Annotated in this window: 52 protein-coding genes, 2 pseudogenes and 1 riboswitch (1 of these 55 cut by a window edge); of the genes and pseudogenes, 42 read left to right on the top strand and 12 right to left on the bottom strand. The window is 60.0% G+C overall.

The annotated features are described in order from the left end of the window. Positions 1–807, top strand: partial view of a DUF3037 domain-containing protein gene (locus AMM33_RS18950; protein WP_090142812.1) — the 3' portion only. The gene continues 30 nt to the left of window position 1, outside the view; only the last 807 of its 837 coding nucleotides appear in the window; its start codon lies beyond the left edge, outside the window; the stop codon is at positions 805–807. Here the strand turns inward: AMM33_RS18950 and AMM33_RS18945 are convergent. Further along, positions 795–950 (bottom strand): hypothetical protein, encoded by a 156-nt coding sequence (locus AMM33_RS18945; protein WP_194945571.1) that lies wholly within the window; start codon positions 948–950, stop codon positions 795–797. The genes AMM33_RS18950 and AMM33_RS18945 overlap by 13 nt on opposite strands. A 256-nt stretch (positions 951–1,206) precedes the next feature. On the opposite strand from AMM33_RS18945, the gene AMM33_RS18940 reads away from it, so the two are divergent. The 8 genes from AMM33_RS18940 (at position 1,207) to AMM33_RS18905 (ending at position 9,684) form a co-directional block, all read left to right on the top strand. Then, a complete protein-coding gene (locus AMM33_RS18940; RefSeq protein WP_090142810.1) occupies positions 1,207–2,328 on the top strand; it encodes an XRE family transcriptional regulator in 1,122 nt (373 codons plus the stop codon). Continuing rightward, positions 2,325–2,927 carry a hypothetical protein gene (locus tag AMM33_RS18935; RefSeq protein WP_090142809.1) on the top strand — a complete coding sequence of 201 codons (603 nt, stop codon included), beginning with the start codon at positions 2,325–2,327 and terminating at the stop codon, positions 2,925–2,927. The genes AMM33_RS18940 and AMM33_RS18935 overlap by 4 nt, the downstream gene beginning before the upstream one ends. 17 nt (positions 2,928–2,944) lie before the next feature. Continuing rightward, positions 2,945–3,045, top strand: a riboswitch (S-adenosyl-L-homocysteine riboswitch). A gap of 55 nt (positions 3,046–3,100) precedes the next feature. Then, entirely contained in the window at positions 3,101–5,812 is a 2,712-nt protein-coding gene (metH, locus tag AMM33_RS18930; RefSeq protein WP_090142808.1) for a methionine synthase, read from the top strand. A gap of 98 nt (positions 5,813–5,910) precedes the next feature. After that, on the top strand, positions 5,911–6,516 hold the full coding sequence (locus AMM33_RS18925; RefSeq protein ID WP_090142807.1) for a LemA family protein: 606 nt from the start codon (positions 5,911–5,913) through the stop codon (positions 6,514–6,516). Beyond that, the gene (locus AMM33_RS18920) at positions 6,513–7,508 is read left to right on the top strand and encodes a TPM domain-containing protein (RefSeq protein WP_228768250.1); all 996 of its coding nucleotides are present in this window, start codon (positions 6,513–6,515) and stop codon (positions 7,506–7,508) included. Before AMM33_RS18925 ends, AMM33_RS18920 begins: the two co-directional genes overlap by 4 nt. A gap of 1 nt (position 7,509) precedes the next feature. Next, positions 7,510–8,052, top strand: a complete 543-nt coding sequence (locus AMM33_RS18915) for a TPM domain-containing protein (RefSeq protein ID WP_090142805.1) — start codon at positions 7,510–7,512, stop codon at positions 8,050–8,052. Between the two features lie 253 nt (positions 8,053–8,305). Then, positions 8,306–8,653 (top strand): hypothetical protein, encoded by a 348-nt coding sequence (locus AMM33_RS18910; protein WP_228768249.1) that lies wholly within the window; start codon positions 8,306–8,308, stop codon positions 8,651–8,653. Continuing rightward, on the top strand, positions 8,614–9,684 hold the full coding sequence (locus AMM33_RS18905; RefSeq protein WP_090142803.1) for a DUF6352 family protein: 1,071 nt from the start codon (positions 8,614–8,616) through the stop codon (positions 9,682–9,684). The genes AMM33_RS18910 and AMM33_RS18905 overlap by 40 nt, the downstream gene beginning before the upstream one ends. A 2-nt stretch (positions 9,685–9,686) precedes the next feature. Here the strand turns inward: AMM33_RS18905 and AMM33_RS18900 are convergent, their stop codons facing one another. Together AMM33_RS18900 and AMM33_RS18895 are read right to left on the bottom strand one after the other, a co-directional pair. Next, the gene (locus AMM33_RS18900; RefSeq protein ID WP_090142802.1) at positions 9,687–10,325 is read right to left on the bottom strand and encodes an NrsF family protein; all 639 of its coding nucleotides are present in this window, start codon (positions 10,323–10,325) and stop codon (positions 9,687–9,689) included. Further along, the gene (locus AMM33_RS18895; protein ID WP_090142801.1) at positions 10,322–10,882 is read right to left on the bottom strand and encodes a sigma-70 family RNA polymerase sigma factor; all 561 of its coding nucleotides are present in this window, start codon (positions 10,880–10,882) and stop codon (positions 10,322–10,324) included. Before AMM33_RS18895 ends, AMM33_RS18900 begins: the two co-directional genes overlap by 4 nt. A 177-nt stretch (positions 10,883–11,059) precedes the next feature. Between AMM33_RS18895 and AMM33_RS18890 the strand changes: the two genes are divergently transcribed. From AMM33_RS18890 to AMM33_RS18840, 11 genes are all read left to right on the top strand, one after another. Then, positions 11,060–11,371, top strand: coding sequence for an HvfA family oxazolone/thioamide-modified RiPP metallophore (locus AMM33_RS18890; RefSeq protein ID WP_090142800.1), 312 nt, complete (start codon positions 11,060–11,062; stop codon positions 11,369–11,371). 84 nt (positions 11,372–11,455) lie between these two features. Continuing rightward, the gene (locus tag AMM33_RS18885) at positions 11,456–12,388 is read left to right on the top strand and encodes an HvfB family MNIO-type RiPP peptide maturase (protein WP_228768248.1); all 933 of its coding nucleotides are present in this window, start codon (positions 11,456–11,458) and stop codon (positions 12,386–12,388) included. Then, entirely contained in the window at positions 12,388–13,122 is a 735-nt protein-coding gene (locus tag AMM33_RS18880) for an HvfC family RiPP maturation protein (protein ID WP_090142799.1), read from the top strand. The genes AMM33_RS18885 and AMM33_RS18880 overlap by 1 nt, the downstream gene beginning before the upstream one ends. Continuing rightward, a complete protein-coding gene (locus tag AMM33_RS18875) occupies positions 13,119–13,628 on the top strand; it encodes an HvfX family Cu-binding RiPP maturation protein (RefSeq protein ID WP_090142798.1) in 510 nt (169 codons plus the stop codon). The genes AMM33_RS18880 and AMM33_RS18875 overlap by 4 nt, the downstream gene beginning before the upstream one ends. A 113-nt stretch (positions 13,629–13,741) precedes the next feature. Next, positions 13,742–14,320 carry a 3-oxoacyl-ACP synthase gene (locus tag AMM33_RS18870; protein WP_194945569.1) on the top strand — a complete coding sequence of 193 codons (579 nt, stop codon included), beginning with the start codon at positions 13,742–13,744 and terminating at the stop codon, positions 14,318–14,320. After that, positions 14,320–15,402 (top strand): 3-oxoacyl-[acyl-carrier-protein] synthase III C-terminal domain-containing protein, encoded by a 1,083-nt coding sequence (locus AMM33_RS18865; protein WP_194945568.1) that lies wholly within the window; start codon positions 14,320–14,322, stop codon positions 15,400–15,402. Before AMM33_RS18870 ends, AMM33_RS18865 begins: the two co-directional genes overlap by 1 nt. Beyond that, entirely contained in the window at positions 15,389–16,135 is a 747-nt protein-coding gene (locus AMM33_RS18860) for an ATP-binding cassette domain-containing protein (RefSeq protein WP_194945567.1), read from the top strand. The genes AMM33_RS18865 and AMM33_RS18860 overlap by 14 nt, the downstream gene beginning before the upstream one ends. Then, the gene (locus AMM33_RS18855) at positions 16,132–17,328 is read left to right on the top strand and encodes an ABC transporter permease (RefSeq protein WP_090142794.1); all 1,197 of its coding nucleotides are present in this window, start codon (positions 16,132–16,134) and stop codon (positions 17,326–17,328) included. Before AMM33_RS18860 ends, AMM33_RS18855 begins: the two co-directional genes overlap by 4 nt. 154 nt (positions 17,329–17,482) lie before the next feature. After that, positions 17,483–17,875: a thioredoxin family protein gene (locus AMM33_RS18850; protein WP_228768247.1), complete on the top strand. Its 393-nt coding sequence runs from the start codon at positions 17,483–17,485 to the stop codon at positions 17,873–17,875. 27 nt (positions 17,876–17,902) lie between these two features. Then, complete coding sequence (locus AMM33_RS18845; RefSeq protein WP_090142793.1) at positions 17,903–18,631, top strand: cytochrome c biogenesis CcdA family protein; 729 nt, start codon at positions 17,903–17,905, stop codon at positions 18,629–18,631. Between the two features lie 276 nt (positions 18,632–18,907). Beyond that, a complete protein-coding gene (locus tag AMM33_RS18840) occupies positions 18,908–20,152 on the top strand; it encodes an ABC transporter substrate-binding protein (protein ID WP_090142839.1) in 1,245 nt (414 codons plus the stop codon). Between the two features lie 271 nt (positions 20,153–20,423). Here the strand turns inward: AMM33_RS18840 and AMM33_RS18835 are convergent, their stop codons facing one another. Further along, positions 20,424–24,770, bottom strand: a complete 4,347-nt coding sequence (locus AMM33_RS18835; protein WP_090142792.1) for a DEAD/DEAH box helicase — start codon at positions 24,768–24,770, stop codon at positions 20,424–20,426. A gap of 78 nt (positions 24,771–24,848) precedes the next feature. Between AMM33_RS18835 and AMM33_RS22145 the strand changes: the two genes are divergently transcribed. The 7 genes from AMM33_RS22145 (at position 24,849) to AMM33_RS22605 (ending at position 29,965) form a co-directional block, all read left to right on the top strand. Beyond that, on the top strand, positions 24,849–24,998 hold the full coding sequence (locus tag AMM33_RS22145; RefSeq protein WP_194945566.1) for a hypothetical protein: 150 nt from the start codon (positions 24,849–24,851) through the stop codon (positions 24,996–24,998). Further along, on the top strand, positions 24,995–26,677 hold the full coding sequence (locus AMM33_RS18830) for an ABC transporter permease (protein WP_228768246.1): 1,683 nt from the start codon (positions 24,995–24,997) through the stop codon (positions 26,675–26,677). Before AMM33_RS22145 ends, AMM33_RS18830 begins: the two co-directional genes overlap by 4 nt. Continuing rightward, positions 26,674–27,408 (top strand): ATP-binding cassette domain-containing protein, encoded by a 735-nt coding sequence (locus AMM33_RS18825; protein WP_228768245.1) that lies wholly within the window; start codon positions 26,674–26,676, stop codon positions 27,406–27,408. The genes AMM33_RS18830 and AMM33_RS18825 overlap by 4 nt, the downstream gene beginning before the upstream one ends. Beyond that, positions 27,401–28,006, top strand: coding sequence for a CDP-alcohol phosphatidyltransferase family protein (locus AMM33_RS18820; protein ID WP_090142791.1), 606 nt, complete (start codon positions 27,401–27,403; stop codon positions 28,004–28,006). Before AMM33_RS18825 ends, AMM33_RS18820 begins: the two co-directional genes overlap by 8 nt. Positions 28,007–28,180: 174 nt before the next feature. Further along, a complete protein-coding gene (locus AMM33_RS22140; RefSeq protein ID WP_194945565.1) occupies positions 28,181–28,417 on the top strand; it encodes a hypothetical protein in 237 nt (78 codons plus the stop codon). Continuing rightward, entirely contained in the window at positions 28,395–28,877 is a 483-nt protein-coding gene (locus tag AMM33_RS18815; RefSeq protein ID WP_090142790.1) for a DUF2335 domain-containing protein, read from the top strand. Before AMM33_RS22140 ends, AMM33_RS18815 begins: the two co-directional genes overlap by 23 nt. 650 nt (positions 28,878–29,527) lie before the next feature. Beyond that, on the top strand, positions 29,528–29,965 hold the full coding sequence (locus AMM33_RS22605; protein ID WP_228768244.1) for a hypothetical protein: 438 nt from the start codon (positions 29,528–29,530) through the stop codon (positions 29,963–29,965). Between the two features lie 226 nt (positions 29,966–30,191). Here AMM33_RS22605 and AMM33_RS18800 read toward each other — a convergent pair whose 3' ends face one another. The 3 genes from AMM33_RS18800 to AMM33_RS22135 all read right to left on the bottom strand — a co-directional run bounded on the left by AMM33_RS18800 (position 30,192) and on the right by AMM33_RS22135 (position 32,602). Further along, a complete protein-coding gene (locus AMM33_RS18800) occupies positions 30,192–30,821 on the bottom strand; it encodes a hypothetical protein (protein WP_090142788.1) in 630 nt (209 codons plus the stop codon). Positions 30,822–30,949: 128 nt separating this feature from the next. Then, positions 30,950–31,780 (bottom strand): hypothetical protein, encoded by an 831-nt coding sequence (locus AMM33_RS18795; RefSeq protein WP_194945564.1) that lies wholly within the window; start codon positions 31,778–31,780, stop codon positions 30,950–30,952. Between the two features lie 126 nt (positions 31,781–31,906). Then, positions 31,907–32,602 carry a hypothetical protein gene (locus AMM33_RS22135; protein WP_194945563.1) on the bottom strand — a complete coding sequence of 232 codons (696 nt, stop codon included), beginning with the start codon at positions 32,600–32,602 and terminating at the stop codon, positions 31,907–31,909. A gap of 414 nt (positions 32,603–33,016) precedes the next feature. On the opposite strand from AMM33_RS22135, the gene AMM33_RS18785 reads away from it, so the two are divergent. The 9 genes from AMM33_RS18785 to AMM33_RS18750 all read left to right on the top strand — a co-directional run bounded on the left by AMM33_RS18785 (position 33,017) and on the right by AMM33_RS18750 (position 43,346). Continuing rightward, the gene (locus AMM33_RS18785; RefSeq protein WP_090142786.1) at positions 33,017–35,212 is read left to right on the top strand and encodes a type I restriction-modification system subunit M; all 2,196 of its coding nucleotides are present in this window, start codon (positions 33,017–33,019) and stop codon (positions 35,210–35,212) included. Positions 35,213–35,238: 26 nt separating this feature from the next. Beyond that, entirely contained in the window at positions 35,239–36,303 is a 1,065-nt protein-coding gene (locus AMM33_RS18780) for a PDDEXK nuclease domain-containing protein (protein WP_090142835.1), read from the top strand. 70 nt (positions 36,304–36,373) lie between these two features. Beyond that, positions 36,374–37,537 carry a restriction endonuclease subunit S gene (locus tag AMM33_RS18775; RefSeq protein ID WP_090142785.1) on the top strand — a complete coding sequence of 388 codons (1,164 nt, stop codon included), beginning with the start codon at positions 36,374–36,376 and terminating at the stop codon, positions 37,535–37,537. Further along, positions 37,534–37,806, top strand: coding sequence for a hypothetical protein (locus AMM33_RS18770; RefSeq protein WP_090142784.1), 273 nt, complete (start codon positions 37,534–37,536; stop codon positions 37,804–37,806). The genes AMM33_RS18775 and AMM33_RS18770 overlap by 4 nt, the downstream gene beginning before the upstream one ends. Before the next feature lie 154 nt (positions 37,807–37,960). Then, positions 37,961–38,221, top strand: coding sequence for an AAA family ATPase (locus tag AMM33_RS22130; protein WP_194945561.1), 261 nt, complete (start codon positions 37,961–37,963; stop codon positions 38,219–38,221). Beyond that, complete coding sequence (locus AMM33_RS18760; protein WP_053173388.1) at positions 38,218–38,415, top strand: DUF2283 domain-containing protein; 198 nt, start codon at positions 38,218–38,220, stop codon at positions 38,413–38,415. Before AMM33_RS22130 ends, AMM33_RS18760 begins: the two co-directional genes overlap by 4 nt. Before the next feature lie 9 nt (positions 38,416–38,424). Further along, on the top strand, positions 38,425–38,556 hold the full coding sequence (locus AMM33_RS22690) for a hypothetical protein (RefSeq protein WP_255350717.1): 132 nt from the start codon (positions 38,425–38,427) through the stop codon (positions 38,554–38,556). After that, positions 38,553–39,806 (top strand): AAA family ATPase, encoded by a 1,254-nt coding sequence (locus tag AMM33_RS18755; RefSeq protein ID WP_090142782.1) that lies wholly within the window; start codon positions 38,553–38,555, stop codon positions 39,804–39,806. The genes AMM33_RS22690 and AMM33_RS18755 overlap by 4 nt, the downstream gene beginning before the upstream one ends. 162 nt (positions 39,807–39,968) lie before the next feature. Beyond that, the gene (locus AMM33_RS18750) at positions 39,969–43,346 is read left to right on the top strand and encodes a type I restriction endonuclease subunit R (RefSeq protein WP_090142781.1); all 3,378 of its coding nucleotides are present in this window, start codon (positions 39,969–39,971) and stop codon (positions 43,344–43,346) included. Positions 43,347–43,414: 68 nt separating this feature from the next. Here the strand turns inward: AMM33_RS18750 and AMM33_RS18745 are convergent, their stop codons facing one another. Together AMM33_RS18745 and AMM33_RS22600 are read right to left on the bottom strand one after the other, a co-directional pair. Next, entirely contained in the window at positions 43,415–43,762 is a 348-nt protein-coding gene (locus AMM33_RS18745) for a helix-turn-helix domain-containing protein (protein ID WP_090142780.1), read from the bottom strand. Continuing rightward, on the bottom strand, positions 43,749–43,895 hold the full coding sequence (locus tag AMM33_RS22600; protein WP_228768243.1) for a hypothetical protein: 147 nt from the start codon (positions 43,893–43,895) through the stop codon (positions 43,749–43,751). Before AMM33_RS22600 ends, AMM33_RS18745 begins: the two co-directional genes overlap by 14 nt. 138 nt (positions 43,896–44,033) lie before the next feature. Here AMM33_RS22600 and AMM33_RS18740 point away from each other — a divergent pair, with 138 nt between their 5' ends. The 3 genes from AMM33_RS18740 to AMM33_RS18730 all read left to right on the top strand — a co-directional run bounded on the left by AMM33_RS18740 (position 44,034) and on the right by AMM33_RS18730 (position 48,261). Continuing rightward, complete coding sequence (locus AMM33_RS18740) at positions 44,034–45,161, top strand: Fic family protein (protein ID WP_090142779.1); 1,128 nt, start codon at positions 44,034–44,036, stop codon at positions 45,159–45,161. A gap of 170 nt (positions 45,162–45,331) precedes the next feature. After that, entirely contained in the window at positions 45,332–47,497 is a 2,166-nt protein-coding gene (locus tag AMM33_RS18735) for an FAD-dependent oxidoreductase (protein ID WP_090142778.1), read from the top strand. Positions 47,498–47,499: 2 nt separating this feature from the next. Beyond that, entirely contained in the window at positions 47,500–48,261 is a 762-nt protein-coding gene (locus AMM33_RS18730) for a DUF3047 domain-containing protein (protein WP_090142777.1), read from the top strand. Positions 48,262–48,340: 79 nt separating this feature from the next. On the opposite strand, the gene AMM33_RS18725 is transcribed toward AMM33_RS18730, so the two are convergent. The 3 genes from AMM33_RS18725 to selD are packed head-to-tail and all read right to left on the bottom strand — an operon-like array spanning position 48,341 to position 52,022. Beyond that, positions 48,341–48,979: a glutathione S-transferase N-terminal domain-containing protein gene (locus AMM33_RS18725; protein WP_255350716.1), complete on the bottom strand. Its 639-nt coding sequence runs from the start codon at positions 48,977–48,979 to the stop codon at positions 48,341–48,343. Beyond that, positions 48,976–49,644 carry a cupin domain-containing protein gene (locus AMM33_RS18720; RefSeq protein WP_228768242.1) on the bottom strand — a complete coding sequence of 223 codons (669 nt, stop codon included), beginning with the start codon at positions 49,642–49,644 and terminating at the stop codon, positions 48,976–48,978. The genes AMM33_RS18725 and AMM33_RS18720 overlap by 4 nt, the downstream gene beginning before the upstream one ends. Positions 49,645–49,658: 14 nt before the next feature. Further along, positions 49,659–52,022, bottom strand: coding sequence for a selenide, water dikinase SelD (gene selD / locus AMM33_RS18715; RefSeq protein ID WP_090142776.1), 2,364 nt, complete (start codon positions 52,020–52,022; stop codon positions 49,659–49,661). A 553-nt stretch (positions 52,023–52,575) separates the two neighbouring features. Here selD and AMM33_RS22595 point away from each other — a divergent pair. The 3 genes and pseudogenes from AMM33_RS22595 to AMM33_RS22590 all read left to right on the top strand — a co-directional run. Beyond that, positions 52,576–56,049: pseudogene (locus AMM33_RS22595) on the top strand (Ig-like domain-containing protein); the annotation flags it as partial. Positions 56,050–56,137: 88 nt separating this feature from the next. After that, positions 56,138–56,341: pseudogene (locus AMM33_RS22770) on the top strand (Ig-like domain-containing protein); the annotation flags it as partial. A gap of 78 nt (positions 56,342–56,419) precedes the next feature. Continuing rightward, the coding region (locus tag AMM33_RS22590) for an Ig-like domain-containing protein (RefSeq protein ID WP_304438315.1) at positions 56,420–57,475 on the top strand (1,056 nt) is incomplete at its 3' end.

Genomic DNA, 57,475 nt, shown 5'->3' with positions numbered 1-57,475 from the left:
CTGCGTTTCCGCCCGTTTGCGGAGACGGGTGAGTTTGCGAACGTCGGTATTGTGTTGCTGGCACCGGAGGCCCGCTTTTTTGGGTTCAGACTGTTGAATCGTTATGGACGGATCACCCAGTTTTTCAAAGAACTGGATAAAAAGGTTTACCTAAACGGTCGGGAGTTGTTCAAAGAAGAGTTGGAGCGATTTGCAGCCCAGTTACGAAAACTGGCGTTGGATGGTCGCAAGACCGTACCCGATGTGCGCTTGGCCGTTGATCTGTTTGCCGAGTTGGTGCGTCATCGCGAGGCGATTCTTCAGTTTGATGAGCGCCGTGTTGTTCTGGCAGATGACCCCAAAGCCAAACTCAATGCGCTGTATGACTATTACGTTGAGCGAAATTTCGTCACCAAAGAGTACCAAGAGCGATTGATGGAAAGCAGCATTCGCAAGTTACTTTTCAGCGCTCGGTTAGGTGAAAACTACCGCCAAGAAAAGCTGGGTGATGCCGATTTTGCGGTGAACTTTCCATTCGTTCGCATGGCCGAAGGACACGCAGATCGGGTCATCAAGCCTTTGTATTTGGCTCAGAACGACACCACCAAAATCATCACCCACGGTGGTCAATGGGTCGACAAGATTCGCCGCTTACGCAAACGCCAGGCGCTGCCTGAGAGCGTGATGTTTCCTGTCACTGCTCCTGCTTTTGATACAAGGGCTTATCGGGCTTTTGAGGAAATCAGTGAAGACTTGGCAGCAGAGCGCGTGCAAATCGTCACGGCTGTCAGCGATCAGCAGATTCTTGAGTTCGCTCAGGCACATTGATCCGGGCTTGCTTGATAGACCGTGCGGGTCTTGTCTAAAAGCGCGCAAAGCTGAATCAGGTTTGGCAAAGAAAGTCCCGTTTTCTCGGCTAAGCCATTGATTTGTTTGATGTCTAAATTCTTTGCGTCGATAAATTTAGACATGAATCTAGTCGGATCAACGCTGAACATGCATGCCGAGCTAAAGAAAAACCCCCAAGCAGCTTGACGCCGAAGCGCTACGCCGAAGGGGGCCGTGTAGCAAGGATTTTACAAAAATGAAACAAGCGCCTGCCAACCCCGCGCCACCAAGTGGCGTCATACGGTGGCGCTGTTGAAGGCGGTGTTTATGAATTGGAACTGCACGAGAAAAGTTGATTAAAGTTGATTTATCACGTTTGTGATGCATAATTCCCCGCCTATGCAAAAAGTTATCCACAGCGAAAACATCAAGCAATCACTGCAAGCGCGTGGGTGGAAGCAAAAAGACCTGGCCGAAGCGCTGGGGGTCACGGCGCAGTCGGTGACCAACTGGCTCAGGGGTTCAGACTTTCCTCGGCCTGACAAATTGCTCAAACTGGCCACCACTTTGCAGCTGGGTTTTGACAAGCTGGTCAAAACCGACACGGTCGGCCAGCCTGTGGTCGCGTTCCGCAAAAAAGCAGGGGCCAAAACCACCGACGCCCACATTGACAAAGCTATGGTGATGGGCGCCTTGCTCAAGGCATTGGTGCCTTTCTTGCCACCCATGCCTGCCTTGCGACTGCAATTGACGGCACCCAGCACCGATTACGAGCCTTTGCAGACGGTGGTCAGCCAAGTCCGTGCGCGTTTGGGTCTGGGTGAAGAGGCCACCGTGGCGTATCACGACCTGATTGGTGAATTTGCGGCCAATGGCGCAGTGGTCGCCCCCGTGCTGTGGGGGCAAAAACAGAACCACAAAAACGCATTGCATATCTTGTTGCCTCAAGAGAATGTCACGTTCATCTTTTTGAACCTCGACACCCATCAGGAAGACTTCAAGTTCTGGATGGCGCACGAGCTGGCACATGTCTACACCCCCGATTTGGCGGGCAAAGATGCAGGAGAAGACTTTGCCGATGCCTTTGCAGGAGCATTGCTGTTCCCTCGGGCGGTGGCACGCAAGACCTATGAACACGCCAGGACCGGGACCAAAACGGCTGAAGGCAAGGTGTTGACGGATCAAGCCAAGGCTTATGGCATTTCTCTTTTCAGTGTGTTCTCAGAGGTGAACAGGTATGCCGATTCGGAGGGTTTGCCGCCACTTCGTCACACACAAGAGCAAATCCACCAGATGCGCCAGATTCAGCGTGGCAAAACCATGAGCGAAGAGTTGTTTGCACCCGTGCAGACAGCGCCCGGGGCATACATCGCTGCAACGAAGAACACCTTCAAGAGTGCGTTTTTCGAGTCGTTGCAGAAGATGATTAAAAACAAAGAAACAGGGACGGGCTATATCCAACAGGTGATGGACATACCCATGCAAGACGCGATAGCACTGCATGGGGAGTTGATGGATTGACGACGCTTGTCCTGCTCGATACCAATACTTACCTTCGGCTGGCCAAGCGCGTAAGGCCCTTTGTTGGGTTGAAGTTCGGGCAGATGCCTTATGTACTGACCATCCTCAAAGTCACCGAAGACGAGGTGCACCGCAACCCGCATCTGCAGTTTCGCAATCCGTGGTTTGACCAGACCGAGCATGCGCAAGAGCGGATCGCCAAACAGGTCAGGTTGACCGCTTCTGAAAAGGCTCAAGTTGAAGCCGCGCAGAGTATTTTGCTGGGCTGGGCTCGGATGGATTTGGACAGATTCACTTCTTATGGGCGGTCACCACCAGGGGAAGCTGATTGCTGGTTGCTGGCGTTTGGTCAAGTCAGGCCTGCTGTTGTTGTGACCGATGACTTGGGCATGCACGAGTTGATCAAGGATTTTCCAGACATGAAGGTCTGGCATGGCTACGAGTTACTGGCCAAGCTTCGGACGGCCAAGGTGGTGGATGATGCATTGATTCGTGCCATTTACGAGGCGCTGGAAGCGAATGGCGATATGACCCGAACTTGGCGGGATGCCAAGCACACGACATTCAAGAGAGTCTTTGGTTCAGGGCCGAGGGTCTGAACGGTTAAAATCCCGACCTCCCCAAGGAGCGTTGCAGCCCGCCGCCTTTCAGGCGCAGCAGGTCAGGCTTGGGGCCGTTCAATGTCTGAATGATCTTGCACAACGACGCTCACCTGTAAGCCCAAGGTGAGCCTGTGTCTGTTGTCGCGTCTTCCATCGTGTCTGTTCCCCCCATGAAATTGTCCGGTCTGGAGCCTGTCTCCATCGGCACCGGTTCGCTGTTTGTCAACGTGGGTGAGCGCACCAACGTGACCGGCTCCAAGGCTTTTGCCCGCATGATCTTGAACGGCGAGTACGAGCAGGCTTTGGCCGTGGCGCGTCAGCAGGTCGAAAACGGTGCGCAGGTCATCGACGTGAACATGGACGAAGCCATGCTCGACAGCCAGGCGGCCATGGTGCGGTTTTTGAACCTGATGGCCGGAGAGCCCGACATCGCCCGCGTGCCGGTGATGGTGGATTCGAGCAAGTGGACCGTGATCGAAGCCGGTTTGCGCTGCATTCAGGGCAAGGGCATCGTCAACTCGATCAGCATGAAAGAGGGCTTGGATGAGTTCAAGCGCCAGGCCAAGCTGGTCAAGCGCTATGGCGCGGCTGCGGTGGTCATGGCGTTTGATGAAAAAGGTCAGGCTGACACCTACGAACGCAAGATCGAAATTTGCGAACGCGCTTACCGCGTGCTGGTGGACGAGGTGGGCTTTCCGCCCGAAGACATCATTTTTGACCCCAACATTTTTGCGATTGCCACCGGCATCGAAGAGCACAACAACTACGCAGTGGACTTCATCGAAGCCACGCGCTGGATCAAGCAGAACCTGCCGGGCGCCAAGGTCAGCGGTGGTGTGTCGAACGTGAGCTTTTCATTCCGCGGCAACGACCCGGTGCGAGAAGCGATACACACCGTGTTCCTGTACCACGCGATCAAAGCGGGCATGGACATGGGCATCGTGAACGCCGGCATGGTCGGTGTGTACGACGACCTGGAGCCCACCTTGCGCGAACGCGTGGAAGACGTGGTGCTGAACCGCCGCCCTGATGCGGGCGAGCGTTTGGTGGAAGTGGCCGACAGCGCCAAGGGCGCGGCCAAAGACGAGACCACCAAGCTGGCCTGGCGCGGCACGCCCGTTGCGCCCGTGAACGTGGCGCAGCGCTTGAGCCACTCGCTGGTGCATGGCATCACCGACTTCATCAGCGACGACACCGAAGAGGCCTACCAAGAGATTCTGGCCAAAGGCGGGCGCCCCTTGCATGTGATCGAAGGCCCGCTGATGGACGGCATGAATGTGGTCGGGGACCTGTTTGGCCAAGGCAAGATGTTCTTGCCGCAGGTGGTCAAGAGCGCCCGCGTGATGAAGCAGGCCGTGGCGCATTTGCTGCCCTACATCGAAGCTGAAAAACTCGCGCAAGAAGCCGCTGGTGAAGACGTGAAAGCCAAAGGCAAAATCGTGATCGCCACCGTCAAGGGCGATGTGCACGACATCGGCAAGAACATCGTCACGGTGGTCTTGCAGTGCAACAACTTCGAAGTGGTGAACATGGGCGTGATGGTGCCCTGCCACGAAATTTTGGCCAAGGCTAAAGAAGAAAACGCCGACATCATTGGCCTGTCGGGCCTGATCACGCCGAGCCTTGAAGAGATGCAGTACGTGGCCGCAGAGATGGAAAAAGACCCGTATTTCCGCGAGCGCCAAATGCCCTTGTTGATTGGCGGCGCCACCTGCAGCCGCGTGCACACCGCCGTGAAAATCGCGCCCAACTACACCGGCCCCGTGGTCTATGTGCCCGACGCGTCGCGCAGCGTGGGTGTGGCGCAGGGCTTGTTGTCTGAGCAAGCGGCCAAGTTCATTGCCGAGCTGAATGCCGACTACGCCAAAGTGCGCGAGCAGCACGCGGGCAAAAAGCAAACCCCCATGTGGACGCTGGCGCAGGCCCGCGCCAACAAGACACCCATCGACTGGTCACAAGGCGTGCCCGCCGCGCCCAAGTTCATTGGCCGCCGCATATTCAAAAATTACGACTTGGCCGAGATCGCGCAGTACATCGACTGGGGCCCCTTCTTCCAGACTTGGGACTTGGCCGGGCCTTTCCCTGCGATCCTCGATGACGAAGTGGTGGGCGAGCAGGCGCGCAAGGTCTTTGCCGATGGCCAGGCCATGCTGCAAAAAATCATCGACGGCCGCTGGGTCACGGCCAACGCCGTGCTGGGCCTGTACCCCGCCAACAGCGTGAATGACGATGACATTGCCCTCTACACGGACGAGACTCGCCAGCAAGTCGCCATGACCTGGCGCGGCCTGCGTCAACAAACAGAAAAACACATGATCGATGGTGTCATGCGCCCCAGCCGTTGTCTGGCCGACTTTGTCGCCCCGCAAGGCACAGCGCCAGACCATGTCGGCGTGTTCGCCGTCACGGCAGGCATCGGCGCCGACAAACGCGCCGCCGCCTTTGAAGCCGCGCACGACGACTACAGCGCCATCATGCTCAAGTCACTGGCCGACCGCCTGGCCGAAGCCTTGGCCGAGTGCCTGCACAAAAAAGTGCGCACCGACCTGTGGGGCTATGCCGCAACCGAGGCGCTGAGCAACGAAGAACTCATTGCAGAAAAATACCAGGGCATCCGCCCCGCACCCGGCTACCCCGCCTGCCCCGACCACAGCGCCAAACAAGCCATGTTCGACCTGCTGCAATGTCAGGACATCGGCATGGGCCTGACAGAAAGCCTGGCCATGACGCCTGCAGCCAGCGTGAGCGGCTTCTACATCGCCAACCCCGATGCGCAGTACTTCAACGTAGGCAAGGTCGGTGACGACCAGGTGCAAGACCTCGCGCAGCGCAGCGGCGTGGAGGTCAAGGCCCTGCAGCGCCTGCTGGCCCCTAACCTCTGAAACCTTTGGAAACTGCCTAAACCTGTGCGCACCGCACAGGCCGCAGAAGGTGGATGCGTTAAGCTTTTCCCTTGTTGTCACACTTGGAGAGATGCCACATGAACCGATTTGCCACCCGAGCCAGCGCCTGGCTCGCATCACTGGCCTTGGCCCTCAGCCTGACCGGCTGCGGTTACAACGATTTCCAGCGCCTGGATGAGCAGACCACTTCTGCCTGGTCCGAAGTGCTCAACCAGTACCAGCGCCGAGCCGATCTGGTGCCCAACATCGTGGCCACCGTCAAGGGCGAGGCCAATTTTGAGCAGGAAACATTGACCCAGGTGATCGAAGCGCGGGCCAAGGCCACGAGTTTCCAGATCACCCCCGAGGTGCTCACCAATCCGCAGGCGATGCAGCAGTTTCAGGCCATGCAGGGGCAACTTTCCAGCGCCTTGTCGCGCTTGATGGTGGTGTCTGAGCAGTATCCCAACCTCAAGGCCAACCAGGGTTTTGCGGATTTGCGTGTGCAGCTCGAAGGCACCGAAAACCGCATCACCGTGGCGCGCAACCGCTACATCGCTGCGGTGAAAGACTACAACGTCTTAGCTCGCAGTTTTCCCACCAACTTGACGGCCAAGGTGTTCGGCTACGCGCCCAAGGCCAACTTCACGGTGGCCAACGAAGCGGCCATCAGCGCGCCGCCCAAGGTGGACTTCGGCAAGTGACCCAACCCCACATGCCCCAACCTGGGCCGATGGGCGGGGTCAACGCTCAGGCCCTGCCCAAGGGTTTGACCCGGCTGTTGTTGGCTGTGTGGGCTTGGGTCATCTTGAGCTTGTCGCCCGCATGGGCCCAAGCACTCGTGCCCGTGCCACCCCTGACCGCTCGGGTCATGGACCAGACCGGCACCTTGGCCGCCGCCGATGTGGCGGCTCTGGAGCAGCAACTCAAGACCTTTGAACAGCAACGCGGCACCCAGATCGTGGTGCTGGTGCTGCCCAGCACCGCGCCCGAGGACATCGCCGACTTCACGCAACGTCTGGGCGACGCCTGGAAAATCGGTCGCCGCCAGGTGGGCGATGGTTTGCTGCTGGTGGTGGCCCTGAACGACCGCCGTTTGCGCATAGCGCCAGCCAAGTCGCTGGAAGGCGCGGTGCCCGACTTGGCGGCCCAACGCATCATTGACCAGGTGATCACACCAGCCTTTCGCCGGGGGGATGTGGCGGGTGGCTTGCGTGAAGGATTGACGCACCTGCAAGCCCGCATCGAGGGCGAGGCTTTGCCCTTGCCCGAGACAGGCGTTCAAGGTGCCCAAACCGCTGGGGATGCCGGGGTGGATTGGCTCAACCTGGTCGTGTTGTTGCTGGTGGCTTTGCCGGTCGTGGCGGGCGTGCTGCGCCGGGTGCTGGGGCAGCGCTTGGGCGCATTGGCCAGCGGGGGCGTGGTCGGTGTTGTGGTTTGGAGCATGACCGGTCTGCTCTGGCTGGGGGGCATCGCCGCCATGCTGGGCCTGATGTCGGCGCTGTTCATGCAGGCCCTGCCCAGTGCTGCAGTGCGGCGCAGTCAGAGCCGTGGGCGTGGCGGTGATTTTTCCGGTTGGGGTGGCGGCCACGGTGGTCACGGCGGCTGGGGCGGGTCGGGTGGCTCCAGCGGCGGTGGGTTTTCGTCGGGCGGCGGTGGTGATTTTGGGGGCGGTGGTGCCTCCGGGAGCTGGTGACATGCGTGAATCGCTTTTGAGCTTTTGGGCGCGTTGGTGGCGACACCGCTGGATGGACGAGCGCGCCGCCGAACGGGCGGTGCCCCCAGCCATGGCCGAGCAACTGCAGGCCAGGGTGAGCGCCAGCGAGGCGAGGCACAGCGGCGAAATCGTGCTGTGCGTCGAAGCGGCCTTGCCCAACAGCTATCTGTGGCGGGCGGGGCGCGAAGCACCCTTGCCTGTGGTGATACGTGAGCGCGCACTGTCTTGGTTTGGCAAGCTGCGCGTGTGGGACACCGAGTACAACAATGGCGTGCTCATCTATATGCTGCTGGCCGAGCGCCGCGTTGAGATCGTGGCCGACCGGGGCATCAGCCGCCATGTGCCCGATGCGCACTGGCAAGCGGTGGTGCAGCATTTGGGTGAGCACTTGCAGATCGGCGACTTCGACAGCGGTCTCACGCAGGCCTTGCAAGAAGTCTCGGCACTGCTGGTCCAGCATTTCCCGCTGCAGCCCGGTGAGGCCAATCCGAACGAACTGAGCAACCGGGTGGTGTGGGCCTGAGTCCTCGGCCAGCGCCTGTTCGCCATTCAAAGGACGTTTTTTTGTAGGAGCCCACCCCTGTGGGCGATGGGCGTGGAACACGCCCTGAAAACCATCGCCCACAGGGTGGGCTCCTACAAAGATAACAATAGCCGCATGGCCGACAAAAAATGGGCCATTCAAACTTCATCGGGCCGGATCCATCAACAAAAGTCGTTAACAATATTCAAAGGACGGTTTTTTTTGTAGGCGCCCACCCCTGTGGGCGATGGGCGTGGAACACGCCCTGAAAACCATCGCCCACAGGGTGGGCTCCTACAAAGATAACAATAGCCGCATGGCCGACAAAAAATGGGCCATTCAAACTTCATCGGGCCGGATCCATCAACAAAAGTCGTTAACAATATTCAAAGGACGGTTTTTTTGTAGGAGCCCACCCCTGTGGGCGATGGGCGTGGAACACGCCCTGAAAACCATCGCCCACAGGGTGGGCGCCTACAAAGACAAAAATAGCCACATGGCCTACAAAAACATGAGCAATTCAAACCTCATCGGGCCGGACCCATCAACAAAAGGCAAACCATGCACAACTTCTGGACCGCCTGCGGCCACCAACACCTGACGCGCAACGCACGCGGCTGGATGAGTCCTACGCCCGACTACTGGCGCCTGTGGTTGCAGCGCCCCGAAATGGCGCTGGTGCCCGAATCGTGCAAGGAAGAAATTCGGCTGCATCAGGCGCTGCTGGACAACCCCTTGATGCTGGTCGCGCCCACGCAACTCCAGGCCTTCAAGGACGACGATGCGCGTGAGAACTACGAACTGTTCCTGCGCTTTCGCAGCGATGTCGAAAGCGCCGGTTCGCTGGAGTCGGCCTACATCGGCTGGATGCGAAGTGGCCAGATCCAGTTGCCCCCCCTGTTCATTGATCTGGTCGTGCAGGCCATCGTCTGCAATGTGCTGGCCGATGTGGAGGACGCCTGGGTCTGGCGTGCGGCCGAGTTGCTGTTTCGCCGCCAGCGCATCACCATCGAAGGCGGCCGCGTGCTGTCGGGCGACGGCGACACGCTCGACAGCCTGAAAGCCACTGGTGGCTTGGGCGAGATGGGGCGCCTCTTGATGGAGGGCGGTGCCACCCTGAAGGCAGTGGATGTGAAAGTGCTGCACCCCGACAACGCCGAGCGCTACCTGGCGCAGCGCGAAGGCCTGGGGCGCTACGCCTTTTTGCTCGACATGACGCACGAGCTGAAGAACGAATTGCCGCACGGCTTGATCCTGAGCATGGTCAACGCCCGCTCAGGGCTCAAGGCCTTGTCGGTGGTGCTGGCCCGCTGGGTGCAGCACTTTTTAGGCGTTTCCGTCAGCATCGAGCCGGTGCAACAGGTGGACGACCCGGCCTGGCGCTGGCATGTGGGGCTGGACGTGACCGCCACCGCCTTGCTCAATGACTTGTATCAGGGCATTGAGTTGGACGCCAAGCGCCAGCAGCAACTCATCAGCTTGTTCAAGTTGCGCTTTGACAACCCGCAAGACATGCGTGCCGATGTGCAGGGCAAGCCGGTGTATCTGGGCCTGGCCATGAACGAGCAAGGCCTGCTCAAGCTCAAGCCGCAAAACCTGTTGCTCAATTTGCCCCTGGCCCGCGAAGTCTGAGTTCACCAGCGCAGCAAACGCGCTCCCAGCAATGACCCCAGGGCGCTGACCAGCAGCATGCCGCCGCCATACCAAGCGCTGAAAAAAGCAAAGCTCGTTTCGGTGCAATGCAGCGAATAACAAGCTGCGGCCACACTTCCCGCCATGGCGCCGGCTGCGGCACCTGCTAACGCAGGGCGCGTGGGTGCCAATTGGCGCAGCGCCCACAGCAGCCCACCCAACACCGGCAGTGACAAACCCAAAATACTCACTGAACACACTTGCCAGGAGCTGCCCATCCAAAGGGCCAGGCGATGTTCGGAGCTGGCTTGCATCGACTGGATCAGACCCAGACCCATCATGGCCAACAGCGCCAGGGCCAAGCCCCAAAAAGTGGTGCCAGCGCTCACGCCCGGACGCGCCAAACGCAGCAGGCCGTAGCCACTGAACACCGCCACAGCGGCTAGCCACAGCATTTTCGTCAAAAAAGCCGGACTGACGGCCATGGCCCCCATGTCCGGGTTGATGCCGAAACCCACCAGCACCAAGGCCGTGCACACCATCGCCGCCCCGATCAAAGATTTGGCCAATTGCTGGTGTACCGGGGGGCCAGCAGGCATCGGGTCTTGGGCCAGCAGGCCGATCAGGTCTTGTGTTTTCATTTTTGGACTCCCCAAATGGCCATCAGTGATTTCAGGCCCCGGTGGATATTGACTTTGACGGACGCCTCGCTTTGTCCGGTCAGTCGTGCGGTTTCGCTGATGGACAGGCCTTGCAGCCGCGTGTGCTCAATCGCCTCGCGCTGCTTGGCAGGCAAGTCGGCCAACATCTGCGTCAAATCGCGCTGCGCATCGCTGGCCTCTTCATCGCTGTCCACCGACAAAATGTCGGCCCAATCGTCGATGTCGTCGTGCAGGCTTTCTCGGCGCCCGTGTGCGCGCAGATGGTCCACCCACTTGTAGCGCGCTATCGCAAACACCCAGGCCGTGAGCGCTTGATCGCTTTGGTAGGTGTGGCGCTTTTGATGAATGGCCATCAAGGTTTCTTGCACAAGGTCCTCGACATCACTGAGTTGGGATTGCAGGCGTTTTTTCAAAAAGCTGCGCAGGTAATGACTGAGCAAAGTCAAAGCACGCGCATAGCAGGCGCTGTCACCTTGCAAAGACTGCATCCACAAGGGGTGCAGTTCAGCTTCGATGGTGTGGAGTCTTTCGCTCATACAGAGATTTCGTGTGCGGCGCAGAAAAAGTTACACCGCGTGGCAAAAAAATTAATCAAAAAATTATGTAACTTTTGTTGAGGGCGAGACGAATTACACCATGACCACCGTGCATGAGTGCCAACCGGCGCTGAGCCCGGCGGTTCATTCAACCGACTGACTTCACAGGAGATTTTCATGAACAAGCAACAACTTTTGACCATCGCTTTGGGTTCTGCATTTGCCGCCGTGGCCACCTTGCCCGCACAGGCCGCTGGCAACCCCTTTGCCGCCAAGCAGCTCGATGCGGGCTACCAAGTCGCCCAGGCCGACACCAAGGCCAAAGACGGCAAGTGTGGCGAAGCCAAATGCGGCGCTGACAAAAAAGCCACCAAAGCCAAAGACGGCAAGTGCGGCGAAGCCAAATGCGGTGCCGACAAAAAAGCCAAAGAAGGCAGCTGTGGTGGCGACAAGAAAAAAGACGCCTCTTGCGGCGCCAAGAAGTCTTGATGCCGGGCTGAACCGGTGTGTGAATGTCATGCGCTCACAGCACGCAAGAAAAGGGCGCCTGAACAGTACGCCCGCATCAAGCGCATGACGTTCACCCACCTGGCACTCCACAAAACCAAGGCAAAGGCCATGATCGACAAGCATCCCATTTCAGCCGGTTTGGGTTTTCGGCGTGAGCTGATCCCGGCATTACAGCAAAGCGTGCCATCAGCACTGCAATTTTTTGAAATCGCCCCCGAAAACTGGGCTGGCATGGGCGGGCGCTCGGCCCACACCCTGCGCGCCTTCACCGAGCGTTACCCCTTTGTGTGCCACGGCTTGTCATTGTCCTTGGGCGGACCCGGCCCTCTGGATGAAATCCTGCTGCGCCGCACACGCGATTTCATGCGTGAACATGGCATGCGCCTGTTCACCGAACACCTGTCCTGGTGCGCTGATGACAGCCACCTCTACGACCTGCTGCCCATTCCCCAAACCGAAGAGGCTGTGCGCTACACCGCCGAGCGCATCGCCCGCGCACAAGACATTCTGGGCATGCAAATCGGCGTGGAAAACGCATCCACATACATCGCGCCCCCGGGTGCTGAAATGAGCGAGCCCGAATTTGTGCGGGCCGTGGTCGAGCGGGCCGATTGCCTGCTGCACCTGGATGTGAACAACATCTATGTCAACAGCCGCAACTTCGGCTTTGACCCACACGCCTATCTGGCGCAGCTGCCGCTGGAGCGCACCTGCTACGTGCATGTGGCGGGGCACTATGTCGAAGAAGACGGCTTGCTCATTGACACCCATGGCAGCGAGGTGATCGACCCGGTCTGGCAATTGCTGCAAGCCGCTTACCAGCGCATAGGCCATCCGGTACCCACTTGCCTGGAGCGCGACTTCAACATCCCCGATTTGCCGATCCTCGCCCAAGAGGTGGCGCACATCGCGCACTTGCAGCACCAGGCCTTCGGCGCGCAAGCTGTTGGGCAATGGGGTGCGCAAACCCAATCCGTCAACAGGCAGGTGGCGTGATGCTGGCCTTCCAAAAATTCCAGCACCAGATGGCCGCGCACCTGCGCGACCCGCACCACACACGCCGCCCACCGGGCGTGCCCAAGCGGCGCATGGGCGTGTACAACGATTTGTTGTTCAACAACGTTTGCGGTTTTCTGGACAGCTGCTTTCCGGTCAGCCGCCAACTGCTGGGCGAGGCCCGTTGGCGCAGGCTGTGCCGCACCTTTTACCGCGACTGGCCTTCGCACACGCCTTGGTTTCGCGAGATCCCGCGCGAGTTTGTGCGCTACCTGAGTGAGCACCACATCGCCCAGCCCTTGCCTGTCTGGCTGCCCGATCTGGCGCGTTACGAATGGGCCGAACTGGCGGTGGATGTGATGGACGTCGCGCCTCCCGCGCACGACCCGCAGGGCGACATGATGCTGTCAAGCGTGTGCCTCAACCCCGCACGGGTGGATGTGGTCAGCCCCTGGCCCGTGCACCGCATCGGCCCCGACTGGCAGTCGCGCCAGGCGGAGCCCACATTTTTGGTGGTGTTTCGCGATGCGCAGCTCGATGTGCAATTTACCGAGATCAACGCCGTCACGGCCCATGTGCTGGGTTTGCTGGACCAAGGCCTGAGCGGCCAACAAGCCTTTGCGCAACTGGCCACCGACATGAAGCACCCCGACCCGCAAGCCTTGCAAGGCTTCGGCCAGCAACTCCTCATCAGCCTGCGCGAGCAAGGCGTCTTATTGGGCACACGCACATGAACAACACCTTTCAACTCGCCCGTCGCGGCATTCACGCACTCGACCATGTCGGCTTGTGGATCGGCCTGCTGAGTTTGCGTCTGATCCTGGCTTGGGAATATGGCGAAGCCGGTTTTGAAAAGCTGCATGGCAGCAACTGGTTTGCAGACATCCAGGACCAGTTTCCTTGGCCTTTCAAGCTGATCCCGGCTGACCTCAACTGGGCCTTGGCCACCGGTTTTGAAATCGTGGGGGCCATCGCCTTGGTCATCGGACTGGGCACACGCTTTTTTTCTGCCTCCTTGATCGTGCTCACCGTTGTCGCCATGCTCAGCGTGCATTGGCCCGAGTCATGGTCCAGCCTGGGTGAACTGCTCCAGGGCTATGCCCTGACCAATGACGGCTTTGGCAACTTCAAGCTGCCCGTGATCTACATGAGCATGTTGCTGCCGCTGGTGTTCATGGGGCCGGGGAGACTGTCGCTGGATGCTTGGGTGCGCGCACGGTACTTGCGCGACTTGGCCTGAACGCCTAAGCGCAAGCGCAATCCACCATGCTGAAAAATTTTTGCAAGGCCCCTGATTCAAGTGCTGCAGTGGGCCGGCTCATCGACAGTGTGTTGACTCTGGACTGCACGGGTTTGAATACCTCGCAACAGCAAGACCTGGCTGACGTATTGCCTTATCTGGCTTGCGGAGAGGCATCGGCAGTGCATGCCTTCACCGGTCGCTTGTGCCAGAAATTGCCTGAAGGGACTCAAGCCACCTTGAGGGCCATTGCACAAGATGAGATGGCCCATGCGCGCTTGATCGAAGCGCTGCAAGCGTCTTTGCCATCACCGCAACAGGCACCCCACCCGGCGCGGGTGGCCATGTTTTTTCGCAAGCTGGAGTCCAGCCAGCCAGCCGAGCATTTGGCGCACATCGCCGCACTGGACCGCGCTGTGTGTCAACTGCTGCACCCCCTGTTGGCCACATCGTGTGCCATCAGCCGTTCACCGAATCTGCACCGTGCTTTGTGTGCACTGCGTCAAGACGAGGCACGGCATGTCAACCTGGCGCGCAGCCTGGCCCGCCAAATGGGCATGTCGCAGTCCCGGCAAAGCGCCTTGAACCGGGACATCCGCCAACGCCTGCAATGGCTGTTGCAACCGGTGTCATCGGCGCTGGGCCGATTGGCCATGCCGTGTGTGGATCAAACCCCGCAGGAGAACACCTGATGCAAGCCGGACGATTGCGCATGGAGACGGGCCGCCGTTGTCTGTTGGGCTGGGGCAGCGCCTACCCAGGCGAGCCGGTCAGCACCGCCCAGTTGTGTCAAAAAGTGCAGGACCTGACAGGCCTGAGCACCCTGAGAAAAGGCCAATGGATGGCTGCGCGACTGGGCGTCCAAAACAGACATCTGTGCCGGGATTTCTTGCACACACAAGAAGTGCCCCGGCCTGGAGCCCGCAATCCGCAGTTGGCTGCTGCTGCCTTGCAGCAAGCCATGGATCGCGCTGCCTTGCCTGTAGACACCTTGGGCTACCTGATCAGCCACACCAGCACACCCGCACAGTTGTTGCCTGCTGGCTCGGCTGAAATCGCACGTCTGACCGGCCACACCGGCGCCCACATGGAGTTGCGCCAGGCGTGCACGGGCTTTGCCAACGCCTTGCAAATTGCATTTGCCATGACCGCCCAGCCGGGTTCGGCACCGGTGGGCATCGTCGGTGTCGAGACAGGATCGGTTTTTTTTGATCCCCTCAACCTGGCGTCAGACACTGCCCAATGGGTCAATTTTTTGCAAATGGGCGATGGCGCAGCAGCCGTGATCATCGGGCCCGATGATGCCGAATCGAGCCAGCCGCGCATAGCGCATGCTTACTTTGGGCAATGCCAAAACGCGCCCGCACCGGGTTTGTGCTTGCGACCGGGCGGATCGGATGCCAGTTTTTTCGAAGGCGGCGTGCTCAACTTTGAACACGACTACACCGGCGTGCAGCAACATGGCCTGGCCCTGTTGGCTCAGGGTCGGCGCGCACTCGAAGACGTGGGGTATTCGCTGACCGATGCCGATTGGGTGGTGCCCCATCAGGCCAGTGGCGCATTGGCGCCATGGCTGGCCAAACAATGGCATTTGCCTGTTGAGCGTGTGTGCGCCCATGCCGCGCAAGTGGGCAATCTGGGCAGCGCCAGCATTTGGGCGGCACTGGGGCATGTGCTGGATCACGCGCGCCCACAACAGTCCGCAGCGGCCTTGTTTTTGGGGGCAGAAGCCACGCAATACAGCTTCGGAGGATTTGCGCTTGAACTGCCCTGATGCCACGGTGATCTTGCGTGATTGGTCGTGTCGTTCGGGCACAGACTACCGCTTGAAAAATATTGACATGCAGTTGCCGCCCGGGCAAATCTGTCTGCTTTATGGCGCCAACGGTGCAGGCAAATCAAGCTTGCTCAAATTGCTGGCCGGCTTGTTGTCCCATCAGTCGGGCTGGGTCATGAGCGGTGAGGGCCATGTGCTGGGCCAGCCCCTGCTGGCTCGCTCTGGACAAGACAGGGCGCGCCTGGGATACATGCCCCAGCAAGGCGGGCTGTATGAAGAACTCAGCGCCGTGGACAATTTGCACTTCAGGGCGCAGGCACTGGATTTGCCACACGCGCAGTCACGCGTGCAAAACCTGGTCGATGCCCATGGGCTAGGGCCCGTGTTGCGCCGACGGGTCAGTCATCTGTCGGGCGGCTGGCGACAACGGGTGGCCTTTGCGGTGGCCTTGCTGGCGCAGCCTCGCTTGCTTTTGTTGGACGAACCCACTGCGGGGGTGGACCTGGACGCCAAAGCACAGCTGTGGGAACACATCCACCGGCTCGCCCACCAAGGGGTGAGCGTGCTGATCAGCACGCATGACACGCAAGAGGTGATGTCCTGCCATGCGCTCATGGCCTTGGCGCATGGGCGTGTCTGCCACACAGGCTCACCCATGGCGCTGGCGCAGCAAGCTGGCGGGCTGGAACAAGGCTTGCGACGCTTGCTCAGGCAAGGGGCCGTGTCATGAGCCTGCGCTCGATGTGGTGCAGCCTGGCCCGCGCGGCCCGTTTGTGCGGCGCTGTGGCCCGCAAAGAGTGGCTGCAACTGCGCCAGGACCGCTTGACCTTGGCCTTGCTGGCAGGCGTGCCCTTGGCCCAGATCCTTTTGTTTGGCTTTGCCATTTCTTTGGCGCCCAAACATTGGCCCGCTGCCTGGGTGCTCGATTCATCGCCGCCTGCCGCCAGCAGCATGGCACCCGACCCAGAGCTGGATCGGCGATTGACCCAGGCCATGCTGCAGCACTTTCAGGAGGGCCGATTGCTGGCCTTACAGGCCCAGCCCATGTCGGCCCAAGAAGCGACTTTGGCCATGCAACGCGGCGATGTGCGTCTGGTGCTGCATTGGCCCGCTTCGCCCTCAACATATGTGCTGGCCGGGCAAGCCTTGCCGGTTCGCCTGGAGGCTGATTTGTCAGACCCTTGGGCACAAGCGGTGGTGTCTCAGTGGGGGGACAGCCTGTCGTGGGGGCTTGCCCGTGCTGCTCGTCAACCTGCTGCGGCCCAGCTCATGGATTGGCAGGGCTTGCCCGTGCGTGTGCAGATGCAAGGGCGTTACGCATTGACGGAGCAAGACGGCGCCTACATGATGCCCGCGCTCAGCGGCGTGATCCTGACCTTGACGCTGACCTTGATGGCGGCCCTGTGTGTGGTGCGAGAACTCGAACGCGGCACCTGGGACGCACTTCGCACCACACCGCTGACAGCCGGGCACATCGTGGTGGGCAAATTACTGCCTTACCTCTTGCTGGGGCTGGCCCAATACGCCCTTCTTCAGGCCATGGCCTGGGCCCTGTTTGGCACACCCTGGGCCAGTGTGGCCTTGTGGTTTTTGGCCTTGGTCTTCATGTTGGGCCAGTTGGGCTTGGGGCTTTGTTTGTCATTGTTGGCGCGCCAACAGTTGCAAGCGGTGCAGCTGGGCATCTTTTTCTACCTGCCTTCTTTGCTCTTGTCGGGCTTCATGTTTCCGCTGCACGCCATGCCGCAATGGGCCAGAACACTCGCAGAGTTGTTGCCCCTGACCCATTTTTTGCGGGCCATGCGGGCAGAGCTGTTTCGCCATGCCGAGCCTGCTCAGGTGTTCAGTCTGGGCTGGCCCGTGTTGCTGTTTGCCGCCACGGTGTTGACGGCCAGCTGGGTCGGTTACCGGCGGCGACTGGCCTGACAAGTTGCGGGGTGCCCCCCTGATGGGCATTCATCATGTTGACGCTGTAACTTTTTGGGCCTGCACAGCGAATTCAAAAAGGCAACCGTGGGCAGGCCTCTCGCCTCAACTTCACAACACCCCAGCGGCGCATTTTTTTCACCTAGGATTGACCATGCACAAAACACTCGCCCTTTTAAACCTGACCTTGACGCTGTCCCTGAGCGCCTGGATGGCCCCAGCACACGCACTGGACATCGCTGCTTACAGCGCACAAACCCTGATGGCCAAACAACAAGCGGGTGAAACCGTCGGCCTGCACTTCCACGCCGCTTGGTGCCCCACCTGCCGCGCACAGGAAAAAGTGTTCAACACCTTCAAGGACGATGCCACCGTCCCGGGCACATTGCTGGTGGTGGACTATGACCAAGAGCGCGAACTCAAACGAGAGATGGGCGTGCGCTCGCAATCGACCTTGATCATCTACAAGGGCAAAGAACAAAAGCACCGCTCTGGTGGGCAAACCGATGCCCAGGCCCTGCGTGCAGCCTGGTTGTCGGCCAAATAAACCACAGGCCTCAGCAAGGAATACATCATGGATTTGGCCATCAGCCACCTCGGATTGAGTTTGTTGGCGGGGAGTTTGACGACCCTCTCGCCTTGCGTTTTTCCCATCTTGCCCATGGTTTTGGGTGGGGCCGCGCAGGGCAACCGCCTGGCCCCTGTGGCCATGGGTGTTGGCATGGCCCTGTCTTTTGCGGGCATCGGTGTCTTGCTCGGTGCGGTGGGGCCCGCCATGGGCCTGGACAGCGACCATGTGCGCCTATTTGGCGCGGTGCTGCTCATGGCGCTGGGCGTGATGATGTGGGTGCCGGTGCTGAATGAGCGCTTCACCCAATGGATGATGCCGCTGGCCAGCGGGGCCAACGGCGTGTCCTCGCGCTTGAAAGGTGACACTTTGGGTGGGGCCTTGTTGCTGGGTGCGGTGCTGGGTTTGGTTTGGAGCCCTTGCTCTGGCCCTTTGTTGGCCTCGGCCCTGACCTTGGTGGCCAGCGAAGGTGGCGCAGTGCGCGGCGGGATTGTGTTGGGCCTGTTTGGCATGGGCGCGGCCATTCCCCTGGTCGCGGTGGCCTATGCCTCACGCCGTGGTTTTCAGGCGGTCCGCGACAAGGTGTTGGCGCAGGGTGATCGGGTCAAGAAAGTGTTTGGGGGTCTGATCTTTCTGGCGGGCGTGGCCATTGCTTCGGGCGCTGATAAATGGCTCGAAGCCCAAATCGTGCCCCTGTTGCCAGACGCCTGGTTGCGAGCGACTACCTTGTTTTGAGGTTTTCTTTAACCTATTGATCCGGCACGCTGAAGTTTGAAATGTGTGAGAAAGGACATCTTGTAGGTCGGTACTCGCAGAGTCCGACGTTAATGGTTTGGGCAAAGGCCCATGTCGGAGTCTTCCACCGCCGACCTACAAGATCTTTGATGCATTCAAAACTTCACCGGGCCGAATCAATAATGGCCCGGGTCATGCAGCGGATTGGCCTGCTGCGAAAATGCATACCTTTGGCTTTTAACCGTGAACAGCGCCGTGCAGGCGGTCCCCTTCAACATGAGTTCTTCATTCCAGATCAACCGTCGCCAGACCTTGACTCTTGCAGGTGCCGCCGCCTTTGCCCCTTGGGCCGCGCAGGCCGCTGCCCCCGCAGCCGCAGCCGCAGCCGCAGCCGCAGCGGCCTGGGCTGACACCGAGCGCGCAGCCCGTGGCCAGACGGTGTACTTCAACGCTTGGGCAGGCAGCGAACGCATCAACGCTTACCTGCAATGGGTGGCGGGCGAGTTGCAGCGGGACTTTGGCGTCAAGCTGCAGCACGTCAAGATCAGCGATGCGGCCGATGTGGTCAAGCGTGTGCGCGCCGAAAAGCAGGCCGGACGCAAAGACACCGAAGGCACGGTGGACCTGATTTGGATCAACGGCGAAAACTTTGCCGCCATGAAACGCGATGGCTTGTTGTCTGCGCCGTTCGCCCAAACCCTGCCCAATTTCCAGTGGGTGGACACGGTGGGCAAGCCCACCACGTTGGTGGATTTTTCGGTGCCCACGGATGGTCTGGAGTCGCCCTGGGGCATGGCCCAACTGACGTTTTTTGCCGATGCCAAACGCCTGCCCCAACTGCCACAAAACATGAATGAGTTGCTGGCCCTGGCCCGCAGCCAGCCTGGGCGCATCACCTACCCGCGCCCGCCTGAGTTCCATGGCACCACCTTCGTCAAGCAGGCCTTGATCGAACACGCGCCCGATGTGAAGGCGCTGGCCCGGCCCGTGACCCCCGAGGCTTTGCAGGCACAAGCCGCGCCCTTGTGGCGCTTTCTGGATGCGCTGCACCCACACTTGTGGCGCGGCGGCAAACAGTTCCCGCAAAACTCGGCGGCCGTGCGCCAGAAGATGGCAGACGGCGAGCTGCTGTTGGCCCTCACGTTCAACCCCAACGAAGCCGCCAACGAGATCGCCGCCAAGCGCCTGAGGGCCACGGTGCAGAGCTGGCAATTTGCCAAGGGCACGATTGGCAACACGCACTTTGTGGCCATCCCCTACAACGCGCCCAGCAAAGCCGGTGCACAAGTCGTGGCCAACTTTTTGCTCTCGCCCGCCGCACAAGCCCGCAAGGCCGACATCGATGTGTGGGGCGACCCGACGGTGCTGGATGTGGCGCGCCTGCCTGCCGCCGAACGCGCCCGATTTGCTTCGGCCGTGCGCCCCGGGCAACTGACCCAAAGCGCCCCGGCGCTGCCCGAGCCCCACGCCTCATGGGTCGATGCGCTCGAAAAAGAATGGACGCGCCGTTACGGTGTGTGAGATGACGCTGGTGTTTCGCAGGTCGGTGGCTTCAGCCCCGACATATTGATCAGGCACGCTGAAGTTTGAAATGCGTGAGACATGTCATCTCGTAGGTCGGCACTCGCAGAGTCCGACGTTATGGGTTTCGGCACAGGCCCATGTCGGGGTCTTCGACCACCGACCTACAACAGCTTTGCGCATTGAAAACTTCACAGGGCCGAATCAATAGGTCCCTGATGGGTAGATCTCGCAGCTCAAGCCCCGACCTGCAAAAATGGCTTACGCCTGATCAATCCCTGAGCAATTCCGCCAATGCGGAGGCATCCAGCACAGCCGAGCCGTCCTGGTCGTTGAGCATGCTGTCGGCCAGGCTGCGTTTGTCGTGGTGCATTTGCAAGATGCGCTCCTCCACCGAGCCCTGGGTGACCAGGCGGTAGACGGTGACGGGGCGTTGCTGGCCCATGCGGTGGGCACGGCCGCTGGCCTGGTCTTCGGCGGCCGGATTCCACCAAGGGTCGACGATGATGACGTAGTCGGCCACTGTCAAGTTCAGACCAAAGCCGCCCGCCTTCAGGCTGATCAGAAACACCTCGCCCTGCCCTTGCTGAAAGGCGGCCACCCGCTTGCCTCGCTCGGCCGCCGGGGTGCTGCCGTCCAGGTATTGGTAGGCCACACCGAGGGCCTCCAGGCGCTCGGCCAAGAGCTTGAGGTAGTCGGTGAACTGGCTGAACACCAAGGCTTTGTGTTGGCCCGCCACCAGCTCTTGCACCAAGCGTTCAAATTCCTCGATCTTGGCCCCGGAGAGCCCCATCTCGGGCACCACCAGGCGCGGGTCGCAAGCGGCGCGGCGCAGCTTCATCAGTTCGGCCAACATGCGAATTTGCGGGCCTTTCTTGTCTTGGGCGGCTTTTTCAACCTCCTCGCGGGCTTGGCGGCGCATGGCTTCTTGCAAGGCGCGCTCGGCCTCGCTGGGTTGCACCAGGTGAACGATCTCGGTGCGCGGCGGTAGGTCTTGCAAGACCTGGGCCTTGGTGCGGCGCAGCAAGAAGGGCGCAATGATGCGGCGCAGGCGCTGGCGCACCGCCGGGTCTTGCTGGCGCTCAATGGGGCCGGCAAAGCGTTCTTGAAACTGGCTGGCCGAGCCCAGCAAGCCGGGGTTCAAGATGTTCATCAACGACCACAACTCAGACAGCCGGTTTTCCACCGGTGTGCCCGACAGGGCCAGGCGAAAGCCCGCCTGCAGCTGGCTGACCACTTGCGCGCGTTTGGTGGCGGCGTTTTTCAAGGCCTGGGCTTCGTCCAGCACCAGCGTCGCCCAGGCGGCCTGGGTGAAGGCTTCACTGTCTTGCTGCACCAGGCCGTAGCTGGCCACCAGGACATGGCCGGGGCCGAGCTCAGCAAAGACCTGGCGGCGGTCTGCGGCTTCGTGATAAATGTGCACCTCCAGGCTGGGTGCAAAGCGGTGGATCTCGTCGCGCCAATTGCTGCACACCGAGGTGGGTGCCAGTACCAGAGCGGCCCCTGCCTTGCTGCGTTGCAGCAGCAGGGCCAGGGTCTGCACGGTTTTGCCCAGGCCCATGTCGTCGGCCAGGCATGCACCCAGCCCCGAGCGCGACAGGCGCGCCAGCCATTGGTAGCCTTGGCGTTGGTAGTCTCTCAACTCTGCCTGCAGGGTGCGCGGCACGGGGGCCTCCCATTGACTGGCTTTGGCCAGCTCGTCCACGCGCTCGCGCCAGGCTTTGTCGCCCTTCAGTTCCACGCCATCGAGCTGTTCGCTCAGCCAGGCCGCTGCGGCGTGCGGCAGTTGCAGGCCCGCCTTCTTGCTGCTTTGTGCCAGGCCGTCCAGGTCTTTGAGCTGCTGGCGCAGGCGGTCGCTGAGCGCCAGGACCTGACCCTCGGCCAGGGTCACAAAACGGCTGCTGCTGCCGCGCATCAGGGCCAAAAGCTGCTGCAGGCCCATGACCCGGCCTTCGTCGAGCTGCACCTCGCCGTCCAGCGCCAGCCAATCGCGGCCGCTGCCCACGGTGATCGACATTTGGGCGCTGTGAACTTGCTGAATGTTGACGGCTCGCCCTTTGGGCCAGTCGATGGCGGCAACGCCGGGCTGGCCCGGCAGTTGGTCCAGCGCACTCAAGGCTTCGTCGGGCGTGTCAAGCAACACCGTTTGGTCGGCGCTGTGCTCGGGGTCCAGCATGGGCAGGCTTTCGAGCACGCTGGACAGCCAACGCCGCTCTTCGCTCAGGCTGCGCTCGCACCACAGGCTCTCGCCCTCGTGCACGCACACCATGCGGGCACGGCCCATGCCGGGCACCACCAGGGGGCCATAGTCGCCAAAGGGTTGCACCACCAGGCGCAGGCTCAGGCCCTCGCCTGCAGGGGCCAGTTGTGCGCGCAAACGGCTTTCGGCGGGCACTTGGCGGCCCGTTTGGGCGTCGCCCTGCAACTCAAAATGCGAGGCCAAGGCTTGCAGTGCGGCGTTCAACTCGGTTTGCGCCTGGGCGGGCACCCGCCAGCCGTTGGTGATGAGGTCGGCCACCTGCTGCTGCGCCGGGCTGATGTGGATGAGCTTGGCCACGCCAGGGCTCACGCGCACGATGCGCCACTGGGCCCGGTCTTCTGCAGCGGCATGGCGGTCGTCACCCCACAGATTGAAATGATCGGGCAACTGGGGCGGTGTCTTCAGGTTGATGGGCGGGTCAATCTCAAACACATAGCTGGCGTTTGCGCCGTCGCCTTCTCGTTTGACCACTAAGCGCGGCTGGGCGGGCACCATCTCCAGCCACTGCTGAGGCGCGTCTTCCAGCATCAGGAGGGGGTGGCCCTTCAGGGCTTGCAGTGCGCCGGTGATATTCAGCACGGGATGGGTGCTGTTGCGTGGGCGCTGCAGGTGGCGCAGCACCGCACTGTCGCGGGCGGGTAAGCCTTGGCGCTTTTGGGCTGCCAGCCAGCCTAGGGGTTTGAGCTTGACGGCCCCACGCGCCCCTGTGCTCATCTCCAACATGTTCAGGTCTATCGGGCGACCCTGTTCATCGATGCTCAGGCTCCACGCCCATTGCAACGCAGGCTTGTCGGCCACTGCGGCAGGGTCGCTGGAGGCGCTGAGGTTCAGAATGGCTTGCAGTGCGTCGCGCCAAGGCTCAGGCGGTGCCCCAAAAATGCGCGCGGGCCTTGCCGCCACGGGGTGAACCCATTCAGCGCTGGGCCAGCCCAGGCGCTCGCAGGCCTCTAGCGTGGGGGCCAGCAGGCTGCCCAGGCACTGGTTTTTGAGAAACGCCAGCGTGATGGCGACCTTGTTGTCGTTGGGCGGCTCACCGGCAGGCTTGCCCAGCCAGGCCAATTGCAGCAGGTGTTCAGCCTTGATGTCTCGCTTCAAAAAGTCGGTGAAGTGCGGGTGCCAAGGCGACTTGCCCAGGCGCGCATCAATCGCTTGAACCCACACGCCAAAAATACCGTCGTTGATGTCCGGCTGGCGGCGGCCAGACGCTGCCACACACAGCTTGCGAGCCACCTCCCAATCTTTGTGGTCGTCGCTGCTCAGCCAGGCCAGCAGTTCGAGCTGCTGCAGCCAAGGTGGCAGCAGCTCGGCCCATTTGACTTTGGCCGCACGCAGCGCTTTGCCATTGGTCGCAAAGGCCTGACGCGCGCCACCGTGGTCGCCCGCTTGCAGCAGTTGCAGGCCTTCAATGGCACCCGCCAGCTCGGGCACATAGCACCAATCCGGGCCCAGCAGGGCGGTGAGCTGCGCGCCGCGCGCGTCACCCGCCATAGAGATGCCCAAGGCCAGGCGCGTGATGCGTTGCGGCACCAAGCGGCCCGATGGGATCTCGGTCTCCAGCCAAGCCATGGCCAAGGGGTAATTCGGCTCGTCCATGCTGCTCAGGGCCGTGAGCAGCAGCTTTTGCAGCCACAAGGGGTCGGCCTGGCCCATCAACTCGGGCAACCAGGCATCTTCAAAAATCTGATCGGCCCATTGCGGCAGGTAGTTCGCCAGTGCGTGGGGTGCAAGCATGGCCATGGCCTCGGCCTCGCTGCGCCCTAACCAGAGATGGGCCCGTACCACGCAATAGCCCAAAGCCACGCGCTCTGGCTGAAGCGACCAAGAATGGGTCCGAGTCGTGCTGAGGCGCTGCACCATGTGTGGCCACAGCGCCGTGGGCTGCACGGTGGTGTAGATCCGCACCAGATTCTTACGGTAAGCCGGTGCTGCAAAGTTCAACTCTTGGCGGCCACTGTAGCCAGGGTTGACCCAGCCGCGCTCGCGCAAAACCACCAGTTGGGCACGCACGCTGGTTTCAGTCACCGAGCCCGTCCACCCCACCAAGTCGCCATGCAGTCGCAACAGCTGGGTCATCTCGGCGGCCGTGGTGCTTTGCGACAGCAGCACCATCATGTCCAACACCTGTTGCACCCGCGCCTCGTCCACAGGGCGCTTGTCCTGCGGGTTGGCATCCACCTTGGCATGTGTGTCAGTGGGCGGCCATGGCTGGCCTGAGGGCGTGGTGTAACCCTGAGGGGCAGGTTTGAACTTGGCCACAGAGGGCTCCTTCATGAATGGGTCGGCAAGCGGGTTGAGGACATGCACAGAGAATTTGGCGGGTGGCCCGACCACCCACGCGGCATTTTCCCAGAGGTTCATGAACACGACGGCAGTCTTCCACGCCGGTGCCGCAACCCGTTTGCTTGATACTTCGTCCAAAACCGAATGGAAAACCCCATGACCTCACGCATTTTTGAACTGGGCCAAACCCTGCCGGGCTGCGACGTGCCGTTGCCCCACCAAAACGCCGAGCGCTGCCAAGTAGCGGGCTTGGCCCAAGCCATGGGCCACCAAACCATCGGGCAACAGCTCAACGCTGGCCTGTGAGCGCCTTCGCCCTTATTGCTGCGGGGCTGTTGGCGCTGATCGCTGCTATGCCCATTGGCGCGGCGCTGTGGGCGGTGGCCGCGCAAATGCTGGACGCCGCCGCTTGGCAAACCCTGTGGGCCGACCCGCAAACATGGCGCGCCTGGGGCATGACGCTGTGGACCGGGCTGGCTTCGACCGCGTTGGCGTGGATCACGGTGGCGCATGTGTTGGCCAGCGGCTTCATCCGCCAACAACTGGGTCGCTGGTTGTCGCATCTGCCGGCCTTGCTGGCCACACCGCACGCGGCTATGGCCATCGGGTTGGTGCTGTGGCTCTCGCCCAGCGGCTGGGCGCTGCGGCTGCTGTCGCCTGGCTTCACCGGGTTTGATGCACCACCGCCCTGGTTCACTACGCAAGACCCGTGGGGCCTGGGGCTGATCTTGGCGCTGTGGCTCAAAGAGGTGCCGTTTTTGCTCTGGGTGGCCGCCACCCAAATGCAGCGCGAAGACCTGCGCCGCCGCTGGCAAGCCGAATACGCCCTGGCCCAAACCCTGGGCCGCACCCCCGCGCAAGCCTTTGCACAAATCATCTGGCCGCAACTGGCCCCGCGCCTGCGCTGGCCGCTGCTGGCGGTGTTGGCCTATGGCCTCACGGTGGTCGACATGGCGCTCATCATCGGCCCCGCCACACCGCCCACCTTGGCCGTGCTGGCTTGGCAATGGCTGAGCGACGCCGACCTGATCACGCAATCGCAAGGCGTGGCGGCAGCGGGGTGGTTGACGGGCACGGTGCTGGTGGCGGGTGTGGTCACGGCTTGGCTTGTAGGAGCCGCGCCCTCGCGGCGAATGTTGGGGCATGGCAAGCGCCTGAAGTTGGCCGGGGCAAGGCGCCTACCTAAGGCAGTTTTTGTGGGGGTTTGGCCGCCGAATGTCATGTGGACCACCATCCTCACCGCCTACGCCGCCGTCTGGTTCGCCCTGACCGTGGGCAGTGCCTCGGGCGTGTGGCCTTTCCCCCAAGTGTGGCCCGAGTTGTGGACGCTGGGCGCCTGGCAACAAGTGGCCAGCAGCGCGCACACCGTGTGGACCACGCTGGGTCTGGGCGTGGCGTCGGCCAGTGTGTGTTTGCTGTGGTCGGTGGCCTGGTTGGAGCTGGCCCCCCGCCGCTGGCAGCAGGCCCTGCAACCCTGGTTCTTGTTGCCGCTGGTCTTGCCTTCGGTGCTGTGGGTGGTGGGCTTGTACAGCCTGGCGCTGCACACCCGCCTCGAAGGCCAATGGCTGGGCCTGAGCCTGGCGCACGCGGTCATGGTCTTGCCCTATGTGCTGCTGGCGCTGGTACCCGCGTATCAGGCGGTGGACCCGCGCCAAGCCGCGCTGGTGGCCAGCTTGGGCCATGGCCGTTGGGTGTATCTGTGGCGCGTGAAGTGGCCTTTGCTCAAACGCGCCATCGCCTCGGCCTGGGCCGTGGGCTTTGCGGTCAGCGTGGCGCAATACCTGCCCACGCTCTATGTGGGCGCGGGCCGCTTTGCCACCGTCACCACCGAAGCCGTCACCTTGGCTGCGGGCGCGCAACGCTCGCTCATGAGCGCCTACGCCGCGCTGCAAATGCTCTTGCCCATTGCCGTCTTTGCGCTCGCCGCGTGGCTGGGCAGGTCACGCCGATTTGAGAAGATCGCCCCCATGAAAGCCACACCATGACCGACACCCCACAAGATGCCGTGCATCACGGCATGAACGACGGCCTGCACGTTCACATCGAACGCTTGGGCAGCGCGCTTCACGCGCTGGTGAGCGGCCTGCACCTGCATGTGCCGCCCGGCGAAATCCTCACACTCATGGGCCCGAGCGGCTGCGGCAAAAGTTCGGTACTCGCGGCAATAGCGGGCACACTGGCGAGCGTGTCCGAAGGGCTGCAGCCCCTGCAATTGCAAGGCTCGGTGCAACTCAATGGCCGCGAACTTTCGCACCTGCCCACCCACCAACGCGGCGTGGGTTTGGTGTTTCAAGACGCCTTGCTCTTCCCGCACATGACGGTGGCCGAGAACCTGCTGTTTGCCGTGCCCGCCAGTGACACCAGGGGCACCAGCCGCACCAGCGCGCAACGCCAAGCCCGCGTGCAACAAGCGCTGCAGAAAGCCGAGCTGAGCGGTATGGGCGAGCGCGACCCGTCCACGCTCTCGGGCGGGCAACGTGCGCGTGTGGCGCTCATGCGCGCCTTGCTGGCCGAGCCGCAAGCGCTGCTGCTTGATGAGCCGTTCTCCAAACTCGACGCCACCTTGCGCGCCCAGCTGCGGCCGTGGGTGTTTGCGCATGTGCGCGAGCGGCGCATTCCGGTGGTGCTGGTCACGCACGACGAACAAGACGTGGCCGACCCGCAGCGCGTGCTGCGCTTGCGCGTAGCCGCCGAAGAAGGGTCAGCCCATGTTTGACCGCCACGCCCAAACCCTCTTGCGCCCCGCGCTGAACGCTGCCGCACGCGGCTTGGTGCGCGCAGGCATCAGCGCCGACGCGCTGACCTGGCTGGGCTTTGCCATCGGCATGGCCGCCGCCGTGTCCATTGCGCTGCAAGCGTGGTGGTGGGGCTTGGCGCTGCTGCTGGCCTCGCGCTTGCTCGACGGCCTGGACGGCAGCGTGGCCCGCCTGACCCAGCCCACCGACGCGGGCGGCTTCTTGGACATCGCACTCGACTTCGTGTTCTACGCCGCCATCCCCCTGGCCTTTGCGGTGGCCCACCCCACCGCCAACGCACTGCCCGCCGCAGCCCTGCTGGCCAGCTTCATCGGCACCGGCAGCAGCTTTTTAGCTTTCGCCGCTCTGGCCGAAAAACGCGGCCTGACGGACACCGCCTTGCCGGGCAAAAGCTTTTACTTCTTGGGTGGCCTGACTGAAGCCACCGAGACCATCACCGTCTTTGCCGCCATGTGCATCTGGCCTGAACACTTTGCGGTGTTGGCTTATGGGTTTGCGGGGTTGTGTGCAGTGACGACGGGGATGCGGGTTTGGTGGGGGTATTGGCGGTTGGGGTGAAGTCAAGCCGTGTTGCCCTGATGCGCCCCATGCAGCATGCTGGGTTGCTCGAACACAGGGGGTCTTGTTGCGGACCCTGAAAAGCAACAACATGGTTTGTAAATCATCATGCGTGTCAAAGCCCCATCTTTGTAGTAGTGTTGAGGCTTTGTTCCTCAGTAGAATGATTGACTCATGTTCTCGCTCGACTTCACCCAAACTCCGCGTAAAGCCTTATTAAGAGGTTTTCTCAAGGGTATGGCCGCGCCTGCTTACATCTACCATGCCAAAGACTTGCCAAATCTTCCATTGGTCTTGACGGTTGACATCCCCAACGTCGATGTTTCAAAAGCGCTTGCTTCTGATTGGCGCGCCATAGGACTTGATTTTGATAAAGTCATTGCAGCCTATGACCAAAAAACCACGCCATAAATCATCGGGTCTTCCCTCCGCTTCAGCGGCCAAGGCCGCTGCTGCCATCGGGGTGCCAGTTCAACCCGTTCAGCTGACGACGGCGCATTACCAAGGGCCTATTCCGCCTCCATCAATTCTTGAAGGGTTTGACCGAATTGTTCCTGGCGCTGCACACCGATTGATTCAACTGGCTGAGGATGAATCGAAACACCGACGTGAGTTAGAAAATAAGACACTGGAAGCCAACATTGCAGCGCAGCGTCGGCAGCTTGAAATTGGTGACTACCAAAGCAAAGCCGTTTTCAGGAGTGACTTACTGGCACAAATTTTTGGTGTGCTGGTGACGTTGACGTGTATCGTCGCGGCGATTTGGGCATCCTTGCACGGACAGGTCACTGTCGCTGTGATCTTGGCTGGCATTCCAACTGCAGCAGTGATTCAGGCTTTTTTCCGTCAAAAACCTGATCAAAAGAAATGACATTTTTTCTCCGCCAAGTGTCAAGAACATAGCAAGAAAATGCATGTCTAATGCCTTTGTTGGGTGACTTTTGGCCTTCGCTGGACTCGCCTAAAAACGCGGCCTGATACCAGAGTCTTCGGAGTACATCTTTTTTTTTGCTTTTGGTCAAGAGGCTCGAACTCTCTTCGGTCTCGGCCTTGGCCTTCCGTGTCTGAACATATATTCGAAGTCTAGAAGCGTTGATTCGAAGTCAGCAGCTGCTAGATTGCCAGTCGGGGAATTCTTTTGTACGGTCTGCAGCCAGCGTTCGAGGCCATGGCTGTAGATTTCATCATGAACCAACTCGGCAATTTCCATCGGTTCGCCATGGCGACGGCAGTAAGTCTTTCCTGCCTTCGCAAGAACTGCCACCAAACTGGCGTATTCGTAGTCCGGCATTAGCATCTTCACGAAGTGCTTGTGAAGTTCGTCTACGCACGCCTTTATCGACTGACTGGTATTAACTGTATCCATGACGCTGGGGGGGGGATTTTGATGCCTAACGCGAAAGTTGGACGAAGCCACTACGCGGAGCGGGTGTGCCGCAACGGCTGTTGGTGAATTCATAAGCTGTAGGCTCATACCTCAATTGTGGGGCATGTGATCTTCAACTTATCTGGAGTTTGCCCATGTCGATGTATCCCGGTGGCTATGACTCCGCTATTTTCCCCGAACCATTTTCCAGCGCGTACCGCACCCACCTGCAACACCTCAAGCTCAAAGGCCTGCAGCCCAAGACCATTGACGCTTACGCCCGTGCCATTCGGCGCATGGGCGACTACTTTGATTTTGCAATTGACAAGCTCTCGCCCGCACAACTGTGGTTTCTTGCATCCGAACAGCAAAAGGCTGATCACCTTATTGAAGTTACTGGTGTTCAAGCGCCCAAGTGGCACCGCACCCCCATCAGCGACATCTCAGACCACGCCTCGTGCGCAATGGAAGTGCGCGTGCTGCGCCGGTGCCATGAGGGTGCTACGCCGCCGAATCTTGCCATCAACCAATGCGCCGCCACCGCAACACAGTCAGGCCACCACGCACCAGTGACACGGCCGATCTCAGCTTGAGGATCGCGCAACAGTGACCCCAAAAGCACTGTGCATGTGCTCGACCAAAAACAGCTACACACTTTCCAAAAAGTCCCGCAATGGCATAAAGCACACCTCAGTCATACCGCTTGAGCAAGCGTAAACGCTCAATTGCACAGGCAAGACAAAAAAGATAATTTTTGCCGGGCAAATACCACCGCCCAGAACCGAGCTCGTCTAACAAACGGAGACTTATCCTCACTCGTTAGGCCTCACTTGGCTCCGCTCCAAAAAGGATAACGCCTAGTGCTTGGCGATTCGGTGACCCCACAGCCGGTGCCGGACCAGGGAAAGTATAAGCAATGAAGCTTGGCTCTTTTGCCTGAATGAACCGCAAGAGGCGCTCCTGATATTCAACAAGCGCGTCAGCATCGAATTTTTTAACCTGCGTGTTGGTCAGTGTTGGGACGACAAATGTCACAGCTATTTTTCGGTCGAAACGGTCGCCAGATTCTACAGACCGGGACGCATCATCAATTGATTTCTCAGCCGCTTTAGTAAGTCGCGTTGTTGACGATGAGGCAAGTGCTACTCGCAGAAATTTCGCTTCTATTTCGTGGTGTCGCTTGTCTCTCCAAATGCGCAGATCCGATCTACCTTGGTAGACCTCGTCGCTGTTGCTCGATGCGTATTTTTCGGAACGGCACTCTTCTAGCGCTATCCAGCCGTTGGCTGTTGCAGCCGCTGCGAGAAGACCGACGTTCGTTCGTTCTTTATATGAGTACACGGAGTGCTTCTGTGCCGTAACTCTGTGAATGCGTTCCACGAGAAACAGCCACTGTTCCAGAAGTTCTCGCCAGTAGCCATAACGCCGTTGGGTTATAACGTTTCGCATGTTGTAGTTCTCATGAGGCCTATCGTTAGACGTGAGGGGCCGCCGTAGCGGCGAAGCCGCGAAGTGAATCCGCAAGCGCAGCTTGTGGGCGGTCCCTCTCGACGGAATGGTTAGCGACTTTGATCACCCTACTGGCGCCTTTGCTCTTCGATCCATGCGCGAGTTTCTGCTTCCTCTTGAGCCCGGTTCACTTCGCTATAGACATTAACCGCAAGTCGGCCATTTGAGTGGCCGGTTATTTTTCCTACATATTCTCTTAGCTTCTTAACTTCGCTAGAAATCTGATGCATGGCATCGCCACCAAGCTCGGTAATTCCTTCGTATTGGGCAAAATCAATTGCGAACTCGTTATGGTATTGCGTCCCTTCCACATCTTGAAAATCGATATGAATACTCAGGAATGGTTTGAAAATTTCGCCGTTAAGCTCTTTTCCGAGCTCTATGAAGCTAAACAAATAGCTTGAAATTGATTGACCGATGCCGATTGATTCAACACCAAGATTGAAAATGGCTAATTTTTTGAATTTTGAAGCAACGATATCTTCGGGTTGTGAGAGTGGCTTGCCATCTCGGCCAAAGAACGTAAATTTTGTTTTACGCGCAATGCCTTTCCCGTGATTGGTTATTTCAATATTTATGAAACTCATACCAACAGGACTGCTCTTTAGGGCAACCCCAACGTTTGGGCGAATGTTTTCTCTTTTTAACTCTTGCAGCTGTTGTATTTGCGCTTCACGCAAATACCAAGTTTCTTTCGCAAGAATGAATGTAAGGATTGCAATGGCAACGGTGGCGATTGCTGATAGCCACGATGAAATTGAATCTGCTGTTAGCGTAGTGTTTCCTTGAAGTTGATTCCCGACGACAAGCCCAAGAATGAATAACAACGGCGCTATAACTGCCATGCTTGTAATGAGCAACGGCATAAGGCTACGTTCTGTTGTGGAAGATGTAGACATATAAATAACTCGTAGGTGCTAAAGTAGAGGTGAGGGGCGGCTGGAGCGCGAGGCGCGGAGGGCACAAACATTGGACATAAAATGCCGAATGCATCGCCAGTGTTGGCGTCCGCGTTGAACACACAGTTAGGCATTTATTGTTAACGAAACAGATGCCTCGATTTGAGATACTATTTTCGTTGGTGCGACCATGAAAAGTAGCATTTCTAATTTATAAGGTTTGCTACCTTCGCCAAATATTTGCGGTGAGAGTATGTTTAAGAGTGCACAGTATTCGTGAAAGGCCACGTTGTTAGGCCTATAACTAAACTGGCGGTTGGACAGCCTAAATATTGTTTGCATGTCATATTTTGACAGCGCTGCACTGCGCCCGATTGGTTGTGGAAATAGCTCACTTGAGCTTGAATTGTTAAAAATAAGCCAGTTAAGTGTGTAGATTGCTCGAGAGTCGTAGATTGAATATTTTCCAGGATTTATAAAAGACGCAATCTTGGATAATGATGAGATGCACTCAAATGTGTTTCTGGTGAGTGAATTTTGTTTAAGCTCTTGAAGAAAATTTTTGATGCGAATATTGTTTGTGTCCTTTTTCTTGAAAGATACTATACATCCCCAGTCTTGAACTGCCCAGTAATGGGAGCTTAAGGTTTTGTCGTTGCAAATGGTTTCTTTGAAGTTTTCTTTGAGGTAAATATTTTTTAGATAGCCAGAGTTGCACTCTTTGGGGATGGTAATCGGACAGTTGCTCGGGATATCCCACTGAAAATTCTCCAGTGGATATTCTTTGGATAATTTCTTAAGTGCTTTTACCAAACGATCCACAGACTCATCTCCAATGATGGATAACGTAATGCAGACCGCAAAACCCAGTTGATACACCCGGCCCGTGTCAATACATCTTTTTGTTGAAATCGTCGCAAGCGGCTTGTGACATGGGTTTCAGGCCAGACACTGCATGTACATGCAGGTATAAATTTGCAGCCCAAACCCGGCATCCAACCCCTTGCAACATCCCCACCGCACCATCAAGCGCAGCAGGCCCGAAGCGCCCAACTATAACCAAATAACTAACAAAAATTACCTACAAAACGCCTTTACGCGTAAACCCCCATGCGCCCGCCAACCCCACCCCAACCCCCAACCAAAGCTGGGCATAATCATTCAAGCCCCCGCTGGCCACCCCGCCCAAACGCCCCTCCGGCAAACCGCCAAAAACAACAATCAGCCCCCGCACAGATGACCGCCAACGCCTTCCACAACATCGCGCAAATTGAAACCAGCCTGTGGGAAGCCGCCGATCAGCTCCGTGCCAACTCCAACCTCACGGCCACTGAATATTCCATGCCGGTGTTGGGCGTGATTTTTTTGCGGCACGCCACCAACCGTTACCAAACCGCGCTGCAAGCCATTGAGGCCGCGCAGGCGGAGGGCACCATGCCAAAGCGCCCCTTGGTCAAGGGCGACTTCATCAAGCGCCGGGCTTTGATGCTGCCCGAGGCCGCACGCTACGACACCCTGCTCAACCTGCCTTCGGGCGCCAGCTTGGGCGGCGCACTGGTGGCGGCCATGAACGCGATCGAGGCGGACTTTGCGCCGCTGCAAGGCAGCTTGCCCAAAGACTACGACCGCTTTGACAACAAGCTGCTCGAAAACCTGCTGCGCTGTTTTGACAGCCAAGCCCTGCGCCAAGCCACGGGCGATGTGTTTGGCCGCATTTACGAATATTTCTTGATGAAGTTCGCCATGCAGGGCGCACAAGACAACGGCGAATTTTTCACACCGCCTTCGCTGGTGCAAACGCTGGTCAACATCATCGAGCCCGACCACGGCGTCGTGGCCGACTTGGCTTGCGGCTCGGGCGGCATGTTCGTGCAAAGCAGCCACTTCATCGAGCAATTGGGCCAAGAGACCATGAACCGGGTCACCTTTTACGGCCAAGAAAAAACCCCCACCACCATCCGCCTGGCCAAGATGAACCTGGCCGTGCACGGCCTTGAAGGCGACATTCAAGAAGCCAACACCTTCTACGACGACCCACACCGCCTGCAAGATGGCAAGCCGCTGTGGGGCAATGTCGATTTCATGATGGCCAACCCGCCCTTCAACGTCGACAAAGTCGATGCCGAAGCCATCAAAACCGACCGCCGCCTGCCCTTTGGCCTGCCCGGCATCAACAAAGACAAACACGTCTCCAACGGCAACTACCTGTGGATCTCGTACTTTCACAGCTACTTGTCGCCCACGGGCCGCGCCGGGTTTGTCATGTCATCGCAAGCCAGCAGCGCAGGCCATGGCGAAAAAGAAGTGCGCCGCAAACTGGTCGAGACCGGCGACGTGGACGTGATGGTCGCCATCCGCTCCAACTTCTTCTACACCCGCACCGTGCCCTGCGAGCTGTGGCACTTTGACCGGTCTAAACCCGCAGCACTCAAAGACAAAGTGCTCATGCTGGACGCCCGCAACGTCTACCGCAAAGTCACCCGCAAGATTTACGACTTCTCGCCCGAGCAACAAGCCCACCTGGCTGCCATCGTCTGGCTGTACCGGGGCCAGCAAAGCCGCTACCTGGGCTTGGTGCACAGCTACATCACCCGCCTGAACGCCGAGGCCCAAGGCGTGGACGCCACCCTGGCCCCGCTGCTCGACCAGCTGACCCAATCGCAAGTGGCGCTACAAACCTTCAGCCAAGCCATCAGCGCATTGAAAGACGCACCACAGCCCGTGCAAGAAAGCTTGACGGCCCTGCAAGCCGCTCTGGCCGAGCAAAGCCAAGCCGCCCAAGCCTTCATGACCGACCGCGCCAGCCTGGTCACCGGCCTGCAAGCGTATGGCCAAACGGTGGTGGCCAGCGGCACCCAAGCCAGCACCGACAACGCGACTCAAATTCAACTGCGCCAAAGCTTTGACAAACAAGCTGAAGCCGCCAAGGGACTGGTCAAGCAAATCGACCTGCTCTACAAACTGGCCGCCCGCAGCGCACAACAGGCGCAAGCCCTGGCCGCACAGCTGAGCCAACACGAAGGCAAGTCAGACAAAGACGCCGCCATCCAAGCCGCCGCCGACCTGCTCGACCGCCGCGCCGTCAACAAAAACATCAAGCAACTCGACGACGCACGCCACACCGCCGTGGAGCAACTCAAGGCCTGCGCCTACACCCACCGCCAGATGGTGTGGCTGCAAGAGCGCTTTCCCAAAGCCGAGATGCAAGACGTGCCCGGCCTGTGCAAAGTTGTCAGCCGTGCCGACATCGAAGCCGCCGACTGGAGCCTGACCCCCGGCCGCTACGTGGGCGTGGCCCCGGCCGAAGTGGACGATGACTTCGACTTTGAACAAACCCTGCGCGACATCCATGTGGAGCTGGCGGATTTGAACCGGGAGGCTGTGGAACTGGCGGCGAAGATTGCGGCCAACTTTGAGGGCTTGGGGGTATGAGCACGATGGAACCGACGAAGGGGAACATGCCCGCCGATATGCCCGCCGACAAGCCCGCCGTTTTGCTGGGCGATCTCAAAACGCTGATTGATCAGGCGCGGTCGCGCATTGCAAGCACCGTCAACGTGGGCTTGACCCAGCTTTATTGGCAAATCGGGCAGCGCATCCAACGCGACTTGTTGCAAGAGAAAGACCGTGCGGCCTATGGCAAACAGATTTTCGCGACACTGTCGCGAGAATTGAGCCAGCGTTACGGCAAGGGGTTTACGGGGTCGGCACTGCATCGCATGGTCAAGTTTGCGGAAGTCTTCCCGGACCCGCAAATTGTGGCGACACTGTCGCAACAATTGAGCTGGTCACATTTTTTGCTGCTGCTTCCCCTGGAAAAACCCATGCAGCGCGACTATTACGCCGAAATGTGCCGCATAGAGCGCTGGAGCGTGCGCACCCTGAGCGCCCGCATCGACAGCATGCTTTACGAGCGAACAGCCCTCTCGCGTCAGCCCGATAAGCTCATTGCGCATGAGCTGGGCACATTGCGAGAAACCGACCGCATGACCCCGGCCTTGGTGTTTCGCGACCCCTACTTTCTGGATTTTTTGGGCCTGGACGACCACTACATTGAGCGGGATGTGGAAGACGCCATCATGCGTGAGCTGGAGCAGTTCTTGCTGGAGCTGGGCGCTGGCTTCAGCTTCATTGCCCGGCAAAAGCGCATGACTGTGGGCGGTGAAGACTACTTTCTCGACCTCTTGTTTTTCCATCGCGGACTCAAGCGTTTGATCGCCATTGAACTCAAGCTGGGCGATTTCAAGCCCACAGACAAAGGTCAAATGGAGCTGTATTTGCGCTGGCTGGACAAACATGAACGCCAACCCGGTGAAGACGCACCGCTCGGACTGATCCTGTGCGCAGGCAAAAATCGCGAAGCCGTGGAACTGCTGGAGCTCGAAAAAAGCAGCATCCACATCGCCGAATACCTGACCGCGTTGCCACCCCGCGAAGTGCTGGAACGCAAGCTGCACGAAGCCGTGGCCAGCGCCAAGGGGCGACGTAGTTTGCCGCCGGGTGAGCAAGAGGAGGGGGTATGAATGGCAAGTTTGTGCATTGCACTGCAATGGCGGTGATGAAGACTCAAGCCAACTTTGAGGGCTTTGGGGTATGAGTCGGGCTGGTTGGGAATTGACAACCTTGGGGCAATATTGCGAAGTCTTTAGCGGCTATCCATTTAAAAGTATCGGTTTCACTGACGATCCGAACGATATTCCATTGGTCAAAGGTGAAAACATCGGTCAGGGTGAGGTGCTCTGGGATATATCAAAGCGCTGGCCAATTCAGGACCTAGCAGAATTAGAACGCTACAAGTTGATTAAGGGTGATGTCGTTCTCGCCATGGACCGGCCATGGGTACCTGCGGGACTTAAATTCGCAAAAATCACTGCTTCTGCACCAGACGCATTGTTGGTTCAGCGAGTCGCACGTCTGCGTGGACTTAAAGGTCTTGATCAATCTTTTCTTGCTCAACTTATAGCGTCACCTAGCTTTGTTGGATATGTGCAGAGTGTTGGCCGAGGGGTAGGTGTTCCTCATATCAGCAGCAAGGAGATTGGTGCATTTACGTTTTGGTTGCCCCCGTTGATGGAACAAGAAAAGATTGGGAATACCCTCTCCGCCTACGATGACCTCATCGACAACAACCGCCGCCGCATGGCCCTGCTCGAAGACTCGGCCCGGCAGCTCTACCGCGAATGGTTTGTGCGCCTGCGCTTTCCCGGCCATGAGCACACCCCCATCGTGGACGGCGTGCCGCAGGGGTGGGAACGTGCACCTTTGGAATCGGCGCTGGTTTTGCAGCGTGGTTTTGACTTGCCTACGCAAGACAGGCAAGACGGCGAAGTTCCAATCTATGGCTCGACCGGCATTCTTGGTCATCACAACCAAGCCAAAGCAGCAGCGCCAGGCGTGGTGACCGGTCGAAGCGGTACTTTGGGCGAGGTTCAATATGTGGACCAAGATTACTGGCCGCTCAACACCGCGTTGTGGGTGAAAGGGTTCAAACGCGTGACGCCGTTGTTCGCGCTCTTCCTGCTTCGCGAAATGGACCTCAAGCAGTTCAACGGTGGCGCATCGGTGCCGACCTTGGATCGCAAGTCGGTGCATCGCGTGGATGTCTTGATTCCTTCGACACAGATGCTTCGAGCATTTGATGAATTTGCCGTTGATGTTTTTGCGCAAGTCAAAAAGCTGGCATCACAAAACCAAAAACTCCGCCAAGCCCGCGACCTGTTGCTGCCCCGCCTGATGAACGGAGAATTGGCCGTATGACCCGCAAAGACCAGCACACCGACCTGAAATCCCTGCGCACCGTCACGGGCAAGTCGGCGGACTGGGCGGATTTGGCTCAAAAAGCGCTGAATCACCATCAAGTTTTTGGCTCAGTGAGCCAAATACCAAAGTGGTCATCTGGCAAGTCATTGATTTCAAATGATTTTTTTCTTGGCTCAGTGCTCCAAATGAGCCAAATGCGAGCCAAATTTGAGCCAAATGCGCGTCAAATTTTCATCAATAAACCAAGGCAGACACCCGTTCATTGATCTGGTTTCTAAAGGACAAAACAGGGGTAATCATGAAGAGGCAAAGACCTTTCGGGTTGATAGAAATTGCTAAGTCTTTGATTTGTATGAATTTTTCTAAAGGACAAATCTGCAGTTTGTCCTTTAGAAACCGTGGCTTTGGCCAATAGACGCCATGGCCTACACCGACATCCACATTGATCCCTTGTCGGTTCTGGTGGGCACCAATGCCAGCGGCAAATCCAATGCGCTCGACGCATTGTTGCTGCTCAACCGGGTGGCTTCGGGTTCCATGCTCACCTCGGCCTTGAAGGGCGACGGCACGCAAGCCGCCTTGCGCGGCGGTGTGGAGTGGTCTGCGCGGTGTTGGTCCTCGAAGACGCCTTGGTCGTTAAAACCGTCATGCACGAATTTGTATTGGAGGATTAACCCATGAAAACCACCTACTACGACCAAGATGACATCTTGGTGATTCATCTCTCGGATAAACCCATTGCACGCGAGGTGTCGCAGGACTGGAACACACATGTCAGCTATGCCGCTGATGGAACAGCCGTAGAAGTTGTCGTATTGGACGCCAGAGCCAACGGCGCACTCCCGGTAGAAATCCTCCACGGCCAAGCCGCCTGAATAGACACCATGGCCTACACCGACATCCACAGTGAAGACCGCCTGGTGCAGGCCACCTTTGCCGAGCAAGCTGAGGTCAGCCGATTCAGCCGTAGCATGGCTTATCCTTTCGGTCAGCAAACCCTGCTGGAGCACACATGATCACCGAGTTGAAACTGGAAAACTGGAAGAGCTACGAAAGCGCCTCCATCCACATTGATCCTTTGTCGGTTCTGGTGGGCACCAATGCCAGTGGCAAATCCAATGCGCTCGACGCATTGCTGCTGCTCAATCGGGTGGCTTCGGGTTCCATGCTCACCTCGGCCTTGAAGGGCGACGGCACACAAGCCCCTTTGCGCGGCGGCGTGGAGTGGGCGGCGCGGCAGCCGGGTTCTGTGTTTGCACTGAGTGTGGTGTGCCGTTCTGATGAACTCACCGATTACGAATACAGGCTGGAAGGAAAAATCATCGACAGCAGGTGCGATCTGTTTTCTGAAAAGCTCACGCGCACAAAGTTCAGGGCGGGCAAAGACGGACGTCGTAAATCAGAGGCGGGTCACATTCAGCTGCTGCGCACCGATGCGTGCACAGACGATGCCCCCACCATCATCGCCCGCCTTTACAACGAAAAACAGGGCACCCCACGCCAGCTGAGCCGTGCAAACTCCATCCTGTTTCAGTTGATGGGTCAAAAGCTGCGTCAGGAAATTCAAGATGGTGTGCAGGCTGTCATTTCAAGTCTGCGTGAAATCTTCATCCTGGACCCGATCCCTTCGCACATGCGCGGGTTCTCGGCTTTGTCTGAAAAGTTGGAGTCAGACGCTTCCAATATTGCGGGCGTGTTGGCCGCATTGCCGAAAGACAAACAACAAGAGATCGAATCGGTGCTGACGCAATACGCCAGCCAGCTGCCTGAACGAGACATTCGGCGCGTGTATGCCGAAACAGTCGGCAAATTCCAGTCAGACGCCATGCTGTATTGCGAAGAGCACTGGCTGGACGCAGGACCGCCACCCACCGTGGATGCACGCGGCATGTCGGATGGCACGCTGCGATTTCTGGCCATCTTGACGGCGCTGCTCACTCGGCCGCGGTACAGCTTGCTGGTGATTGAAGAAGTGGACAACGGCCTGCACCCCTCTCGGGCCAAGTTGTTGCTCGACATGCTGAAAACCGTGGGCGCAGCGCGGGGGGTGGATGTGTTGGTGACCACGCACAACCCGGCGCTGTTGGACGCCATGGGCACGCAGATGGTGCCCTTCATCACCGTGGCCAACCGTGATCCTGCTACGGGTGACAGCGTGTTGACGCTGTTGGAAGACATCGCGCAATTGCCCAAGTTGCTGGCGCAAGGATCGATTGGTCGCTTGTTCGGACAAGGGTGTTTCGAATTACGGGGTGCCACCATCTGATAGATGAGCAGGGTTTCTAAAAGACAAAACAGGGTGAATCATGAAGAGGCAAAGACCTTTCGGGTTGATAGAAATTGGTAAGTCGTTGGTTTGTATGAATTTTTCTAAAGGACAAATCTGCAGTTTGTCCTTTAGAAACCGTGGCTTTGGCCAATAGACACCATGGCCTACACCGACATCAACAGTGAAGACCGCCTGGTGCAGGCCACCTTTGCCGAGCACCTACAGCGGGAGTTGGGCTGGGACAGCGTCTATGCCTTCAACCAGGAAACCTTTGGCCCCCACGGCACGCTGGGGCGCAGCAGTGAGCGCGAGGCGGTGTTGGTGCGCGACTTGCGCGAGGCGCTGACCCGGCTCAACCCGCAGCTGCCGCAGTCTGCCATCGAAGACGCGGTGTCGCAGCTCACGCACCACGATTTTTCGCGTTCGCTCTTGCAGCACAACCAGGCTTTTCACAAGCTGGTGCGGGATGGCGTGCCGGTGAGCTTCAAGAATGCGCAGGGGCAGCTGAGCCACACGCAGGCCAAAGTGATCGACTTTCGCAACCCGGCCAACAACCGCTTTTTAGTGGTGCGTGAACTCAAGCTCACGGGTTTGCGCACGCCCAACTACAACCGCCGCGCTGACTTGGTGTGTTTCGTCAACGGCTTGCCGTTGGTGTTCATCGAGCTGAAGGCGGTTTACAAAAACATCCGCGCCGGGTTTGACGGCAATTTGCGCGATTACATGGACGAGAACGTGGTGGCGCACGCCTTTCACCACAACGCGTTTTTGGTGGTGAGCAACGGGCACAACGCCCGGTTTGGCTCCATCACCAGCACTTGGGAACACTTTGGCGAGTGGAAGCGCCTGAGCGAAAACGATGTGGGCAATGTGGCGGCCGAGGTCTTGCTCAATGGCATGCTGGCCAAAGACCGCTTGCTCGACATCCTGGAAAACTTCATTTTGTTTGACGCCAGCAAGGCGGGCCACACGCGCAAGGTGGTGGCGCGCAACCACCAGCTGCTGGGGGTGAACCAGGCCGTGGCCTCGGTGCTGCGGCAAGAGGCTTTGAAGCGCGAATTCCCCACACGACTGACGCAGCGCACTTTTGAGCTTCCCTCTGCCGGTTTGAGCACAGCGGCCAATGAGCCGCAAGTGCTTTACCCCCTGGCCGCAGAGCCGGTGCCGCAGTATTTGCAAATCATCGAACGGGCGCACCCCGACCTGGGCCGCTTGGGCGTGGTGTGGCACACGCAGGGCAGCGGCAAGTCGTATTCGATGGCGTTTTTTGCCGAGAAGGTGCGCCGCACGGTGCCTGGCAATTTCACCTTTGTGTTCATGACCGACCGCGACGATCTGGACAGCCAGATTTACAAAACCTTCATTGGTTGCGGCGTGGCCGACGAGCAAACGCCGCGTGCCAGCTCGGGCCGCGAGCTGCAGCGCTTGCTGGCCGAGAACCACCGCTTTGTGTTCAGCCTGATCCACAAGTTCAACCAAGAGGTGAAGCCCGACGCGCCCTACAGCGAGCGCGACGACATCATCGTCGTGTCGGACGAGGCGCACCGCACGCAGTCGGGCAAGCTGGCGCGCAACATGCGCATGGCGCTGCCCAATGCGGCGTTCATCGGCTTTACTGGCACCCCCCTGTTCAAGAACGACCAACTGACCAAGCGCATTTTTGGCGACTACGTGTCACGCTACGACTTCAAGCGCAGCGAAGAAGACGGCGCTACGGTCAAGCTGGTGTACGAGAACCGGGGCGAAAAGCTGGGCCTGGCCAAGCTGGATTTGAACGACAAAATTGCCGAAGCGGTGGATGCCGCCGATCTGGACACCGACCAAACGGCCTTGCTGGAAAAGCTGCTGGGCAAGGACTACGAAGTGGTGACCGCCGACGAGCGGCTGGAACGCATCGCCGCTGACTTTGTCGACCATTGCAGCACCCGCTGGGAAGCGGGCAAGGCCATGCTGGTGTGCATCGACAAAATCACCTGCGCCCGCATGTTGCAGCTGATCGGGCCGCTCTGGAAAACCAAAGCCGCCGCCGTTCGAGCCGAAGCGCAAAACAAGCTGCAAGCCATCAACGCCACGACCGATGACGAAGCGCGGCAAGTGCTGCACGCCCAGCGCGACCGCCTGCTGGCCAAAGCCACTTGGATGGACGAGACGCTGATTGAGCTGATCATCAGCGAGGCGCAAAACGAGGTAGCCGATTTCAAGGAGTGGGGTTTCGACATCATTCCCCACCGTGAGGTGATGAAGCTGGGGTTCGAGACCGCAGACGGCCAGCGCGTGGATGTGGAAACCGCCTTCAAAAACCCCAAGCACCCGTTCCGCGTGGCGGTGGTATGTGCCATGTGGCTCACGGGTTTTGACGTGGAATGTTTGTCCACGCTCTACATCGACAAGCCCATGCGGGCACACACCCTGATGCAGGCCATTGCCCGCGCAAACCGGGTGTATCCGGGCAAAGACTTTGGCCTGATCGTCGATTACAACGGCATGCTCAAAAGCCTGCGCGAAGCCTTGGCGCAATACGCGCTGGGCGACGATGGCGGCGAGGCCGAGATTGTGGCCCCCATCGAAGAGCGCGTGGCGGCCCTGGCCGATGCCATTGCCGTGACCGAGGCGCATTTGATGGGCCTGGGCTTTGATGCCAGCCGCTTGCTGGGCACCAAGGGGTTTGCGCGCATTGCTTTGTTGGCCGATGCGGTGAACGTGGTCTACACCAGCGATGAGACCAAGCGCCGGTATGAAATTTTGTCGCGCGTGGTGTTCAGTCGCTTCAAGGCTTTGTTGGTGGAGCCTTCAGCGCTGGTCTATGCCGAGCGGCACGACAACATCGAAGCGATTTACAAAAAGCTGAGCGAGCGGCGCGACACCGCCGACGTGAGCGAGTTGCTCAAAGAGCTGAGCCGCATCGTCAACGAAGCGATTGCCACCCATGCATCCGGGGTGGATCAGGCCAATGGCCTCACGGTGGATTTGTCGCAAATCAACATGGAAAAGCTGCGCGACGAATTTGCCAGCAAGGTCCAGCGCAAGGCCACGGCCATTGAAGACATTCGCCAGATCGTGGAAGAAAAGCTGGCGCAGATGCTGGCGCAAAACCCGCTGCGCATGAACTACGAGAAAAAGTACCAAGAGATCATCGCCGCCTACAACCAGGACAAAGACCGCGCCACCATTGAAGACACCTTTGCCAAGCTGTTGGATGTGATGGCCGCGCTGGATGTGGAGCAGCAACGCGCCGTGCAAGAGGGCTTGAGTGAAGACCAGCTGGCGCTGTTTGATTTGGTGCAACGCGGCGACTTGAACAAGACCGAACGCGAACGCATCAAACAAGCCAGCCGCGATTTGCTGGCGGGCGTGCTGGCGGTCATTGCACCGCTCGACCGCTGGACCGAAAAGGAACAGACCCAAGCTGAGGTGGAAATCTTCATCATGGATCAGGTCTACCTGTCACTGCCCGAGCCGCCTTACTCTCCACAAGACAAAGCCGACGTGGCGCAATTGGTTTACCAGCACATTCGGCAGCAGAGCTTGCGGGCATAGGCAAGCGGGTTTCAATTGAATGGGGATGCGGCTTGGGTGTGAGCAAGCAGTGTTAAGGCACTCAGAGCTTATGCGACAACAGGCTTGGGTGTGCCCTGCTTGGCGCGGCTCGTTAAATTACCAGTTGTCCGAGGCCTGCGAACCAGCCTGATCTCCAGCTTGCAACCCAAGGCATCTGCATACTTGGTCAACGTTGCCAGCGATGGCGAGTGCTTGCCACTGCCGGACTCCATGCGAGCCACGGCAGATTGGGTGGTTCCGATTTTTTCGGCCACTTGCGCTTGGGTCAGGCCTTGCGATGTGCGGGCCTTCAAGAACTCATCCAGAAGAGAAAACTCGTCGCTCAGCTTGTCAAATTCTGCTTTGACAGACGCATCGGCCAGTGCCTGGGTGCGCAGTTGTTTATGCGTCAACATCTTTCCACTCCTTCATACGCTTGCGCGCAAGTGCCAATTCTTTGGGCGGTGTTTTTGTAGATATTCGCTGTCCCACTTCATGGGATAAATATAGCGTGTTTGAGATAATTTGTTCCTCAGGCTTGCTGGTCATGGATGCGCGCTTGAATACTTTGCCGCTCTGTGTGCACCCCCCACTTGGTTGCGAGTTGGTTGAGGCTATGGGAGATTGCGGTGAATACGCCGCATATTCACCGCACTATCTGCGGCGAATAAAGCGCATAATCACCGCATGTTCGCCGACAAGACCCCCCGCAAACGCACTTACATCTGGCAGCGCCCCGACTGGCCTCAGTGGCGTTATGACGCGACTGCACTGGCCGGGCCGTTGGCACAGTTGCACCGTGCGCAAGGTGAGTTGGTGGGCCGGATGGCGCACTTGGGGTTGGCGCAGCGCGATCTGGCGACTTTGCAGGTTTTGACGCAAGAGGTCATCACCACCAGCGCCATTGAGGGCGAAACACTCAACTTGGAGGCTGTGCGCTCGTCCATCGCCCGGCGCTTGGGTGTAGACATTGGCGCGCTCGCGCCCGCTGACCGCCATGTGGATGGCGTGGTGGACATGGTGCTGGATGCCACCCAGCAATATGCCCAACCGCTCTCGGCCGAGCGCTTGTTTGGCTGGCACGCGGCGCTGTTTCCCACCGGCTTCAGCGGCCGTCTGCGCATTCAGGTGGGCGCGTGGCGCAACGACTCAGCAGGGCCGATGCAAGTGGTCTCGGGACCGGTGGGGCGCGAAAAAGTGCATTTTGAGGCACCGCCCGCCCATACCTTGCCCGCACAAACAGCCGCGTTTTTGGAATGGTTCAATGCCGGGCCTTTGGGTGATGCGCTGGTGCACGCTGGTTTGGCGCATTTGTGGCTGGTGACATTGCACCCGTTTGACGATGGCAATGGCCGCGTCAGCCGTGCCGTGGGCGACATGGCCTTGGCCCGAGCAGAAGGCTCTGCACAACGGTTCTACAGCCTGAGTGCGCAAATTCAGCGCGAGCGCAAACAGTATTACGAACAACTCGAAGCCACCCAACGTGGCACGATGGACGTGACGCCATGGCTGCAGTGGTTTTTGGCCTGCTTGCTGCGTGCGGTGCAGGGTGCTGATGGTTTGTTGGTGGGCGTGCTGGACAAGGCGAAGTTTTGGCAACGCTGGGCAGACACGCCGATGAATGCACGGCAGACGCTGGTGCTCAACCGCTTGATCGACGGCATGGATGGCAAGCTGAACAACGCCAAGTGGGCCACCCTGGGCAAATGTTCGGCAGACACGGCGCTGCGCGATATCAATGACTTGTTGGCGCGAGGCGTATTGCGCCGCTTGGAGGGTGGCGGACGCAATACGGCATACGAGTTGGCATCCTGATGCGGTGCGAGGCCTGCAACACTGTGCGTCAATTTCCTGCGCCTCTGGGTCCGATTTGGTTGACGAACTTGTAACTTCTCAGGGCATTCAGCCGAATAACAAAGCATCAGCGTTTATCGTTCATGGCTCTTGGTTCACTGTGACCATGAGCATCACCGGAGTTTCCCCTCATGCGTCTTCGTCAAATTGTTTTGCTGCTCTTGTTGGCGCTGGCCATCGGTGCATTTGTGGCGCTGGACTTGGGGCGTTATCTGAGCTTTGAGCAGCTCAAGGCCAGCCATGCCAGTTTTGACCAGCTCTATGCACAGCAGCCTGTGATGGTGGCCGCCGTTTACTTTGGGGTGTACGTCTTGGCCACGGCGCTGTCGATCCCGGGCGCGGTCATCATCACCTTGGGTGGCGGTGCCGTGTTTGGCCTGTGGCAGGGTTTGCTGCTGGTGTCGTTTGCCTCCACCCTCGGCGCCACTTTGGCTTTTCTGGCATCGCGCTTTGTGCTGCGCGAGTGGGTTGAAGCGCGTTTTGGGCAGCGTTTGGCCGACATCAATGCCGGTGTGGACAAAGAGGGCGCGTTTTACCTCTTTACCTTGCGCTTGATTCCGGTGGTGCCGTTTTTCCTGATCAACCTGCTCATGGGCCTGACGCGCATGAAGACCTGGACGTATTACTGGGTGAGCCAGCTAGGCATGCTGGCGGGCACCGCGGTGTATGTGAATGCGGGCACGCAGCTGGCGCAACTCGAATCACTGCAAGGCATTTTGAGCCCCGCGCTTTTGGGCAGCTTTGTGCTGCTGGGCATCTTCCCGCTGATCGCGCGCCGCATCGTGGCCGCGGTGCAAAAGCGCAAGGTTTACGCCCGCTGGGCCGACCAGCGCCCCAAGACCTTCGATCGCAACCTGATCGTGATTGGCGGTGGCGCGGGTGGTTTGGTCAGCGCCTACATCGCGGCAGCCGTCAAGGCCAAGGTCACGCTGATCGAGGCGCACAAAATGGGCGGCGATTGCTTGAACTACGGCTGTGTGCCGAGCAAGGCACTGATCAAAAGCGCCAAGCTCGCACATCAGATGCGCCACGCTTCCAAGTACGGCCTGAGCGACTCGGCCCCGAGCTTCAGCTTCAAAGCGGTGATGCAGCGCGTGCATGACGTGATCAAGGCTATCGAGCCACACGACAGCATCGAGCGTTACACCGGTTTGGGTGTGGAGGTGTTGCAGGGTTACGGCAAGCTGGTGAACCCCTGGACGGTGGAGGTGGCTTTGAACGACGGCACTACACAGCGACTCACCGCCCGCAGCATCGTCATCGCCGCCGGGGCCAGCCCCTTCGTGCCGCCCCTGCCCGGCTTGGACGACGTCGGCTACGTGACCAGCGACACCCTGTGGGACGAATTCGCGAAGTTCGATGAAGTGCCCAAACGCCTGGTGGTGCTGGGCGGCGGCCCGATTGGTTGCGAGTTGGCGCAAAGCTTTGCGCGACTGGGTTCACACGTCACCCAAGTGGAAATGGGCGCACGCATCATGATCCGCGAAGACGTGGAGGTGAGCGAACTCGCCAAAGCCTCACTCGAAGGCGACGGCGTACAGGTGCTCACTGACCACAAAGCGCTGCGCTGCGAGCGGGTCAATGGCGAAAAGATCCTGGTGGTGGAACACGCCGGTGCAGAAAAACGCATCGCGTTCGACCAGTTGCTGTGCGCTGTGGGCCGCGTGGCGCGTTTGCAGGGTTATGGATTGGAGGACTTGGGTATCCCCACGCACCGCACGGTGCAGACCAACGAGTACCTGCAAACCCTTTACCCCAATATCTACGCCGCCGGCGATGTAGCCGGGCCGTTTCAGTTCACCCACACCGCTGCGCACCAAGCGTGGTACGCCGCCGTCAACGCGCTGTTTGGCGAGTGGAAGCTGTTCAAGGCCGACTACTCGGTGATCCCGTGGGCGACTTTCATCGACCCCGAGGTGGCGCGTGTGGGCTTGAACGAGCAGGAAGCGAAAGAGAACAACATCCCCTACGAAGTCACGAAATACGGCATCGACGATCTGGACCGCGCCATCGCAGACAGCGAAGCGCAGGGTTTTGTGAAGGTGCTCACCGTGCCGGGCAAAGACAAAATTTTGGGCGTGACCATCGTCGGCGCACACGCCGCCGACCTGCTGGCCGAGTACGTGCTGGCTATGAAACACGGCCTGGGCCTGAACAAGATTTTGGGCACCATCCACACCTACCCCACGATGGCCGAGGCCAACAAATACGCGGCAGGCGAATGGAAGCGTGCGCACGCGCCATATCGCTTGCTGGCGTGGGTCAAGAAGTACCACGACTTCAAACGCGGAGCCTGAGCATGGCACGGCACCTCACCGCACTCGCCGCTGCAGGGCTCTTGGCCTTGAGCGCACACGCCACATCGCCACTGCCCTTGTCAGGGCCGTTGTGGCCCTTGACCAGCCAGCACAGTGCGCAGGCGCAAGGCTGGCGCTTTGTGGGCTTGCCCAACAAACCCCAGATCGCGACCACCCGTTTTGAATTGGGGCAGATCGATGGCGTGGCCGGTGTGCAGATACAGACCGACAAGTCCTATGGCACCTGGGCCCACGACTGGCGCGGCACAGCGCGCACGCTGCAGTGGCGCTGGCGTTTGGACCAGGCCTTGAGCGGTGGCCTGCGACCGGCCGACTTGCGGCGCAAGGACGGCGATGACGCGGCGCTCAAAGTCTGCGTGATGTTTGACCACGCGCTCGATCGAGTGCCCTTTGGCGAACGCACGCTGCTGCGCGTGGCGCGCTCGGTGAGCGGCGAGAACCTGCCCGCCGCCACCGTGTGTTACCTCTGGGACCCGTTGCAAGCCAGCGGCACCAAAGCCGCCAACCCCTACAGCCGACGCGTGCGATACGTGGTGCTGCAAGGCCCCAGCGCACCGCTTCAGCAGTGGCTCAGCGAATCACGCGATGTGGCGCAAGACTTCCTCATGCTTTTTGGCGATGAACTGCCTGCAGGCAGTGCCAAAGCCGCTGTGCCCCCAGTGAGCGCGGTGGTGATTGGCGCAGACAGCGACAACACGCAAGCCCACAGCAGCGGCTGGGTTGCTCAACTGCAATGGCACTGAAGACCAAAATGTCTGCCCGCCAAGTCGGCTCTGCTGCAGTCGGCCGACCGTGAATGGGTATTTGCAGGTTGGCGGCTTTTCAAAGGGGTTTGCGCATGGCTGCTTCAAACAAGGGGCTGATCAACCACCGGGCTAGCCATGCCTGCACTGCGGGCAGGGCTTGTGCGGCCCACCATGCGGCATCGGTGGCGGCGAACTGGCGCACGAAGGGAAAGATGCCGATGTCGGCGGCGCACGGCTCGTTACCGCCCAGCTGGGGTGCTGTTCGCAGCTGCTCATCCAAGGGCAAGAGCAAGGTCTGCAGGGCTTGTTCTCTGTGCCAGTCTCGGCCTTGCGCATCCGTAAAACGCTCGGGGTATTTGGTGCGGTCCAGGTGGTGTTTGAAGGGCCCGTCACAAGCGGCTTGCAAGGTCAGATTGATCGGGGTTTGCGCGCGTGCCCACCAAGCACCGACATCGCCCGTGTGTTCAAAGGCCCAACGCACAATGTCCCAGCTTTGCTCCAGCACAAGGCCGCCCGTCAGCACCAACACCGGCACCGTGCCCTTGGGCGAGACGGCCAGCATCGCGGCGGGCTTGTCGCGCAGCACGATTTCACAGGCCTCAAAGCGCACCTGTGCTTGCAGCAAGGCCATGCGCGCACGCATGGCGTAGGGGCAACGCCGGTAGGTGTACAGCAGCGGCAACGCCGCCTGTGTTGTCGTTGTCTGCGTGATCACACCAAATGCCCCGTCTTCACCAAAATCAAGCAGCCCTCGTGGCTGAAGGGCTGGTGCTGGCTCATGTGCGGGCTGCGCAACCAACTGCCTGCGGGGTAGTCACCATGCTCGTCTGAGAACACGCCTTCGACCACAAAAATTTCCTCCCCGCCCCAATGCCGGTGCGGGTTGAAAAATGTCTGCGGCGCCCAGCGCACCAGGGCGGTGTTTTGGGTCTCGAAGGTGTTCAGCGGCAAGACCTTCAAGCCCTCCACCAGGCCTTGTCGCCACTCGCTGCCGCGCGAGTCCACCACCACACGCTCGTCGTCGCGTGCGTCCAGATGGCGCAGCTTCACAAACAAAGTGCAGCCCTCGGGTGATGACGGCGCGTGCGAGGTGCCCACCGGGTTTTTGATGTAAGTGCCGGGGCCGTAAACACCGTGCTCGTCGTGCAGCGTGCCTTCGAGCACCAAAATTTCTTCGCCCCCGCCGTGTGTGTGGCTGGCAAAAGCCGAGCCGGGCGCATAACGCACGATGGACGTGGCCCGCGCCACCTCGCCGCCGTCGCGCTCGAGCATGCGGCGCGACACGCCCAAGGCGGGTGAATCCACCCAATCGAGGGCGGGGCTGTGCACGATGCAGCGCTGGGTCAGGTCGGCATTGAGGGTGATGTGTTCGTGGCTCATGTCGTTTCAGGCTTTCAGGTTTTCAGCAGCACCGGCTCCAAAGCTTCGCCTTGCGCGGTGATGCGGCCAATGATGGCGGTGTGTGCATAACCGGCTGCCTGTAGCGCGGCCACGCAAGCGTCGGCCTGTGCGGCAGGCACGCTGGCCAGCAGGCCGCCCGCAGTTTGCGGGTCAAACAGCAGTGGATAGCGCGGATCGCCCACAAACTCATCGGCGTTGCGCAGGGCGCGGCGCAGGCGCACGTTGGCCGGTTGCAAGGAGCTGACGATGCCTGCTTTCACGCAGTCCACCGCGCCGTCGAGCAGGGGCAGGGCGCTCAGTTGCAGCTGGGCATCCACGCCGGACGGCCGCGTCATCTCTACCAGGTGGCCCAGCAGGCCAAAGCCGGTCAGGTCGGTGCAGGCGGTGGCCCCGTGTGTGCGCAAAATTTCAGCGCCCAATTGGTTGGACTGCACCATGGATTGCAGCGCCGCATCGATCCAGCGGCCCTTGGCGGCATGGCGGGCGTGCGCGGCAAACAAGGTGCCGGTGCCGATCGGCTTGGTCAGCAGCAGCACATCGCCCGGCTGCATGCCGCCCTTGCGCATCACGCCGTCCATCTTCTCGTCGATCAGGCCGTTGATGGCAAAGCCCAAAGCCAGCTCAGCGCCTTCGCCCGTGTGCCCGCCCACCAGGGCGCAGCCTGCGGCGTTCAGCACTTCGATGGCGCCAGCCATCATCTGCGTCAGCAGGTCTTCCACCTTGCGCTCCAGGCCCGGCGGCACGGTCACCACGGGGGTGGCGGTTTGGGGCTCGCCGCCCATGGCAAAAATATCGCCCAGCGCGTGGTTGGCCGCAACTTGGCCGAACACATACGGGTCGTCGATGAAGGCCCGAAAAAAATCCACCGTCTGCACCACGGCCATGCCGGGCGGCACGCGCACCACAGCCGCGTCATCCGGCGAATGCAGGCCGATCAACACATCGGGCCGTTCCACCGGCTTCAAGCCGCCCAAAGCGCGTGACAAAACGCTGGCGCCGACTTTGGCACCGCAACCACCGCAGCGCATGGCGATGGCCGATATGGCTTGCAGCGACTCTTCAGACGTCAAGCGCAGGCGCGTGCTGGGCGCTTGGCCTTGGCCCGTCATCGCCTTGAGCGCTTGGCCCATGGCCCGCACGGCATCGCGCCAATGGGCTGCGGCTGGCCTCATGTCTGCGCTGGGCATCACGGGCAACTCTGTGAAGCGGCGCATGAACGTGCGGTCAATCCGGTCCTTCCAACGCCAGACCCAGGCCCCGGCAAAGCCCAGCGGTCCGCGTGAGGCCACGGCAAAGCGGTTGCCGGTCGAGATCAAGGCCAGCCAATGGCGTTGCGGCTTGTAGGCCAGCAACCGTTGACCGCGCAAACTGCGTCGCAAATTCTCGGCCAGCGGTTTGGCCATGCGCACGGCAAACACCCCCGCTTTTTCAAGAGGACGCTCCACAAACGAAGCGATGTCACCGGCTGCAAACACCAGCGGGTCGTTCAGACATTGCAACTGGGGGTTCACCACAATGAAGCCTTTGTCGTCCAGCGCCAAGCCGGTGCTGTTCAGCCAGGCCGGGCCACCGGCTTGCGTGACCCACATGGTTTCATCGGCATCCATAGTGCGGCCATCACGCGTGAGCAAGCAACCGGGCAAGACCTGCACCACCTCGGCCTGCGTGTGCACCTCCACCTTGCGCGCCTGCAGCACCTTGGCAAAGCGCTGGCGCACGCCTGCGTTGTGCGTGGGCAAGATCGTCTCGCCCGAAGTCACCAGCACAAACTTCAGGTCTTCGGGGCTGCGGCCCAGCGCCTTCATCTCATGGCGCAAACGGTGCTGCATCGACAGCACCAGCTCCACCCCCCCGGCGCCGCCACCGACCACCGCAATCGTCATGCGCCCCCGGTGGGCCGGCCACTGGCGGGCTTTGTCCAGCAGGGCCAGCCAACGCTGGTTGAACTGCGCAATCGGCTTGACCGGCACCGCCAGCGCCTGCGCACCCAGCACCTGTTGCACCTGCGGGGTCGATCCAATGTTGATCGACAACACGTCATAAGCCACAGGCGGGCGGTTTTTGCAAATGACCGTTTGGTTTGCACGATCCAGGCCAACGACCGCATCGTGATAAAGACGCGCCCCGGCAAAAGCGCACAGGCGCCCCAGGTCAATGTGCACCTCGTCAAAGCTGTAGTGGCCCGCAATGTAGCCGGGCAGCATGCCCGAATAAGGCGTGTCGATGTCGGTGCAGATCACCGTGATGCGCACGCCCGGTTCGGGCCGCATGGCGAACATGCGCAGCACGCCCACATGGCTGTGGCCGCCACCGACCAGCACCAGGTCGCGCAGCACGGGTTGAGGAGAGGCTTGCATTCTCAAAAGGTCCAGAGCTCGTGCACCCAGCGGTGCAAGGCAGCGCGTTCGCCGCTTGTTACCAACAACGGAGCGCGCAAAGCGCCCCCACGCCCCAAGTGTGCCACCAGGGCACATCGGGGCTGAAGCCGCCGGCCTGCGCGTGATCTTGGTACGCATTCAATTTGTCATTAAAGACAAATTTCGCCAAAAAATTCATCAAATACATCATGTGGCTTACCCCAATTGGGGGTTTGTTTATGTCATTTTTGACGATATCTTGGAGTTTGAATTAATAAATCCATCAAAAAAATTATAGATTTAGCATTGGGAAATATGTCGTTTTTTGAGTTTAGAAACGCTGAAATCATGGGTCAAAAATGAATTTCAGACGTCTTCACCAGCGGGGCACCGCACGGCCTTCTTTAGAGGGGCGTGGGGTGCTTTTGTGCGTCCGTTGGCGGTCCATGTGTGGCCATGCACCAAGACAGGGCGCAGTGCTGGAACTGCGGGCTGACTCAGCGATGACAGCCACGCCAAAAAACCACCCGATGCGCGCCACACAGGGACGGCCATGACGATCAACAGCGACAGTTACACGCTCAATTTAGGTGTTTTTACAACACAAGCCCTCACGCTTTCGGGGGCTGACCTGACAGCGGCCAACACCTTGCTCCAAACCGGGCAAAGCCTGAAGGTGGACGAGGCGATCCGCCAATCGCTCACGGCGCACATCGTCATGCTCGGCGCCCAAGGGGGCATCGACCCACAAAAAGCCGTCCAGGAACTGATCCACGTTGCCGCCAACGAACTGGTCGCCGCCGTGCCTGATCTCCTTGCCCATCCCGACACCGCGCAGGCCCTGGCGCAGCTGGGCGCGGACAAAACCAGCGCCCTCATGGTGCAGTGGCTGGGTTTTGCCGACCACGTCAGCGCCACCTTGCAAGCGCAGCACAGCGACCCCGCTTTGCAGCTGGCCTTCCAAAACGCTGCGCCCAACAACGCGCTGGTGCAAACCTTTGGCACCGAGACCCTCTGGCCTGTGCTGCCCAACACCCCCGTCCCCATTGACCCCTCCATGCTGCGCGAAAACCCGCTCACCAGCATGAACGACCTGAGCTTGATGACCCCCATGGCCTCCACAACAGACAGCCCCGGCACCGCGATGACCGACCCCGCCCTGACCCTGACCGATCCGGGTCTCGTCACCGGACTGAGCACCCAAGTCACCATGGGCATCAGCGCCCTCGTGCAAAGCGCAGAAATGCAAGCAGCCTTGCAAGGCGCCGTGGACAACGCCATCACCGGCAACAAACTGCCGCTCATCGCCCCCACCCTGGTGGACCCCGTGCTCTATGCCGAAGTCACCACCACTGCCGTCCTCAACGACCCGGCCCTGCTCAAAGTCATAGACACCGTCCTCACCGACCCGGTCTTTGTGGCGGGCGTGGGCAGCGTGGGCCTGCCGCAAATGCGCAGCCTGCTCGTCAAGCAACTGGACATTGGCGCCACATTGACCGAAACCCTGGCCACCCAAGGCGCCAACGCCCAGCTGGTGCAGCAAATCGGCACTGAAATGAACTCCAGCGCTGTCAATCAGATCATGGTTGACAGCCTCCCCGTGGCCATGGCCAACGGCAGCGCCAACGTCATCACCCCCATCGCCATGCCCACCGGCACCACCAACACCCCCAGCGTCAGCAACACCGTCACCAACACCGCAAGCAACACAACAACATCAGCAGGAACCACAGCCATGAACACCAGCACCAACCCCGTCATCGCCATCAACGCCAGCAAAAACAACCTGGCCATGGGCGAAACCGCCACCCTGTCGTTCACCCTGTCCCAAGCCAGCACCAACTTCACAGCCTCTGACGTGACGGCCATTGGTGGCACGCTCAGCAACTTCACCGGCTCGGGCACCAGCTACTCCGCCACCTTCACGCCCAGCGCCAACGTGTCGAGTGCCTTCGTCATGGTCGGCAGCGACACCTTCAGCAACGCCACAGGCACGCTCAACAAAGACGGCGCAGACGCCAACAACGCCGCATCGTTCAGCGTCGGCCTGCTGTGCAACACCAACGCCCCCGCAGACACCACGGCCCCCAGCGTGATGATCAGCAACACCAAAACCCGCGTGAGCCCTGGTGAAACCGACCTCATCACCTTCACCCTGTCTGAAGCCAGCAGCAACTTCACGCAAAGCGACGTCACCGTCATCGGCGGCACGCTCAGCGGCTGGATGCAAAGCGCCACCAACCCGCTCGTCTACACCGCCACCTTCACGCCCAACCCCAACGCCCTGAGCGCGGCCCTCTTCATTGCCAGCGAAAGCTTCACCGACGCCGCAGGCAACTTCAACCAAGACGGCATGGAGCTCAACAACATGGCCTCGATCGCCATCCAGTGCAAGATCGACACCACACCGCCCACCATCATCGTCACCGCCGACAAAGCCACCTTGGCAGGAGGGCAGAGCGCCCTCATCACCTTCACCCTGAGCGAACTCTCCAGCAACTTCACTGCTGCCGACGTCACCGTCTCCGGCGGCACGCTCAGTGGTTTTGCCCAAAGCGCCACCAACCCTCTGGTCTACACCGCCACCTTCACAGCCTTTGACGTGACCGTCTTGGGCGGCTTGCAGGCCCCCACAGGCGGTGTGATCAGCGGAAGCGTCACCGTGGCCAGCAACAAATTCACCGACGCCTCGGGCAACCAGAACGCCGATGGCGCAGACGCCAACAACACCGCCAACTTCACGATCAACCTCGACGTCACGCCGCCCACCATCATCGTCAGCACCGACAAAGTTGACCTGCTGGTCGGCCAGACGGCCACCATCACCTTCACCCTGTCTGAAGCCAGCAGCAACTTCACCCTGAGCGACATCAGCGTCAACGGTGGCTCGCTCAGCAACTTCCAGGGCTCGGGCACCCGCTACACCGCCACCTTCACCCCCACCACCGGTGCCAGCAGCGCCATGATCGTGGTGTCCAGCAACACCTTCACCGACGCCGCAGGCAACCTCAACAAAGACGGCGCAGACCTGAACAACGCCGTCAGCCTCAAAACCAACTGCCCGCCAGAAACCACCCCCGACACCATCGCCCCCACCGTGGCCATCAGCAGCAACAAAACCACGCTGGCCACAGGCGAAACCGCCACCATCAGCTTCAGCCTGTCCGAACCCAGCACAGACTTTGCCGTGGGCGACGTCACCGTGGTCGGAGGCACGCTGAGCAACTTCCAGGGCTCTGGCACCAGCTACACCGCCACCTTCACCCCCACCAGCGGGGCCAGCAGTGGCACTGTCATGGTCAGCAGCAACACCTTCCGCGACGCCGCAGGCAACAACAACCAGGACGGTGCCGAATCCAACAACACCGTCTCGCTGAGCATCGGCAGTGCGCAGCCATCAGGTACGGGCACCCCCACGCCACCTGCCGACACCACCGCCCCCACCGTGTCCATCAGCAGCGACAAAACCATGCTTGAAGCGGGTGAAGCGACCACGCTCACCTTCACCTTCTCCGAAGCCACCAACGACTTCGCCCTGAGTGACATCACCGTCATCGGCGGCACCATGAGCAACCTGGTGCGCAACCCCACCAACCCTCTGGTCTACACCGCCACCTTCACCCCCTTTGCCACCACCATGGGGGCCATGGTTCTCGTCAGCAGCGGCCAATTCAGCGATGCCGCAGGCAACTTCAACAAAGACGGCGCCGATCTGAACAACGCCGTCTCGCTGGGCTTCAACTGCACGCCCACCGACACCAGCGTTCCCACCATCGCCATCAGCGCCCCCAAAACCGCGCTCGGCGTCGGTGAAGTCACCACCGTCACCTTCGTGCTGAGCAAAGACAGCACCGACTTCAGCCTGGCCGACATCACCTTGCTGGGCGGCACGCTGACCAACTTCGTGGGCAGCGGCAAGGTCTACACCGCCACCTTCACCCCCGCACCCACCGCCAAGAGCGCCATGATGTTCGTGGCCAGCGACAAATTCACCGACGCCGCAGGCAACTTCAACAAAGACGGCGCCGACACCAACAACGCATGGTCCTTCGGCCTGCAATGCACACCCATCACCCCAGTTCCCGTGGCGCCCGCAGCCCCCGGCGCCATCCTCAATGCCATCAGCGACAGCGGCACACAAGGTGACAACNACCACCACCGACAMCACCCCCACCTTGTCTGGCACCGGCACCCCCGGCAACACCATCGCCATCAAAGACGCTGCTGGCAACGTCATTGCCACCGCCATCGTCGCGGCCAACGGCACCTGGATGGMCACGCCCGTMAAMCCGCTGCCCCAAGGCCTGAACAACCTCAGCGTCATCGAAACCAACCCGGCGGGCCTGGCCAGCGCCGCCACCGCACTGCCGCTCACCATCCAAAGCGCAGTCGTTCCCGTGGCGCCCGCAGCCCCCGGTGCCATGCTGAACGCCATCAGCGACACCGGCACACAAGGTGACAACACCACCAGCGACAACACCCCCACGTTGAGCGGCACCGGCACCCCCGGCAACACCATCAGCATCAAAGACGCTGCTGGCAACGTCATCGCCACCGCCATCGTCGCGGCCAACGGCACCTGGATGGCCACGCCCGTCAACCCGCTGCCCGTGGGCCTGAACAACCTCAGCGTCATCGAAACCAACCCGGCCGGTCTGACCAGCGCCCCCACCGCACTGCCGCTCACCATCCAAAGCGCAGTCGTTCCCGTGGCCCCCGCAGCCCCCGGCGCCATCCTCAACGCCATCAGCGACACCGGCACACCAGGTGACAACACCACCAACGACACCACGCCCACCCTGAGCGGCACCGGCACCCCCGGCAACACCATCGCCATCAAAGACGCCGCTGGCAACGTGATTGCCACCGCCGTGGTCCAGCCCAACGGCACCTGGATGGCCACCCCGAGCACCGCGCTGCCCCAAGGCCTGAACAACCTCAGCGTCATCGAAACCGGCCCCACGGGTCTCGCCAGCGCCGCCACCGCGCTGCCCATCACCATCGACAGCGGCGCCCCCACCGTCATCGTCAGCGCCCCCAAAGGCCTGCTGGCCGCAGGAGAGGCCACCACCATCTCCTTCACCCTGTCTGACGCCACCAGTGACTTCACCGTGGCCGACATCACCGCCATCGGCGGCACCCTGAGCGGCTTTGCCCAAAGCGCCACCAACCCGCTGGTCTACACCGCCACCTTCACCCCCACCGTCGGTGCCCGCAGCGCCATGGTCTTCGTGGGCAACGACAAATTCACCGACGCCTCCGGCAACCTCAACAAAGACGGCGCCGACCTCAACAACCTCGCCAGCTTCAGCATCAACGCGGCTGTTACCCCTGTCGCCCCCGCAGCGCCTGCCGCCATCCTCGACCCCACCAGCGACAGCGGCGCCAAAGGTGACCAACTCACCAACGACACCACCCCCACCCCCAGCGCCACCGGCACCCCCCGCAACACC

Origin of the sequence: Limnohabitans sp. DM1, from assembly GCF_001269385.1 — a bacterium.
Lineage (GTDB): Bacteria > Pseudomonadota > Gammaproteobacteria > Burkholderiales > Burkholderiaceae_C > Limnohabitans_A.
Note: the sequence above shows the minus strand (reverse complement) of the source record. Positions and strands in the feature narration are given on the sequence as shown.

Coding starts and splice junctions, on each gene's coding strand:
- AMM33_RS18945 (WP_194945571.1), bottom strand. CDS start 950: ATGTCTAAATTTATCGACGCAAAGAATTTAGACATCAAACAAATCAAT.
- AMM33_RS18940 (WP_090142810.1), top strand. CDS start 1,207: ATGCAAAAAGTTATCCACAGCGAAAACATCAAGCAATCACTGCAAGCG.
- metH (WP_090142808.1), top strand. CDS start 3,101: ATGAAATTGTCCGGTCTGGAGCCTGTCTCCATCGGCACCGGTTCGCTG.
- AMM33_RS18925 (WP_090142807.1), top strand. CDS start 5,911: ATGAACCGATTTGCCACCCGAGCCAGCGCCTGGCTCGCATCACTGGCC.
- AMM33_RS18915 (WP_090142805.1), top strand. CDS start 7,510: ATGCGTGAATCGCTTTTGAGCTTTTGGGCGCGTTGGTGGCGACACCGC.
- AMM33_RS18905 (WP_090142803.1), top strand. CDS start 8,614: ATGCACAACTTCTGGACCGCCTGCGGCCACCAACACCTGACGCGCAAC.
- AMM33_RS18900 (WP_090142802.1), bottom strand. CDS start 10,325: ATGAAAACACAAGACCTGATCGGCCTGCTGGCCCAAGACCCGATGCCT.
- AMM33_RS18895 (WP_090142801.1), bottom strand. CDS start 10,882: ATGAGCGAAAGACTCCACACCATCGAAGCTGAACTGCACCCCTTGTGG.
- AMM33_RS18890 (WP_090142800.1), top strand. CDS start 11,060: ATGAACAAGCAACAACTTTTGACCATCGCTTTGGGTTCTGCATTTGCC.
- AMM33_RS18885 (WP_228768248.1), top strand. CDS start 11,456: ATGACGTTCACCCACCTGGCACTCCACAAAACCAAGGCAAAGGCCATG.
- AMM33_RS18880 (WP_090142799.1), top strand. CDS start 12,388: ATGCTGGCCTTCCAAAAATTCCAGCACCAGATGGCCGCGCACCTGCGC.
- AMM33_RS18875 (WP_090142798.1), top strand. CDS start 13,119: ATGAACAACACCTTTCAACTCGCCCGTCGCGGCATTCACGCACTCGAC.
- AMM33_RS18865 (WP_194945568.1), top strand. CDS start 14,320: ATGCAAGCCGGACGATTGCGCATGGAGACGGGCCGCCGTTGTCTGTTG.
- AMM33_RS18855 (WP_090142794.1), top strand. CDS start 16,132: ATGAGCCTGCGCTCGATGTGGTGCAGCCTGGCCCGCGCGGCCCGTTTG.
- AMM33_RS18850 (WP_228768247.1), top strand. CDS start 17,483: ATGCACAAAACACTCGCCCTTTTAAACCTGACCTTGACGCTGTCCCTG.
- AMM33_RS18845 (WP_090142793.1), top strand. CDS start 17,903: ATGGATTTGGCCATCAGCCACCTCGGATTGAGTTTGTTGGCGGGGAGT.
- AMM33_RS18840 (WP_090142839.1), top strand. CDS start 18,908: ATGAGTTCTTCATTCCAGATCAACCGTCGCCAGACCTTGACTCTTGCA.
- AMM33_RS18835 (WP_090142792.1), bottom strand. CDS start 24,770: ATGAACCTCTGGGAAAATGCCGCGTGGGTGGTCGGGCCACCCGCCAAA.
- AMM33_RS22145 (WP_194945566.1), top strand. CDS start 24,849: ATGACCTCACGCATTTTTGAACTGGGCCAAACCCTGCCGGGCTGCGAC.
- AMM33_RS18825 (WP_228768245.1), top strand. CDS start 26,674: ATGACCGACACCCCACAAGATGCCGTGCATCACGGCATGAACGACGGC.
- AMM33_RS18820 (WP_090142791.1), top strand. CDS start 27,401: ATGTTTGACCGCCACGCCCAAACCCTCTTGCGCCCCGCGCTGAACGCT.
- AMM33_RS22140 (WP_194945565.1), top strand. CDS start 28,181: ATGTTCTCGCTCGACTTCACCCAAACTCCGCGTAAAGCCTTATTAAGA.
- AMM33_RS18815 (WP_090142790.1), top strand. CDS start 28,395: ATGACCAAAAAACCACGCCATAAATCATCGGGTCTTCCCTCCGCTTCA.
- AMM33_RS22605 (WP_228768244.1), top strand. CDS start 29,528: ATGTCGATGTATCCCGGTGGCTATGACTCCGCTATTTTCCCCGAACCA.
- AMM33_RS18800 (WP_090142788.1), bottom strand. CDS start 30,821: ATGCGAAACGTTATAACCCAACGGCGTTATGGCTACTGGCGAGAACTT.
- AMM33_RS18795 (WP_194945564.1), bottom strand. CDS start 31,780: ATGTCTACATCTTCCACAACAGAACGTAGCCTTATGCCGTTGCTCATT.
- AMM33_RS18785 (WP_090142786.1), top strand. CDS start 33,017: ATGACCGCCAACGCCTTCCACAACATCGCGCAAATTGAAACCAGCCTG.
- AMM33_RS18780 (WP_090142835.1), top strand. CDS start 35,239: ATGCCCGCCGATATGCCCGCCGACAAGCCCGCCGTTTTGCTGGGCGAT.
- AMM33_RS18775 (WP_090142785.1), top strand. CDS start 36,374: ATGAGTCGGGCTGGTTGGGAATTGACAACCTTGGGGCAATATTGCGAA.
- AMM33_RS18770 (WP_090142784.1), top strand. CDS start 37,534: ATGACCCGCAAAGACCAGCACACCGACCTGAAATCCCTGCGCACCGTC.
- AMM33_RS22130 (WP_194945561.1), top strand. CDS start 37,961: ATGGCCTACACCGACATCCACATTGATCCCTTGTCGGTTCTGGTGGGC.
- AMM33_RS18760 (WP_053173388.1), top strand. CDS start 38,218: ATGAAAACCACCTACTACGACCAAGATGACATCTTGGTGATTCATCTC.
- AMM33_RS22690 (WP_255350717.1), top strand. CDS start 38,425: ATGGCCTACACCGACATCCACAGTGAAGACCGCCTGGTGCAGGCCACC.
- AMM33_RS18755 (WP_090142782.1), top strand. CDS start 38,553: ATGATCACCGAGTTGAAACTGGAAAACTGGAAGAGCTACGAAAGCGCC.
- AMM33_RS18750 (WP_090142781.1), top strand. CDS start 39,969: ATGGCCTACACCGACATCAACAGTGAAGACCGCCTGGTGCAGGCCACC.
- AMM33_RS18745 (WP_090142780.1), bottom strand. CDS start 43,762: ATGTTGACGCATAAACAACTGCGCACCCAGGCACTGGCCGATGCGTCT.
- AMM33_RS22600 (WP_228768243.1), bottom strand. CDS start 43,895: ATGACCAGCAAGCCTGAGGAACAAATTATCTCAAACACGCTATATTTA.
- AMM33_RS18740 (WP_090142779.1), top strand. CDS start 44,034: ATGTTCGCCGACAAGACCCCCCGCAAACGCACTTACATCTGGCAGCGC.
- AMM33_RS18735 (WP_090142778.1), top strand. CDS start 45,332: ATGCGTCTTCGTCAAATTGTTTTGCTGCTCTTGTTGGCGCTGGCCATC.
- AMM33_RS18730 (WP_090142777.1), top strand. CDS start 47,500: ATGGCACGGCACCTCACCGCACTCGCCGCTGCAGGGCTCTTGGCCTTG.
- AMM33_RS18720 (WP_228768242.1), bottom strand. CDS start 49,644: ATGAGCCACGAACACATCACCCTCAATGCCGACCTGACCCAGCGCTGC.
- selD (WP_090142776.1), bottom strand. CDS start 52,022: ATGCAAGCCTCTCCTCAACCCGTGCTGCGCGACCTGGTGCTGGTCGGT.